Raw genomic sequence first — 56505 nt, forward strand, 5'->3', positions numbered from 1 at the left:
GGCGCATCCAGCAGGTCGAACAGGATCGGCTTCAGGCTGTGATCGGGACAGGCGGGGTATCCGGGCGCTGGGCGGATGCCGCGATATTCCTCCCGGATCAGCGCCTCGTTGGTCAGCTGTTCGCCGGGCGCATATCCCCACAGATCGGTCCGGACATGTTGGTGAAGGCGCTCTGCGAACGCTTCTGCGAAGCGGTCCGCCAGCGCTTTCAGCAGGATGTCGGAATAATCGTCCTTGTCCGCCAGGAAGCGCTGGGAATGCTCGTCTATCCCGTGGATGCCGACCGCAAAGCCGCCAATCCAGTCGCCTGCCGGGTCGATGAAATCGGCGAGGCACATATTGGCGCGGTCGCGCGATTTCTTCACCTGCTGGCGCAGGAAGGGGAGGACCACCGTCTCGTCGCGGTCGTGGCGATAGATCGTCACGTCGTCGCCGTCGCGCGCGCAGGGCCACAGGCCCGCCACACCGCGCGCCGTCAGCCATTTTTCGCCGATGATCCTGTCGAGCATCGCATCGGCGTCGGCCTTCAGCTGGGTCGCCGTCTCGCCGACCACTTCGTCGGTCAGGATGGCGGGGTAATTGCCGTGCAGTTCCCACGCGCGGAAAAACGGCGTCCAGTCGATCACGTCGCGCAGGTCGGCGAGGTCCCAGTCGTCGAACACATGCAGGCCCGGATTGCGCGGCGGGGCAGGCTTGTCGCTGAGGAAGGCGTCGTAATAATTCGCCCGCGCTTCCTCGATGCTGAGGAGGACGCTGGGCGACTTGCCCTCGCGCGCGGCGCGCACTTTCTCGTATTCGTCCGCGGTGTCGCCGACGAATTCGTCGCGCTGCGTGTCGGACAGCAGGCGGCTGGCGACCCCGACCGCGCGGCTGGCGTCGAGCACATGGATGACGGGGCCATCATATTTCGGATCGATCCGCAGCGCGGTATGCACTTTGCTGGTGGTCGCCCCGCCGATCAGCAGCGGAATATCCATCCCTGCATTCGCCATTTCCTCGGCCACCGTCACCATCTCGTCCAGCGAGGGTGTGATGAGGCCGGACAGGCCGATGATGTCGGCTTTTTCGTCCTTGGCAGTCTGCAAGATCTGCGACCACGGGACCATCACTCCCATGTCGATCACGTCATAGCCGTTGCACTGCAGGACCACGCCGACGATGTTCTTGCCGATGTCGTGCACATCGCCCTTCACCGTCGCCATGATGATCTTGCCCTTGGCCTTGCGCTCGGCCTCCGGAAGCAGGTCCTTCTCCGCCTCGATATAGGGGATGAGATGGGCGACCGCCTTCTTCATCACGCGGGCCGATTTGACCACTTGCGGCAGGAACATCTTGCCGCTGCCGAACAGGTCGCCGACGACATTCATGCCGTCCATCAGCGGGCCTTCGATGACCTCAATTGGGCGCCCACCTGCCTCTGCGGTAGCGGCGCGCATTTCCTCGGTATCCTCGACGACATGCGCGTCGATGCCCTTGACCAGAGCGTGCTCCAGCCGCTTAGCAACCGGATAGCTGCGCCATTCCGCAGCCTTTTTCTCGTCTTCCTTGGATGCGCCCTTGTAGCTTTCCGCGAGCGCAATCAGCCGCTCGGTCGCGGACACGTCGCCTTCCACGGGGCGCATCAGGATTACATCCTCGCACGCCTCGCGCAGTGCGGGGTCGATCTGGTCGTACACGTCGAGCTGCCCGGCGTTGACGATCGCCATGTCGAGCCCCGCGGGGATCGCGTGGTAGAGGAACACCGAATGCATCGCGCGGCGCACGGTCTCGTTGCCGCGGAAACTGAAGCTGAGGTTGGAAAGCCCGCCACTGGTCTTGGCGTGCGGACAGGCGGCCTTGATCTCGCGCACCGCCTCGATGAAGTCGAGCCCGTAGCGGTCATGCTCCTCGATCCCGGTCGCCACGGCGAAGATGTTGGGATCGAAGATGATGTCTTCCGGCGGGAAACCGATACCGGTCAGCAATTCATAAGCCCGTGTGCAGATTTCGACCTTGCGGTCCTTCGTGTCGGCCTGGCCCGTCTCGTCGAACGCCATGACGACGACGGCGGCGCCATAGGCCATGCATTTGCGCGCCTGTTCGAGGAATTGCTCCTCGCCTTCCTTCATGCTGATCGAATTCACGATCGGCTTGCCCGATACGCATTTCAGGCCTGCCTCGATCACCTCCCATTTGGAGCTGTCGACCATCACCGGAACGCGCGCGATGTCGGGCTCTGCCGCAATCAGTTTCAGGAAGGTTGTCATGGCATGGACCGCGTCCAGCAGGCCCTCGTCCATGTTGACGTCGATCACCTGCGCGCCGTTTTCCACCTGGCTGCGCGCGACCTCGACCGCGGCGGCATAGTCGTCGCCCAGGATCAGCTTCTTGAACCGGGCAGAACCGGTCACATTGGTACGCTCGCCGATATTGACGAAGCGGGCGGTCGAAAGATCGTTCATTGGTTCAGTCCCGGGCGAGAGGCCGTGCGAGCACGACGTCGTCGTAAAGCGTGCCGCCGACATCGAAGCGGCGGGTGGCGATCTGGTCGAATCCCTGTTTGCGGTAGAAAGCAATGGCGCGCGCATTGTCGGCCTTCACCCCCAGCACCATGCGGCGATGGCCGCCCGTGCCTGCCAGCACGGCGTCAAACAGGTCGCGCGCGGCACCGCTGCCATGGAAGCGCGAGAGCAGGTAGATCTTCTTCAGCTCGATATCGCCGTCCTGCGCGGCATCGAGCGCGGGCGTCGTCAACATTGCATAGCCGACCGGCGCGCCATCCACTTCTGCCAGCCAGGCGAGCGCGCCTGCCTGCATGGCGGCAGCCAGGCCGCCGGGATCGTGCACCGTTTCGCAGTGTCTGACCAATGCATCGCCATCGATCATGCCCGCAAAGGTCTCGAGAAACGTTGCGCTGGCCACCAAAGACAGGCGCAGCGCATCGGCGGGCGTTGCCGCGCGGATCATTACATTGCTGGAATCGACCGGCCTCATGCCGCGATCGTAAACGGTTCGAGACCGGCGAGCCGCATCTTGGTATCCCGTTCGGGTATCGCACGTGGCGACAGGTCCTCCACCGCCTTCGCGATTTCGGCGATGTGCGCGGGAGTCGACCCGCAGCATCCGCCGAGGATGTTGACCCGGCCGTTCTCCGCCCAGCGGCGCACCAGCGCGGCGGTGGTTTCGGGCTCCTCGTCATATTCGCCCAGATCGTTGGGCAGGCCCGCATTGGGGTAAGCCAGCACCAGCGTATCGGCGATATCGGACAGCAGCTGGACATGCGGACGCAATTGCTCCGCACCGAAGCTGCAATTGAGGCCGATGGTCACGGGGTTCGCGTGCCGCACGGCATACCAGAATGCCTCCACCGTGTGGCCAGACAGGTTGCGGCCCGACAGGTCGGTCAGCGTCATGGACAGCATGATCGGCACATCACGGCCCAGCTCGGCCTCCAGCTGCCTGACCGCAAAAATCCCCGCCTTGGCATTGAGCGTATCGAAAATCGTCTCGATCAGGATGAAGTCCGCCCCGCCCTCGACCAGCGCGGCGGCCTGTTCGCGGTAGACGCCGACCAGCGTGTCGAAGTCGATTTCGCGGAAACCGGGATCCTCCACATCGGGGCTGAGCGAGAGGGTCTTGTTCGTCGGACCGATGGCCCCTGCGACGAAGCGCGGACGGCTGTCCTTCGCCTGGTATTCGTCGGCCAGTTCCCTCGCAATGCGTGCGGAGGCGATATTGATGTCGCGCACCTTGTCCTCTGCCGCATAATCGGCCTGGCTGATGGTGTTGGCGCTGAACGTGTTGGTGGAGACCACATCGGCCCCCGCCTCCAGATAGGCCCGAGTGATATCGGCAATGACATCGGGGCGGGTCAGCGCGAGGATGTCGTTATTGCCCTTCTGATCGGCGGACAGGCCGAGATCGCCGGCATAATCCTCTTCGCTGAGGCCGCGCTCCTGTATCTGCGTGCCGAACGCACCGTCGAAGATCAGGATGCGGTCTGCTGCCGCGGCCTGGAGGTTTTCACGCGCGCTCATCGGGCTGCCTCCTGCGAACGGCGGCCCAGCATATGGCAAATCGCATAGGCAAGGTCCGCGCGGTTGAGGGTGTAGAAGTGGAACTGGCGCACGCCGCCTGCATAGAGACGGCGGCACAGCTCTGCTGCGATGGTCGCGGCGACCAGCTGGCGGGCGGCGGGGCGCTCGTCCAGACCGTCGAACAGGCCGTCCATCCATGCCGGGATCTCCGCCCCGCACTGTCCGGCAAACTTGCGCGCCTGCGCCACATTGGTGACCGGCAGGATGCCCGGCACGATGGGCGCGTCGATGCCGCAGGCTGCCGCCTTGTCGCGAAAGTCGAAAAACGTCTCGTGGTTGAAGAAAAACTGGCTGATCGCACGTGTCGCGCCGGCATCGATTTTGCGCTTCAGATTGTCGAGGTCGGATTGCGGGCAGTCGGCATCGGGATGCGTTTCGGGATAGGCCGCGACCGAGATTTCGAAATCGGCGACTTCCTTCAGTCCCGCGACAAGCTCAGCCGCGCTGGCATAGCCATCGGCGTGCGGCGTGAACGGAGCGCCCGGCTCGCCTGCATCGCCGCGCAGCGCCACGATATGGCGCACGCCCGCTTCCCAGTATTGCTCGGCAATGGCCTGCGTTTCCGCGCGGCTGGCATCGACACAAGTGAGGTGCGCGGCTGCCGGGATCCCGGCTTCCGAAATGATGCGCGCCACCGTCTTGTGAGTCCGCTCGCGGGTCGATCCGCCTGCGCCGTAGGTGACGGACACGAAATCCGGCCCGAGCGGCGCGAGCTCCTGCACCGCTTCCCAAAGCTTCTCCTCCATCTTCTGAGACTTGGGCGGAAAGAATTCGAAGCTGACGCCGATATCGCCGGGCAGGCCGGAGAAGAGCGGCGTGTCATGCGCCGTGCGCTCTTCATGTGCCGGGTCGAGGTCGTTTGCAGGCGCGGTGTTGGGGGAAGCCGTCACTGTGAGGCAGCCTTTCGCTTCTTGGTATCGACCGGCCCGGCGGAAACCCGCTCGCCAATCCAGATTTTCACGACCAGCGGCCCTCCGGATAGGGCAACCGGCTTGCCGGGTTCGAAGCCCGCGGTTTCCAGCGCCGCGACCATATCTTCATCGGTGAAGCCAAGCCGGGCATGGGCGAAGCGTTCGCGCAATTCCTCGCGGTCATGGGCGGCAAAATCGACGATGGCGATACGTCCGGATGGCCGCACGACGCGGGCCGCCTCTGCCAGGGCACGCGCAGGCTCCTGTGCGAAATGCAGCACCTGGTGCAGCAGTACCGTGTCGAAGCTGTGCGCGGCAAATGGCAATGCGGCAAAATCGCCCTGCACCAGTTCGACGCGCTCGGCAGGAAGGTTCTGCAGCTTCGCCCGTGCAACGCGCAGCATTTCGAGGCTCTTGTCGAGAGCGACGATATGATCCGCTTCGCTGGCGAACAGCTCCGCCATCCGGCCCGTGCCTGTACCGATGTCGAGCAGCGCGCCCAGCGGCCGATCGCCCAGCGCCCTGGCGAGTGTATCCTCCACCAGTCCGTCCGGGCTGTGGAGCTGGCGTAGGCCGTCCCATTCCTCCGCGTGGTCGGCGAACCACGCGTTCGCGCCGTCTTCGCGCGACTGGCGGATGGCGGCGAGTTGCTGGCGGTCGGTCTCGCAATCGCGAGCAAATCCGTCATCCTCGTTTTCGGCTGTCGCCAGCAGTCGGCTGACGGCGGCCACCAGAGGCGCGCCCGCATCTGCGTTTGGCACGCCGCTGGTCGCGCGCAGGAAAACCCAGCTCCCCTCGCGACGACGCTCGGCAAGGCCGGATTCGGTCAGTATGGCGACATGACGGCTGACGCGCGGCTGGCTCTGGCCGAGCACATGCGCCAGTTCCCCTACGGAAAGCTCCATCGTGTGGAGCAGCCGCATGATTCTCAGCCGGGTAGGGTCGGCCAATGCCCGCATGATCGCCTCGATCCGCATGGCAAGAGGGATATAAAGATATTGTTATATCCGCAAGTCCCTTGCGCGTCCTCGCATGGCTGCCCATCCCCTGCTAGGCATGACGGACAAGGGAGAGCATTGACATGGACTATGTGAAATTCGGCCGGTCCGGCCTCGACGTATCGCGGCTGTGCCTTGGTTGCATGAGCTTCGGCGACCCGCAGGCCGAAGGGCACGACTGGACGATGCAGGAAGACGAGGCCAGGCCATTCTTCCGGCAAGCGCTGGAAGCCGGCATCAATTTCTTCGACACCGCCAATGCCTATTCGGGCGGAACGAGCGAGGAAATCACCGGCAGGCTACTGAAGGAAATGGCCCACCGCGACGAGCTCGTGATCGCGACCAAGGGTTTCTTCCGCTGGAAACAGGCACCCAATGCGGGCGGATTGTCGGCCAAGGCGCTGATGCACGCGGTGGATGACAGCCTGCGCCGGCTGGGCACCGATTACATCGACCTCTACCAGATCCACCGCCTCGATCCTGCCGTGCCGATGGAGGAAATCGTCGAGGCGCTAGACGCCATCGTGCGCAGCGGGAAGGTCCGCTATCTCGGTGCGTCCAGCATGTATGCGTGGCAATTCCAGAAGCTGCTGCATTTGGCGGAGACTGCAGGGCTGAAGAAATTCGTCTCGATGCAGAATTACGTCAACCTGCTTTACCGCGAGGAAGAGCGCGAGATGCTGCCGCTATGCGCGGATTACGGTATCGCGGTCATGCCTTGGAGCCCGCTTGCCCGCGGCCGCCTGGCGCGGCCTGCAGCGGCGCAGGAAACGCGCCGTTCGCAGACCGACCGGCTGCAGCCGGTCCTCTACGACCGCACGGCAGACGCCGATGCACGCGTGATAGCGGCGGTGGAGACAATCGCGAAGCAGCGCGGCGTGCCGATGGCGCAGGTGGCGCTTGCGTGGGTCCTGCAAAAGCCGGAAGTGACCAGCCCGATCGTCGGCGCGACCAGGCAATCGCATATCTCCGACGCGGTGGCGGCGCTGGACCTCGAATTGACGTCAGACGAAATCCGCGCGCTGGAGGACCCTTACGTGCCCCATGCGGTGACCGGCCTGTTCGCCATGCCCCCGGCCCGGCTGGAACTGACCCTGAAGGATTAGGCGCGCGGAACGCTCAGGCGCAGGATCAGGCCCGGCGCCGCCATTCGAGGCCATGCGCATCGGCCAGGAGGTCGTCCACCGCGTCGCTGCTGAGCGGGCGGCTGAACAGGAAGCCCTGGATGTGGCGGCAGCCCTCTGCCCGCAAAACGTCCAGCTGGCTTTCCTCTTCCACGCCTTCCGCCAAAGTTTCCATGCCCAGCGCCTCTGCCAAGGTCGTGATCGCGCGGATAACGGCGTGGGCATTGGTCTGGGTGTTCAGGTCCTCGACGAAACTGCGATCGATCTTGACCTTGTCGAAGGGGAAGGAGCGCAGGTAGCTGAGCGAGGAATAGCCGGTCCCGAAATCGTCCAGCGCGATCCGGACCCCCAGGTCGCGCAGGCTGTGTAGCGCCGCCAGGGTCTGTTCGACATTGGCGATGAAGATGCTTTCCGTGATTTCCAGCTCGAGCCTGTGCGGTGCGAGGCCGCTATTGGCAAGCGCTTGCAGGATCGTCGAAGACAGGCCGGACTTGGCGAACTGCTTGGGCGAGATATTGACCGCAACCGACAGGTCTCCCGACCAGCCGGCCGCCGTGCGGCAAGCTTCCTGGATGACCCATTCGCCAAGCGGGATGATCAGGCCGGTTTCTTCCGCCAGCGGAATGAATTCGGCTGGGCTGATCATGCCGCGCGTGGGGTGCGGCCAGCGGATGAGCGCCTCGAAGCCGCTGAACTGTTCGGACGACAGGTTGTAGAGCGGCTGGTAATGCAGTTCGAACCCGCCACTATGCAGAGCGGTCCGCAGGTCCAGCTCCATCTGGCGGCGCTGGCGCGCCTGCTCGTCGAGCGCCTGCTCGAAGAAATGATAGGTCGCCTTGCCTTCGCCCTTGGCCCTGTAAAGCGCAAGGTCGGCATTCTTCATCAGCGTCGCACCGTCCATCCCGTCCGCCGGCGCGATGGCAATGCCGAGGCTGGCGGAGCAATCCGCTTGTTGCCCGTTCAACGTCACGCTCCGCTGGAAACACGCCTGGATCCGGTCGGCCCTGGCGGCAAGGCTTTCCCCGCCGTCGATATTCTCGAGCAGGATCGCGAATTCGTCGCCGCCCAGGCGCGCGACAAGTGCGTCGGGCAGTTCTTCCTTCAGGTGGTTCGCCACATCGCGCAGGAGCGCATCGCCGGACGGATGGCCCAGCGTATCGTTGACCACCTTGAAGTCGTCGAGGTCGACATACACCACCATCAGCCGGTGGCCGTCCTGCACGCGGTCGAGCGCCGTGTTGAGCTGTTCCACGAACAGCTTGCGGTTGGGCAGGTTGGTCAGCCCGTCATGGAGGCCGACATGGATGATGCGCCGCTCGCGTTCGTCGATGGCCGTGACCATCGCGTTGAAGCTACGCGCAAGATTGCCGATTTCATCGGGGGTATCGGCGCGCAATTCGACGTCGCGTCCTTCGGAAATGGCCCGCGTCGCCTCGTCCAGCTTCTTGATCGGGCCGGTGATCGTGCGCGCGACACGCCAGCTCAGCCCGACGACCAGCAGCAAGGCCGCGATGCCGAGGGAAAGCAGGAGGTATTGCAAGCCGTCGTAACGCGCGAGCGAGGCAGAAAGAGAGTGTTCCAGCACCAGGCGCGGCTCCACGCCGTCCTGCAATGCGCCGATGGCGGAAACGTTGTATAGCGTCCGCTCGCCCTTGCTGCGTTCCACCGGTTCCCCTGCACGGATGTCCCGCAGCCAGGCGGGCAGGTCCTTTTCGGGCTCCACGCGCGCCGTGACATCGATCGCCGCAAGGTCGACCAGCCGGTCGAGTTCGGCCCGGTTGAGCGGCTGGGCGACGACCAGCCAGCCGATGAGGTCGGGGACCTCGATCGCGCTTGCAGCGGCAAGGCCCAGGCGGTCGCCGAGGTCAATGATACCGCGGGTTTCGCCTGCATCGAGAGGACGCCACAGTTCGGCCGGGTCATCGACAATTCCGCCGGAACCCGCGGCCAGGTTCCCGTCCAGCCCGACGATGAATGCTTTCGCGCCGGAACGGCTTTCCAGGCTGGCGAGCGCGCTTTCCATCGTCGGCTGGTCACCGGTCGCCACGGCTTCACGAAAACCGAAATCGCGTGCGAGAACTGCGCTCGATTGTTGCAACTGGCCTGCACGCACTTCGAGCAATTCGTCGAACACGCGCGCATTGGCCTGCAAGTCGCGGGTGGCAGTATCCTCGCCGAAACGGGCGATGGAATTGCCAACGATCACGATGATCACGGCCAGGACGGCTGCGAACAGGGCCGCGTAGAGGACCGCGATGCGGACCTTCAGCGAACCGAAACGCAGGACATCGGATGCTCGGGGCAAGCTCACCTGAGCTTGATCCGGACGCTTTTCGCGTCGCCGCCTGCGGAGATCCGCACAGGCCCGCTGAACTCATTTCCGGCATTGCGCAATTGCGGGTGCCAGACCGTCAGCCGCGCCTCGCCCACAGGCGTGTTCTTGAGGCGGATGATGCCGTTGCCATCGGTCTTTGCCGCATAAGGTGTCTCGGTCACGCGGATATAACCGCGCATGGCATCATGAATGTTGCAGCCAAGCGCGACGCTGCCCGCAATCGGAAACCCCTGCTTGCGCGTCTGGTCGCGGCCATACAGGTCGATTTCGAAGCGGGCGGGCTTGCTGAAGCTGTAGACGGAATGGCGGACCCGGTCGAGATTGGGAAAGGCAACCGTGCTGCCCTTCGCCACGATGAGCGTGCCGGGAATGAACTGCTGGTCCTTCTGCGCCATCGCCATGCGCCATGGGAAGCGAATGGGCCCGCTTGTCCCTCCGGCCGGATGGATTTCCACCACGGCATCGCGCACAGGGGCGCCGCGCTGGTCGAAAACCTGGACCTTCAGGTCGCTGCCACCTGCCGATTGCGCATGGAGGGGCGTACCGACGAAGGCTGCGCCGGCGAGAAGGCCCGTGACGGACGCAAGGGCCGCCATGGCTGCGGGAAAACGCATTTTCATGAGCGTGCAGCTACACGGCTGCCATTAAGACCCCGTCAACACACGCTTTATCGGCTGTTAACCATCCCGGCCTAGGGCGTTCGGCATGAATTACCGCCGCTATCTCCTTGCCGCGCTCGTCCTCACTGCTCCCCTATGCCCGGCCGCCGCGGAAGATCTCGTGTGGTTCGAGGACGACAAGCTCGTCCTGACCAACGGCGTTTCGACCGTCGAGGGCGCGAGCGGCGGCGGACTGGCCACATGGGCCACGATCGCGGGGCGCGAAAGCGACCGCGGCGTCGGCATCAGCGCCCATGTGACCGGTGCCGAGTTACCGGATTTCCGGTGGCAGAGCCACGGCGCGGCTATCGGTTACCGCAACCGCGTGGAATTGTCCTATGCGCGGCAGAATTTCGATACGCGCGCCGCTGGCGAGGCCCTGGGCATCGGACGTGGAACGATCATCAGCCAGGACGTGTTCGGGGCGAAGCTGCGGGTGCTGGGCGATACCGTCTATGGCGATCCGCTCTTGCCGCAGATCAGTGTCGGCGTGCAGCACAAGGTCAATCGCGACGGCCCCATCGCCTTGGCCGTGGGCGCGGCGGATACCAGTGGCACGGATTTCACCGTCAGCGCGACGAAGCTCGTCCTTTCCCATTCCATCCTGGTCGGGGCCACGGCCCGCGCGACGAAGGCCAACGAGGGCGGATTGCTGGGATATGGCAGCGCTGCGGGCGAAGGCTATTCCCTCCAGTTCGAAGGCACGGCCGCCTGCCAATTGTCCCGCCGCGCCGTCGTGGGGGCGGAGTTCCGGACGAAGCCCGATAATCTGGGCCTCGGAGAAGATGACTGGTTCGACCTTTTCGCGGCCTATGCCGTGACCGACAACCTGACCGTCACTGCCGCCTATGCCGATCTCGGCACGATCGCCACGTTCGAAAAGCAGCGCGGCGGCCTGCTGTCGGCACAGCTCGCTTTCTAGGAAACTGCCATGATTGCCCTTACCATTGCTCTCCTCCTGCAGCAGGCTCCCCCCGAAGACATCGACTGGGATGCGGAGTTCGGCGTCGAGGAACAGGTGCGCGATCCGGAAACCGGGGAATTGCCGGTCGATCCCTACGTGCAGAGCAACGAAAATGCCGGCGCAGATCCCTTTGGCGAGTCATCGATGGCCGAAACCTTCGGCGGGCAGGACGGCATTCGTGCCATTTCGGACCGCCTGATCGAACTCAACCTGGACGACCCGCGCATCAGCGACATTTTCGCAGGGCACGACATGGTCCGCCTGCGCCGCACGCTGTTCGAGCAATTCTGTTACATCCTTGCCGCGGGCTGCGATTATACCGGCCGTGACATGAGGGCATCGCACGACGCGATGGGCGTGCAGCGCAAGGACATGAATGCCCTCGTCGAGAACTTGCAGCAGGCGATGCGGGAGCAGGACATCCCCTTCGCCGCGCAGAACCGCCTGCTGGCGAAACTGGCACCCATGTCGCGCGATGTCATCGAACGTTAGTACAGCTCGCGCCCAGCCCTTTCGGCCAGGATCATGGCTCCTGCCAGTCCCGAACCCTGGCGCAGGCCGGGCGCCACGATGGAATGTGCCGCCGTTCCTGGCAGGTAATCGGCATTGAGCCCTGCCGCCCGGTTGCGAACCCGGTCCAGCAGGCCCGGCGTGCCCAATACGCCGCCGCCTAGAACGATCAGCTCGGCAGCCGTCATGGCGAAGATGGAATGGCAAAGCTGCGCCAGGTAATCCGCGATGATGCCATGTGCCGCGTGCTTGCGTGGCAGGTCGGAAAGCGAACGGCCCCAGCGGCGCATGATGGCAGGGCCGGATGCCAGCCCCTCCAGGCAGTCGCCATGGCTGGGACAGATACCGGTAAACTCCTCGTCCCCCCCGGCACGGCGAGGGAAGATATGGCCCATTTCAGGATGGGCGACGCCGTGGACCGGCTCGCCACCGATGACCAGGCCCCCGCCAATCCCGGTGCCCACCGTTACATAGGCGAGCGTTCCCCGCCCCGCCCCTGCGCCCAACCTGCTTTCGGCCAGCGCGGCCGCGTTGACATCCGTGTCGAAACCGACCGGTACATCCAGTTCGCGCGAGAAGAAGCCCGCAATGTCGCAGCCCGACCAGCCCGGCTTCGGCGTGTTGCCGATACTGCCCCAACCGGCCGCCTCCGGATCGACCACGGCCGGGCCGAAGCTGCCGATGCCCATGGCGTCGATCGGTCCGGCAGAGCGGAACCAGTCCAGCGCTTCTGCCAACGTCACCTCCGGCGTCCGGGTCGGAATGACATGAAGGGCATCTATGGAGCGCGGCGAGGAACCGACCGCGAGGACGAATTTCGTGCCACCGGCCTCGATCGCACCAAACCGCATCCGCTCGCTCCTCATACCGCCACGATGCCTTCCAGCTTGCAGGCATCGCCATTGATCGACAATTGCAGAAGCGGCGCAGGCACGCCGCCGAAGCGAGCAGTATCGGCGCCATCGGACCTTTCGACGAGCATGTCGACGAAGCCGCTGACCACCAGCTCGCGCGACACGAACCAGCTATAGGTCTGTGCCGGGTCCGCTTCCGGATTGGCGAGGACGAGGCCGCTCTCGTTCAGGGGCCGATATTCCCCGAACAGGCTGTCCGCGACCATCCCGTACAAGCCGTTCGGGGCATGCCGCAGACCCGGGGCGAAGGTGGAGCGCTGCGTGGCCCAGAACAGGTAATAGCGACCGTCATGGAATACAGCGTGGGCGCGCTCCAGTTCGTTGTTCACCCCGTCTGCCTGCAGCAGCGGAGGAAGCAGGTCCCAGCCCCCGGCTTGCCGCTTCGCAATACCCACGGCCCCGTTGAATTCGGATTTTGCGTCCGCCAGCGAGGCGGTGAAGATCAGATATTCCGATCCATCGGCAGGATCGCGGAAAAAGGCCGGATCGCGAAACGCCTTGATCTCGCCCGCCCGGCCTTCATGCGCATCGGCCAACTGGTAGGCGGGGTGATTCGACGCAAGGCACGGGCGCGGCTGCGACCAGCCGGCGGGGAAGCCGTCAGCGCCAAGGGTCGCTTTCGCCTCGTACAGCCGCTGCTGGTAACCTCCCGGCCTGTCCGCGACGCCGGCAGCGGTAAAGAAGAGGTGGACATCCGTCCCGTCCAGCAGGGCGGAACCCGCCCACTCCCGCTCGTAGGGCTGCGGCTCGTCCGGCAACACGGCGCCCCGGTCGATCCAATGTCCGCCGCTGCGTTCGAGCAGGCGGATTTTCGCCTCGAAATGACGCAGCGCGGGATCGCCCCTGTCGGGCGCGGTCAGGGCCATCCACAATTCGCGCCCCGCGCAGTCGGCAATCGATCCATCCGGTGCTTGGATGGGCCACATGTCCCAGTACACCATATCACTGCGCAGGCGCGGATGCCGGGTGCGATCCACCGATGGATCCACCGGGGGCACGCGGTGCGCGTCGCCCGCGGTCAGTGTTCCGAGATGTTCTGGAAGCCACGCGCTGGTCATCTGGGCGTCCTGGACAAGAGTGCGGAAAGATAGGCCATCGTCGATGGCGATCGAGGCTTCGACCATGCAAACACGAAAAGTCGGGGCCGACCGGAGGGAGGAATGTCCCGGCCGGCCCCTGCTCCTGCGACCCGATCAGAAATCGAGACGGATGGAAGCCGTGATCGTGCGGCCGGCAATCGAGCGGGCGCGAACGATGTTGTTCCCCGGGATCGAGCCTTCTTCGGCCTCCGTGTAGCCATAGACGTCGAACAGGTTGTTCGCATTCACCGACAGCTCCACCCGGTCGACCGGACGGATCGCGACGAAGGCGTTGACCTGCGTGTAGCCCGGCAGGACGAGGTCGTTATTGTCCTGCGTGAAGCTGTCCGTCGTCCCCACCGCGTTCAGGCCGGCGGTGAAGAAGTCGTTCTCGTACTGGGCCGTGCCCTGGAACACGAGATCGGCCTGGCGGCGCGGCGTGTTGCCGATGATCGCCGGGTTGAGCGCATCCTCGATCTCGGAATCGGTCCAGGTGGCACCTGCCGAAAGCGAGAACGGCCCGAAGGAATAGCTGCCCTCCAGCTCTACCCCGAATGCTTCGTAGGTGTTGTCCGTCAGCAGCAGCGGAGCGATCTCGACATTGGTTTCCGCCGTCTTGGCATAGAAGGCCGTCGCATAGAGACGCACGCCGGCACCCTGGTACTTGAGACCGCCTTCCAGCTGGTCGACATCGGCAATCACACCGCTGTCGCCGCCGGGCGTATCGCCGGTGACGGTGCTGACTGCGGGCGAGAACAGGCTGCGATCGGCCGTGTGACGTCCGCCCTGGCTGTAGCGCGCGAAGATCGAAAGGTCGTCGCTCAGCAGGTAGTTCGCACCGATCGAGAACGACAGGTAGCCGAAGTCGTAATCGACGGGGGCGAAGCTGTCCGGCTGGATCCAGCTGGTCTGCGCCTCTGCCGGCGAAATTGTGCCGTCACCGTTGAAGTCGACGCTGACCACGCCCGGACGGGCCGACACGCCCGTATCGGGGCCGCCGATCCGCCCCTTGGCCGTGCCGAAATCGTAGCGCACGCTGCCATCCAGCGTCAGCGCGCCGAATTCGCCCGATACCGACAGGAACGGAGCATAGGTCTTGTAGGTGACATCGTAGATGCGGCGGCAGCAATTGCCGAAGAAGCTGGCACCGTAGCCGACATTGCCGCCCTGCGTGACGAGATCGCCGTTCGCGTCGCGTACATCGAGCAGCACGGCATTGCCGTCGCCTTCCGTGGTCTGAAGATGCGAGGTCCACAGCCAGGTCGTGTTGACCTCCTGCTCGCTGGCATAGAAGCCCGCCGTGATCGCGCCGCTGCCGCTACCCCAGTCGAGATCGCGCGACAGGCGCAGGTCGTTGGAGATGTTCCGCAGGCCGTTCAGGCGAGTGTTGAACAGAACGATCTGGCTGACGATACCGTTGCCGCCCAGTGCTGCAGGATTGGCGACCGTCTGGCCCTGGCTCGGTCCGCTGGCGAAGACGAGGCTCGACCCCGGTCCGCCAATGCCGTCGGCGACGCCCTGCGCGTCGCCCGCGCTGGCCGGGAACGGCGAGAGGAACCCGCCCTTGTTGTCCGCGACCCGGAACCGCTCGGTCACCGTCCACCCGCCGAAATCGACCTCCGCTTCGAAGCCGACCGCGACCGATTCCACTTCCAGCCCGTTCCGGAAATCGAAATTGTCGACGCGGTTGTCGCGGCCCAGCGTTACCGGATCGGTCCAGTACTGCGACTGAAGCGCGTCGGTCGCGGGGTCGAAATTGGCGATCGGCGTATAGTCAGGATTGTCCGCCGTGCCGTTCACCAGGACCGGCTGCGGCAGGAAGGTCGCCGTCCGGTCGTTCAGGTACTTGCCGTAGAACCGGATGTAGCCGGCATCGAATTCGCGGGTGTAGTTCGCCTTGACCTGGCCGCCCTGGAACCCGTCATAGCCGATGTCGCGGGGACCTTCGCCCTGGCGGTAGAAGCCGCCGATATGGATCAGGTCCACGTCGCTCAGCGCGGTGCCGTAGTCGAAGTCCACGCGATTGGTGTCGAAATCCAGCCCAGTGCTGAGCACGATCGCGCCGCCTTCCTCGCGGCCGGTCTTCGAGATGAAGTTGATGATGCCGCCCGGCGAGTTGGAAGCGAACGTGGAAGCAGAGCCGCCGCGAATGGCCTCGACCCGGCCGACGGAGCGGTCGGCGCGGATGAAATTGTCGGAGTTGCCGAAGACGATGTCACCGAATTCGAGGACCGGCAGGCCGTCTTCCTGAAGCTGGATGTAGCGCGCGCCGCCGGTCGAGACCGGGATGCCGCGCACCGCGATATTGGCATTGCCTTCGCCGCCCGACGCCTCGGACCGGATACCCGGGATCTGGCGAATGAGGTCGGCGGAAGAACGCGGGTTCAGGTCGGCGATCGATTCCGCATCGACGCTGCTGACCGAAACGGAGGATTCCAGCCGGTTCTGGCCGCGGGCCACACCGGTCACGACGATGACGTCGCTTTCGGCGGCAGGACCTTCGAGGAGAGGATCCCCGTCGACCGCATCGGTGGTATTCTGGGCCATGGCCGGGGTGGCGATAGCGGACAGGGCAACGCCTGCGGCGAGCACGTGACGAAACTGCATTGTTCTCTCCCAGAGGTGAATTCTTATCGATTCGCCTATCAGGCATAGTCCCGATGCAAACGTTTGCAAGAGAAAACTGCAAACGTTTGCAATCGAACCCTTTATGTGACACCCATCGGATAGAGGCGACCGCAAGAGCGGCGATCGGAGAGGGTAGGATTTATGAAAATCGCCGGAAAACCGCGGCTTTCGCTGCTGCGAATCATCGAAATGAATATCGGCTTCTTCGGCCTGCAGTTCAGCTTCGGACTGCAGCAGGCCAATATGGGCCCGATCTACGGCTTCCTCGGTGCAGAGGAAAAGACGATGCCGCTCCTGTGGCTTGCCGGGCCGATGACGGGGCTTCTCGTCCAGCCGATCATCGGCGCGATGAGCGACCGGACCAATTCACGCCTGGGTCGCCGCACGCCGTATTTCCTGATCGGCGCCATCATCTGCTCGATCAGCCTGTTCCTGATGCCCTATTCCAGTGCGCTCTGGATGGCAGCCTCTCTGCTCTGGATCCTGGATGCCGGCAACAATATCACGATGGAACCCTACCGCGCCTATGTGGCCGACCGGCTGGTCCCGGACCAGCGTTCGACCGGCTTCCTGACGCAAAGCGCGTTTACCGGCCTCGCGCAGACGCTTTCCTATCTCGCGCCGACCCTGCTGACGGCCTTCGTGGCGCAGGACGTGCTGGATGCGAACGGCATTCCGGTTATCGTGAAAATCGCCTTCATCATCGGGGCCATCCTTTCGATCAGCACCATCGTATGGTCGGTATGGCGCGTGCCCGAGCTGCCGATGAGCGACGAGATGAAAGCCGATCTCGACGCGAAGCCCATGACGATTGCGGCAACCGCGTCCGAAATCGTGTCCGCGATCCGTGAAATGCCCCGCGCTATGCGGCAATTGTCGGTCGCGATGCTGTGCCAGTGGTACGCCATGTTCGCCTATTGGCAGTACATTACCTTTGCCGTCGGGCGTTCGCTCTACGATACGTCCGACCCTTCCAGCGCCGCCTTCCGCGAGGCGACACTGACGACGCAGCAGGCAGGCGCACTGTACAATTTCATCGCCTTTCTCGGTGCGCTGGCACTGATACCCATCGTGCGCAGACTGGGAGCGCGGCTGGTCCACGCCATCTGCCTGACCGCATCGGGCGGTGCGATGCTGATGATCCCGGGCGTCGAGACAACGGCGGCCCTGTTCGTCCTGATGCTGGGCATCGGCATCGGCTGGGCAGGCATGATGGGCAACACCTATGTCATGCTGTCCGACGTGATTCCGGCAGAGCGCAATGGCATCTACATGGGCATCTTCAACATGTTCATAGTCATCCCGATGCTGATCCAGACGCTGACCATGCCGCTGTTCTACGAACCGCTGCTGGGCGGCGATCCGCGCAACGTGCTGGTTCTGGGCGGCGTCCTGATGATCGTCGGCGCGATTGCGACGATGTTCGTCGATGCGGGACGCCCCGTGCCTAAGGTGATGCAGCCGGAACGCGGCTAGGTTATACCCGGCCCATGGTAGATGACGATCCGGTAAAGGAAACAGGCGGCCCGGTCCGGGTCCGCACGATAACGGACCTGGCGAAGCTGGCCGGCGTGTCGCCCGGAACCGTGTCGCGCGCGCTGGCGGGCAAGAGCCTGGTCAATGCCCGGACGCGCGAAAAAATCGAGGCCATCGCCCGCGACCACGGCTTCCGCCCGAACCAGATGGCCAGCCGTTTCCGGCGGCAGAAAACCGGGGTCATCGGTGTCGTCATCCCGCTGGGCCACGATCGCCGCCAGCACGTGTCGGACACGTTCTTCATGACCCTGCTCGGCTATCTTGCGGACGAGCTGACCGAGCGCGGATACGACCTGATGCTGAGGCGCGTCATCCCCGACAAGGACGAGGACTGGCTGGACCGGTTCATCGGTTCGGGACTGGTCGATGGCGTTATCGTCGTCGGGCAGTCCGACCAGTTCGACCGCATCGAGGATGTCGCCGACGGCTATCTGCCGATGGTGGTCTGGGGCAACCACCAGGAAGGCCAGCGCCACTGTGTCGTCGGCACCGACAACGTGCTGGGCGGCAAGCTGGCAGCGGAGCGGCTGATCGCGGCAGGTTGCACGTCACTCGCTTTCATGGGCGAAACGCAGGCCATTGAATTCGCCGCACGCCAGACGGGCGCGAAGGCGGTCGCGGACGAGCGCGGCGTTCCGATCCGCCAGTGGGCGACGCATCTGAGTTCTGAAAAGGCCGCCGGCGACATAGCCCGGCATCTCGAGCGTCATGCGGGCGAAATCGATGGGATATTTGCAGCGACAGACATGATCGCGATCGCAGGCCTGAAGCAATTAAAGGAGCGCGGCGTGGATGTGCCGGGTTCGATCAAGCTCATCGGCTTCGACGATCTTCCGATATCCTCGCAGACCCAGCCTGCCCTGACCACCATCCGGCAGGACATTGCAGCCGGTGCGCGCGGGCTGGTCGACCTGCTGCTGCGACGCATGGGCGGCGATGATACCGAGAGCCTGGTCCTGCCGCCGCAGCTCATCATCCGGCAAACCGCCTGACGACCAAGGCCGGGGCCCCTGCTCCGACGTTCAGACGCCGAACTGGCGCTCTATCCCGGGGTCGAGATAGCGCGAGACGTGGGCGGCATCTTCGGGACCCAATTTTTCGTGGCGCACCGGCTCGAACGGCCGGTTATCCTGCCCCTTGTAGGAGGTCACGGGCACGAAGTCGCCGCGCATGGGCGTGCCGCTGGCACCGGCAATCCGGCGCACAACCTGCTGCGGCTCGGCCACCAGTTGCGCGTGGGAAAGCAAGGCGTGCCCCCGCGCACGGGCGGCGACGTCGAGCCAGTTGCCAAGCTTGGCTGTCCGCATGGCAATGGCATTGGCGAACGGATTGCCGGTATCGGGACACATTTCTTCCGCGATAGGCTTCCCGAAATCCGGATGCCCTTCCTCCACGCCCCAGAAATCGTCGTCCCACACGCTGCGCCATTCGGCGCGAATGAACTCGGCGAAATCCAGTTGCTTCAATTCCGGTACGGCGTGCCACGGCTTTGCGTGAAGGCTGCGCAGCCATTCACCCGCTTCCCTGGCAATCACGACGACAAAAACGTCATCGGGGATGGCGACGCCGGGCGGCACGAGCCAGTGCTTGAAACCGAACACCTCGGTGAACTCCAACTCCGGCAGGTTGCGCTCCAGCAGCTTGATGAGTGCGTTCGTTCCGCTGCATCGCTGGCCGTAGACCTGGAAGCGCGTAAAAGTGCCGTTGTTCAACCGTTCCTCCTGAAAAACCCGAGCGCCCTAGCCCGCGTTCCCTAGCCCTTCCGCTTGATCGATGTTGCATGGTCGCAACGCTTTGGCGCGGCAAGCGTCGGTGTCCCGATGATCGAGACACTCTCCAGGGAAAAGGTTCGGGACCGCGGGACGGACATCCTCGCGGCGACACTGCGCGAACATATCGCGGCAGACGATTTTCCCTGCGTGGGCGCGAAGTCCGCCCTAGCGACGAACCGCCTGAAAATCCTGACGGCGCGTTCGCTTGTCAGCGGTTGGAACGATATCGAGATACATCAGGCACTGCTGGGCTGGAGCCGTGACTATGCCGACGATCCCACCGGCCTGCGCAGCCTCGCGGTGGTTTTCGGCGGACCCGGCAATCTGGACGAAGCGGAGTTCGAGGCCGCTATGTGGGAACGGCTCAATTCGCTTGCCGCCAAGGACGACTGGCGCGGCCAGAAATACGATCCCGAAGTCAGCAGCGATCCCGCCGATCCCCATTTTTCCATGAGTTTCGGGGGAAAGGCGTATTTCGTCGTCGGAATGCATCCGGCAGCATCGCGAACCGCCCGCCGCGCGCCCTTCCCCACACTGGTCTTCAACCTGCACGACCAGTTCGAAGCCCTGCGCGCATCGCAGCGTTACGAGCGGATGCGCGAAACCATCCTGAAGCGGGACGAAAACCTCGATGGCTCGATCAACCCGATGCTGTCGCGCCACGGAACCATCAGCGAAGCCCGGCAATATAGCGGACGCGTCGTGGATGATGACTGGCAATGCCCCTTTTCCGATCCAAGGAACGAGCGATGAACCGTATCGAGCCGCGCACCGGCACTGCCATCGAACTGTCGAAGGGGCAGGTCCTGACCGTGATCGATCCCGAGGGCGGACAGGTCAGCGACCTGCTCGCCGTGTCACGGACGGACCCCGGCGAAATCCTCTCCAACGGGCGGACTTTCGACTACGAAGAGCGGATCATGCTGACCACGGGCGCGCGGCTATGGTCCAACCGGTCGAACCCCATGCTGACGATCCTGGAAGATACGGCCCCTGCCCATGATTTCCTGCTGACGCCCTGTTCGAAAGACACGTTCCGCCATTTCTATCCCGACAAGCCTGTCCATCGCGGCTGTTTCGGGAATCTTGCAGAAGCGCTGGAGCCCTACGGCGTAGACCGGGACGCGATCCCCACGGCCTTCAACGTATTCATGAATGTGCCCGTGGCGCGCGCCGGGACCCTGTCCGTCGAACCGCCGCAATCAGTGCCCGGAACCCAAACGAGCTTCCGCGCCGAGATGGACCTGGTGATCGGACTGACGGCCTGCGCGGCCTACGCTTCCAATGGCGGGACGTTCAAGCCGATCGACTACGATGTAAGCGGTTAGGCGATGCTGGACATTCTCGAATGGTATGGTGCCATTTCGGGCGTCGTGGCAGCGCTGGTAGTTGCATCGAACGTGACTACGCGCATCAGCGGATGGGCGTTTGTCCTGTTCGTGACGTCTTCGATCGCGCTGATTGCCTGGGGTTTCCTCAGCGACGATGCCAGCGGGATCGGCTGGCAGAATGTTGCACTGCTGCTAATCAATCTGTGGGGCGTCTTTCGCTATCTCGGCCCGCAAGGCGCGCGGGAAACCGGCTCGCTGTCCGCTGCCCGAGAGTCTGCCGGACGAAAAACCATCCATGATACCTGAGGGATAACCCTGAATGACCAAGCCTATTGCCTTTTTCGCGCATCATCAGGGACGCGGTCACGCGAACCGCATCATGGCCATCATGGAGCATATTCCCTCCGCGCGTCCGGTAACCATCATGACCGCCGCGCCTTCCCAGTTCGACGAACGCCCTCGCGAGGCGGACATCATCGAACTGCCGAACATGATCGGCGCGCCATCGCGCAGTCCGGCCCTCCACGACCAGCCGACGCCCGGCATGATGCACTGCGTCCCGCTGGGCGTGGACGAAATGCGCCGCCACATGGGACGGATCGCCGCGACGCTGCAGGACATCGACCCGGCGCTCTTCGTCATCGACGTTTCGGCGGAGATCGCGCTCCTGTCCCGCATCATGAGCGTGCCTGCGGTCACGATCCGTATGCATGGCGACCGCGAGGATACAGGGCACGTCGCGGGCTACGAAGCCTGTGTCGCCATGCTCGCCCCGTTCGACGTGCGCATGGAACAGGCGAGTTACCCCGAGGCGCTGCGCAGCCGCACCTTCTACACCGGCGGACTGTGCACCACCCGCGATCCCTTGCGCGAGCGCGCAGAGGCACGGGCACGCCTCGGCCTCGACGCCGAGAGGCCGGTGACGCTCGTCATCGCAGGCGGGGGCGGATCGGGGACGCCTTACGCTCCGCTGACAGTCGCGGCCCGTGCAGAACCGGACACGCTCTGGCTGGTTGCCGGGCCGGTCCACCGCGAAGGGCACGAAACCGATTTCGGCAATTTGCGCGAACTGGGCTGGATCGACAATCTAACCGACTACTTGTGCGCGGCCGACCGAGTGATCGCGTCGGCGGGCGATAACACCGTCCACGAGATCGCGCGGGCCGGCAAGCCGTTCCTGTGCATCCCGGAATGGCGGTATTTCGACGAACAGCAGGCAAAGGCCAGGGAACTGGCCCGGCTGGGCGCGGCGGTCATGCGGGAAACCTGGCCGGCATCGAACCCGGAATGGCAGAAGGCGCTGGCCGAAACGGATGCGTTGGATACATCGATCCTGTCCTCTCTGCATGACGAGGATGCCGCGCGAAAGGCGGCGCACTGGCTGGAGGATATGGCAGACCGCCTGTGGGCCGCGGACTGATCCGGCGCGGCCCGGCAAGCCTCAACTGAACAGGACATCCCCGCCCTGCCGGGTCGCGGCAATCTCGTCTTCACCGGGCGGGCGCAGAACCTCTATGGTCTCCGCATCGCGGCGCAGGAGGCCGCGCTTCTCGAAATCGTCGAGCCAGTATTCCATGCACCATTCGCCCCACAGTGAGCGGTAACGCCGGGCATTGGCCACGATGGTGTCGAAATGCTGCAGGGGCGGCTTGTGCACGTGATGATGCTGGTGGAAGCACACGGTCCCGCCGATCCAGTACAGCCTCGCACCCGAATGCTTCAGCCGCTGGCCGAGATCGGTCTCTTCCGCGCCATAGCCGATATAGTCCTCGTCCATGCCGCCTGCCGCCCTCCAAGTGAACGCGGACATGATGAAGGCCAGTCCCCACAACTCGCCGAAATCGGCGATCGGCAGGAAGGATTCGTCCGCAACCGGACGCTTGCTGGGATGGCGCACACCAGTTTCGTGAAGGCGTGGATAGTCCGGCAATCCATCCGGCTGCCGCCAGCCATCCCCATTTGCCGGCAGGTATCGTACCTCGGGCAGGAACACGCCGTTCTCGTCAAGGGCGTCCGCTTCGGCCGCACGCTTCACGAATTCGGGATCCGGAATGCAATCCACATCAAGGAAGGCGAGTACGTCGCCCTGCGCGGTCTCCGCCGCCCGGTTGCGCGCAGTGGCCAGCGGCATGGGTTCGCCGTCCACCCGGACCAGGCGGACCGGAAATTTGAGATCCGTATCGATGTGCGGTGCGTCGGGCTGCATATGCGCGACGACCAGTTCGTCGGGCGGAAAGACCTGTGCCTTCAACCCGGCGACGAGGTGGTCGAGATGCCCCTGCCGCCCGCGCACCAGCGTCAGGACCGAAACGGATCGGTAGGTGCTCACCAGCTTCCCGCTTCCTGGTAATGGCGCACGCCTTCAAGCACTCCGGCGGCGAAATGCCCCTTTGCCCTGTAGGCGTGGGACAGCGAAGGGTCCTGCGCCAGCCCGTCACTGGCATTGCCGACAACGATGGGGAACGGGCAGGCCCGCAGCATGGTGAGGTCGTTGCCGCTGTCGCCGGCGACAACCACACGAGACTGGGTCAGCGAGAGAACCGCGGCCACATGGGCAACCGCAGGCCCCTTGCCCGAGCCTTCCGAGAGGAGGTCGAGATAGCGGCCGTGGCTTGCTACGACTTCCGTGCGAAGCCCTTCGGCACGCAGGGCCCTGCCGATCCTGTCCGCATCCCGACCGTCGAGAAAATAGCTGGCCTTGCCAGGATGTTGTTCGAGCAAGGCCTGGGGACGAAGGCCAAGGCTGTCCGCGAAAGCGCGAATGTCCCGGTCCTGCCAGCCCGTTTCGACCTGTTTGCGCCAGGCTCCGTCCTCGCGGTACCGACGCGTTTCCCGGTCGTACCAATGGATACGTGTGCCAACGCTGCTGATGATGACGTCGGGGGTCGGCACCCCCTCTGCCGCCAGGATCGCCTGCGCGCTGTGGAAGCTTCGCCCGGTGGCGATGCCCAGCGCGATCCTGCCCGAATTTTCCGACTGCCAATCCAGGAATTCGCGCAACGCCTCACGGTCGCCCAGCAGCGTGTTGTCAATGTCGCAGATCAGGATCCGGTCCCAGTCCGGCGCCGGCTTCGCAGGGCCGGTAATCTCGCGCACCAGGCGATGATAGAGCGCACAATGCGCCTTCCAGTCATAGGCGGCGACCGCCTGTCCGCCTGCAGAGGCGTAGCGGATCCACTTGCGCCTGTCGGTCACGATGGAACGGCACGCGCTGGCAATTGCCGCCGGGTCGCGCGGGCAGACGAGCTCGCCATTATTGCAACGCTCGATAATATCGTTGGGCCCCCCGCTGTCCGTGGCGACGACCGGCAGGCGCGATGCCGCCGCTTCCAGCAGGGTAAGTCCGAAGGGTTCGTTCAGTGCAGGGTTGACGAACACCCCGCCGCTTTCCCGCGCCAGCGCATAATAGGCAGGGATGTCGGCCGGTTCATGGTTCTTGGGATAGGCTACCTTGCCATAGAGATCATGCCGGTCGACCGCCTCGATGATCTCCTGCATGACTTCGCGGCATTCCTGCTCCAGCTCGCCCAGGACCGATCGGCATCCTGCCACGATCACGAGATTGGCGGCGGCCTGCAGGGCGGGGTCGGCGGCGTAGGCTTCTACCAGTCCCAGCAGGTTCTTCTTGCGCACCGGCCGCGCGATGGCGAGCAGCATGGGCTTGTCCGGATCGCGGAGGAATTGCGAGATATCGCTGCGCACCTTGTCGCTGGGCTGGGCCGCCTCGAACCGCGAGAGTGTGCAGCCGGGCGGAATGACCCGGATGCGGCCCGCTTCGATGGATGCGTAATGCGCATATTGCGCCTCGGCCTCGTCGCGCGAACTGGCGATCACGGCATCCGCGCTCTCCAGCGCGCGCTCTTCTACCGCGATGCGGCGATCGAGGTATGCATCCGTCGAGCCGTTCACTGCCCGCTTTACCGCGCCAAGAGAATGGCCGGTAAAGACATAGGGTATGCCCCGCTCCTCCTTCGCATGGCGCGCCAAGATACCGGCATCAGCATAGTGCGCGTGGATGAGGTCCGGTTTCTCGTCCAGCGCATCGATATACCGCAGGAATGCGTCACACAGCTGCTCGTGCCGTTCGTGCAGGCGTTCCTTGGGCAGATAGGCGGGATCTCCATCGTCCAGCCGCACGAGCCGGATCTTTTCGCTGACCTCGCCGCATTGCGCCTCAAACCGGGAGCCCAGACTGGCATCGGTAAATCCGCGCGTCACGATATCCAGCCGCTCCACTTCCGGATCGCGCGCACTCGCGCAGGCGAGCTCAAGCAGATAGGTGATGTGACCGCCCGTATCGGCAGTGATGCCATAGGGAACATCGGTCAGGGTCAGGCACCCTTGCAAGGCGATATGGCAAACAAACATCGACGCACTCCAGCTACGCCGTTACCGATGGTTTCGACCCGCCCAAGTTCCTCGAAATCAAAGTGATAAATGTTGGCTCCATGCGAATAGCCCACGTCGCCCCGGTCATTCACCCGGTCCCGCCAGCGACCTATGGCGGCACCGAACGGGTCATTGCCGATCTCGCCGCAGCGCAGATCGCGAAGGGTCACGAGGTCACGCTGTTCGGACCGGCCGACTCCACGCTTCCCGGGGTGCAGCAGCTCGGCGATTACCGCTCGCTCTCGTGGTACGAAGCGGCGCAAGAAAACGTGCCGCCCGGCCTGCCTGCAGTGCTGGAGGCGCAATTGCTGCGTGACCTTATGGCCCATGCGCCGGGGCACGACATCATTCACCTTCACGGATCGGCCCATGCGAGCGCCGCTGCCGGGGCATGCGGCGTCCCCGTCTTCCGGACGATCCACTGGCGCGCCGACGAACTGGATCATGTCGAGCACTTCCGTGCCTTCCCGCAGGAACGCGTGATCGCCATTTCCCGGAGCCAGGGAGAGGTGGTGCCGCCTGAAAGCCTTGCCGGAGTGGTTCATCACGGGATGCCCGTAACCCGCTACAAGAAGGGCGAAGGCGAAGGGCAGCACCTTGCCTTCCTCGGCAGGATGACGGACCAGAAGCGGCCCGATCGCGCCATCGCCCTGGCGAAGGGAACGGGCCGGGAATTGCATCTGGCGGGGCCCGTCGATCCGGGGAATCCGGACTATTTCGACCGGGTCGTGCGGCCCGAACTTGGCGGAGGCATACGCCATGTCGGCAGCGTGGACGATGCCGGAAAACAGGCGCTGCTCGGCAGTGCCGCCGCGCTTGTCTTTCCCATCGACTGGCCCGAACCCTTCGGCCTCGTCATGATCGAGGCCATGGCCTGCGGCACCCCGGCCATCGCATGGCGGCGCGGCAGCGTGCCCGAAGTCGTGGAGGACGGGCTGACCGGTATCGTCGTCGACAATGGGGAGGAGGCGGCAGCACGCATGGACGAAGTCGCCGCGCTCGACCGTGACCTGATCCGCCGGCGGTTCGAGGAACGCTTCTCCAGCGATCGGATGGCACAGGACACGCTGGCCCTGTACCGCGTGGCGCTTCAGTCGCGGTCCTCGAACGACTCCAGCGCCAGCTCACCCTCGCCATAGAGGTAGTCGCCGCGAAACTCGCCGAGGCGCTTCAGTTCCTCCTCGTCGAGGATCTTGATATGCCCGTCACCGGACAATTCCAGCACGCCCCGCTCCTTCAGGATGCGGAAGCTGCGATTGGCATGCACGGCGGTGATGCCGCAGGCCTCCGCATAGTCGCGCTGCAGCAGCGTCACCGGAAGTGTCTGCCCGTCATACAGGTCCACGAACCTGTGCCGCTCCACGATTTCGGAAATCAGGTGGGCAATCCGCCCTTCCGCGTTGAGGCGCCCCAGCCGGAAGATCCATTCCCGGTGCATGGCGGCATCGAGGAGGGTGGAGAACCAGAGCGCACGGGCAAGATGGGCCGATCGTCCGATAAGTTCTGCAATCGCCGAATGCGGCACTTCTGCAAGGTGCACGCGGCCGAGGGCAGCCGTGCTGTGATCGAGGCGCTTGAGCGGAAAACCGTGAAGGTCGACGAAATCGCCGGAGAAACTGAGCCCGACCAGTTGCCGGGCTCCGCGCTTGTCATCGAGATGGCGCAAGACAGTGCCGTCGATGATGTAATAGGAATGATCCACCCGCGTTCCGCGCTGCACCAGCGTCTGGCGCGCGTTGAGGTAGAACGTCCTCGAAACAGCCTCTTCCAGCCACTGTTTTTCCTCTTCCGAAAGTTCGTGACGCAGGCGGCCCTTCAGAAAAAGTTTCGTATGCAATTCGGACAACTCCGGCAGAACGCGACCTCGCATGTCGGCTAGCCAAGCGTATAGCGACTGTCAAAAGCCGGGCATACAACCTCGATCAATCGCCAGCGCGCGCTCGTGAAGGCAGCCAAAGGCAGGCAAACAAAATCGCCACGCCGACTGTCCGCTGGATCATCATCGACCCGGTTCGGACTCAATTCGCCGATGAAAGCGTTCTGATCGCGGCTTCGGGGTCGTTGCGCAGTACAGGTTCCAGGTCGAGATCCATCACGGCGCGTTCCCCTTCCGAATAGGCGCGCCATTCGGGGAGCAGCGGGCTCGAGGGAACACCGGTCCGGGCAAACGAGATCCAGGCATCGCTCATCATCGCGGCCATCCGTGCCGGGGCCTCGCCTTCGCCGACCAGCGCTGCACTCTCGGCAGCATTGTCGAACATCAAGGGGATGTCGAGCGTATGGGGCGACTTCAGCGCGCCTCCGGCGACCGGTGTCTCCCAGGTCAGCCGATAGACAAAGACCGGCGCCCTGGCCGTGCGCGACTGCTGGTCGGCCAGAAGATAGGTCCCCCGGACGAACCGGCTGCCCATCGCGGCGCTGGCGATATGGGTCGGCGAATAGCCGGGATACATCTCCCGGTACGCCGCCACTGCAGCAACAGCCTGGGCCCCCATTTGCGGGGCCATCGTGTCGAGCATCTCGTTGGTTAGCCGTCCAAACCAGGGCTGCGCGGCGAGAAACAGCGTCATCTCGTCCTTGTTGTAGCCGATCAGCAGAGGGATGTCGGCAGACTGTTCCGGTGCACTGGGCAGGAAGGGATCGCGCGGGACGATCGCCCCGTCGGCAATCGGTCCGAAGCTGGGCCCGCGGCCGAACCCGATTGCGGCAGGCGTCGCGCGCCGCGCCGCGGCGATGATCGCATCTGCCGAAACCGTCTGCAGTTCCTGCAGCGTGGCGATGCCGGCTTCGTCCAGGATGTCGGCGGCATAGGCAGCAGCTTCCGCAGGTTTCCCGCTGGTGACGCCGGGCCCCGACTGGACGATGGCCTTGTCGAACAGGCCGTTGGCGGACGGCATTGCCATGAGGTGACTGACCTTCGACCCGCCGCCGGATTCGCCCATGATGGTCACGTTGCCGGGGTCCCCGCCGAACGACGCGATATTGTCGCGCACCCATTCGAGCGATCGTACGAGGTCGAGATTGCCGACATTGCCCGACGCGGCGTATTCTTCGCCGAAGCGGCCCGCCAGGTTGAGATACCCGAAGGCGTTCAGACGGTGGTTGACCGTCACGACGACCACGTCCCCTTTCGCGGCCAGATTTCGCCCGTCATATGCGGGCCAGTTGCCCGATCCGTAAGCGTATCCTCCGCCGTGGAACCAGACCATGACCGGGCGCGATCCGCTGGTAGCATCGGGTGTCCAGACATTGAGGAACAGGCAATCCTCGTTGTCGATCTTCTCCTCGCCATAGGTAGGGAAAATCGATTGCATCCGCCGCGTCTGGTCGGTCTGCACCGGTCCGCTCGGCGTGTAGAACTGCATGCAAGGGGCGCCCATGGCGGTCGCATCGTAGATACCGTCCCACGGCTCGGCCGGAACAGGTGCCTTGAAGCGCAATTCGCCGGTGGGCGGCGCGGCGTAGCGAAGCCCGTAATAGGCATCCACCCCGTCATCCTCGAGGCCCTGGACCTGCCCCTTGTCGGTCTCGACGACAGGTGTGACCTGCTGGGCGTGCAGGCTGACGGCCGAAAAACCGGCCAGGGCGGCGATAGCAAGCGGGAAGAAGCGCATGACGTGACCTCTCAGGTGGCGGCGGGCGATCTGGCGGTATTGCGACCCGGTTGTTGACGGGCGAGACAGCGCGATGCCTGCCAGTAACAGAAGATGGCCAATGGCGTGGCGGCGGCAATGACCAGCAGCGCCTGACGCAGGGAATCCTCGCCATATTGCGGGGCGAACACGTCGGACAGGATACCTACCAGCGTCGGCCCCAACCCCAGTCCGACCAGATTGATGACCAGCAGGGTGATCGCTGCCCACACGGCGCGCATCCGGAGCGGCGCCAGCGTCTGTATCAGCGCGAAGGTGGGCCCGAGATAACAGGACTGGAACAGCACCGCTATGAAGTAGCAACCGATCGCCAGCGGCGCGCTCTCGGCGATGTAGAACCAGATGAGGAAAGGCAGCGCGATGGTCTTGAGGCCCGCGATCATCAGTGGCTAGGCCTTCAGCCCGTAACGTTCGGAAAGCCGGTTCGCCAGCCATCCGCTACCAAGTCCGCTGGCGACACCGGCAATCGCCAGCAGGGGCGCGACGATATTGCCGACCTGCAGCGTATTGAGGCCGAAGGACCGGATAAGATAGGCCGGCGTCCACCCGGTCAGCGCATATCCGATCATTGATGTGAGCGTTACGCCCGCGACGAGCCAGACCGCTGCGGCATTGGCGAAGATGGAGCGGAAGCCCGAAGCGATCGACGGCATTTCGGTCGCTTCCACCGCGCCGGGTTCTGCGCGGCGCATGGGCTCGGTCGCGAAAACCTTGACGATGACCGCCAGGACGATGCCAGGCACGCCGATTGCGATGAAGGCCACGCGCCAGTCGAAGAAATAGGTCACGTTTCCCCCGAATATCTGACCCGCTGCCGCCCCCAGCGTGACGCCCAGCGAGTAAATCGAGAGCGCCAGTGCGCGCTTCTCGGCCGGATACAGATCGGCGATGATCGAATGGCTGGGCGGTGACGATCCGGCTTCGCCGATGCCCACCCCGATGCGGGCGAGCAGCAGGTGGGTAAAGTTTTGCGCCAGCCCGCAAACCGCCGTCATCCCGCTCCACAGTGCCAGCGCGATCGAGATGATGTTTACCCGGTTCGTCCGGTCGGCAAGCGCTGCGACCGGGATGCCCAGAGTTGCGTAAAACAATGCGAAGGCGAGGCCCGACAGCAGGCCGAGCTGCGTATCGTTGAGCAGCAGGTCCGCCTTGATGTCCTCCAGCAGGATCGCGAGGATCTGCCGGTCCATGTAGCTGAAGAAATAAGTGACCGTCAGGAGCCCGAGCGTGATGCGCCGGGCGCGCGGACTGACGTCAGTGACTGTACCTGTCATTACCGGGCTCGGTGCCCCCACTTTTACGGAGAAGTCCCCGGGACCGGAGGAGAGTATCCGGTCCCGGGGGAGGCACTCGGCCTTAGAAGCCGACCTTCACGCCAAGCCGGAAGACCCGTCCGAGCGGATTGCCCACGAAGGGATCGTAGCCCAGCACCTGGCGGGTGACCGGCGGGTCTTCGTCGAAGATGTTCTCGATCGACCCCTGCAACTGCACCTCGGCAGACCGGATGGGCAGGTTGTACAGGACGGTCAGGTCATGCTGCGTGAAAGCATCGATGTCCTGGCCGTAGAACGATTCTCCGAAAGGGGTCGCAGCGAAAGCCGGGTCCTCGTAACGTTCGTCCGTCAGCCCGCTGGCGTAGCGGAAGACATATCGTGCATTGAACCCGCCGACATTGGCATTCAGGAACGTATTGACCTTCCAGCGCGGCGTCGATGCCTGCGAACGGTCGGCATTCAGGAAACCGACCGCGTCGTAGGCGTCCACCACCGTCACGCCGTTGATGACGAAATCGTCTACGTCGTAATTCAGGATGTAGGTGAAGGCCGTGCCCAGCGTCAGTGCCAGATTGCCGGCGTCGAACGTGTAATCCGCCTCGACATCGAAACCGTCCGTCTTGACCGTCGGTCCGTTGACGAATTGCGTCAGTACGCGTGCCAGCCCGTTGGATGCCGTCGAAGCCGGGTTGCACGCTCCGCCGTTGAAGACGATCTGCGGTGCCAGCGGGCTGTCGCAAACAGCCGTCCCTCCCGGACCGCTGAACACGGCGCTGGCAATCGGGTTCTCCGGCTGTGCAGTCAGCGGGCCGTCGAAGTCGTAGTTGAAATAGTCGACCTTGACGGTGAGCGGCCCGGTATCGACCACGAAACCAAGATTGTAGGTGAAGGCATCTTCCGGCCCCAGGTTCGGATTGCCGATCCGGTCGACGGGGAAGAAGAACCCGCCCGCCGCATTGATACCCGTCAGGTTCGTGTTCTGGATGCCCGGCAGGACCTGTCCCGCCAGCGGAGCGCGGAAGGTCGTGCCGACCGAACCGCGAAAGACCAGCCAGTCGGTCGCCTCGAAGCGGAACGAGCCCTTGGGATCGAGGGTAGAGCCGATCGGATTGCCGTAATCCTCGTAACGCAGCGCGAGATTGATCTCCAGCCGGTCGGTAATGGGCACCTGGACCTCGCCGAACACCGCGTAGACATCCTGCGTGGTCTGGGCAGGATTGAGCGGTCCCTGGAAAATGAACGGACCGAGCGGGAAGGGGCAGTCCGTGTCGCCAAGCTGCTGGCACGGGAAATCCACGCTGCTGCTGAAATTCGTCGGGACGAGCTGATACTCGGCCCGGCGATATTGGGCGCCGACACCAAGGCCGACCCCGCCTGCACCGAAGTCGAGCGAATCGAGCAGGCCGCTCACCAGGAAGTCGACGACGTATTGGGTTTCCTTCTGGCGGTTGGCAGCCGCAGGCTCCGTGAAGAAGTCGATGACTTCCGCCAGATTGTTGTTCTGCCGCGGATCGTCGCCGTTCGGGCCGACATAATTCGGGTTGGTCTGGCCGGTAACCGGATTGCCTGCGATCGCGTTCGAGAACGGGTTGAAATAGAAGCAATTGCCCTGGCCGGGGGTACCCGTGGCCACGTTACAATCGGGCCCGCCCAGGCCGTCCAGCGCGTTCTGGAAACGGATACCCAGCGTATCCTGCACCGCCGCCCGGCTGTTGGTGTCGATATAGGTACCATAGAGGCTGGCGGTGAAGCTGTCCGACAAGTCACGCTCGAAGCCCGCCGAGATGCGGTAGCTCTCGTTTTCCGAGAAGCTGTCATTGCCGAAGGGATAGTCGTCGCTCAGCGGGTAACCGCCCAGCGCGAAGGGTCGATAGAGCGTCGTCTGCATACCGTTCGCTGCCGGGTTGATGACGGCACCGGTCTGCTGGACGAACGTGTCGAAACCCGGGTTCTCACGCGGGACGAAGAACGGGAAGGTCAGGCCCGGTCCCTTGGGCGACTGCGTTGCCGGATAGGACGGAGACAGCTTGGTGAAAGCCTCGCTGAAGGCGTAGAGCACATCGACATTGAAACGCGTCCGGTCGTCGAGATCGGCGCTCATCGCGCCGTACGCCTGATAGAAATTCGATTCCTCGACCAGGTTGTTGTAATCGGTGTACTGGTAGAAACAGCGACCATTGGCCGGCTGGATGAAGCCCCCAAGATCGGTACACCCCACATCCTGGATGGGCCCGCCGACGATGAATGTCGTCGCGCCAGGCGTCCCGAACGGGGCGACCACCACGTTTTCGGCATTGCCGTTCCGGATGGGACCGGTGGTACGCAGAACCGGGAAATATTGTGCGGGATTGACGACACCCGAATAGGGCGAGGGGTTCACGTCCGGCGGCTGGTTGGAAAAGTCGCGGTCGAATGCCGACAGCGAGGAGCGGTGGCGATAACCGAACCCCGCCAGGAAGTTCACGTCGGGGCCGACATTGATGCCGCCCAGAATGCTGGCGGTCCAGTCGCCGTCGCTGTCATCGATGAAGCGGTAGTCGCCCTGGATCTCGACCCCTTCGAAATCGGTCCGGGTGATGAAGTTGGCCACGCCCCCGACGGCATCGGAGCCATAGGTGACGGCGGCGCCATCTTTCAGAAGCTCGGTACGGCCGACCGCGAACAGCGGCAGCATGTTCGTGTCGACGAGCCCGTCGCCCGGAGAAACGATCGTGCGACGACCATTCAGCAGCACCAGGGTGCGCTGCGGGCCGAGTCCGCGCAGGTTGATCGTGCCAACCGCGCCGAGGCCCTGCACCTGGAACTGGTTGGAATCACCGATGACGCCGCCGACGGCAGGAATGTCCTTGATGAAGTCCAGCGGCGATGTCTGCCCTTCGGCCGCAAGCTGCTCGTTCGTGAAGACATCGACCGGAAGCGCGCTGTCCTCCGGCGTCCCGCGGATCAGCGTGCCGGTCACGACGATCGTTTCCGCCGCCGTTTCCTGATTGTCATCCTGCGGACCGCCTTCGACCGTTTCCTGCGCGGAAACGCCGCTCGAAGCAGCCATCAAGGCCGTCGCCATCGCGGCATGGCCAATCGACATCCGATAGTTCTTTTTCATCAAGCTCTCCCCGTCGGTCTTCTTCGACCTTCCCTTGGGAATGCTATGACTGGACGCGCTTACCGCGCCGGATTTGTCCGGTCGCGCAAGCCCTGCCCTCTCCCAAAGGCAGGAGCATACTTAACTTGCAAACTTGGATTGGCAACTCGGTATTTCGTCATTGCAGCGCGCCATCCATTATACCGCATTTGCGAAACCGTGCATGATCGCGTGCAGTATCCTGCCGCCGGTGACCCATTGATCATCGGGCCAGTAGAGCCAGACCGTATCGTAGCTGGCATTCGCGATTACTGCGGCGAACTGCGCGGCGATATACGGATCGACCGGGCGCGCGGTGCCCTCGGCCTGCGCCCGTGCAAGCTGTGCCACGAACCACCGGTCGAGCGGGGCCGAGCCTGCGATGACCGTCAGGCGAATGCTTCGCGGAAGGCCAGGCAGCGCCGAGTATCGCAGGATGGGCGAGCCCTGCCCGACCTGCACAGAAATGATCGAAGCAAGCACGGCCAGAACGGCGTCGAGCGGCTTTTCATGCCGAGCGGACGCGTCTTTCTGGAAGGTCGATATTCGATCGTATCCATGTTCGAAGCAGCGCTCGACCAGGTCCTTCTTCTCCGCCACGTGATGATAGAAGCTGCCCTTCGTCACGCCGAGGGCCGCACTGATCGCGTCGATCGAAGTCCCGCGATAGCCACGCTGGCTGACCAATTGCGTGGCGACACGCAGGAAACGCTCGCCCACGTCATCGGATTGAAGGGTGCTTTCGCGCTCGGCCGTAACGGAGGAATTCACCAACGAAGTATGCTCTGCTGCGAAGCCGTTGCAGAAAAGTTCGGTCAGGTGGTCCCGAACCTGTGCGAACTCCCATTCACGGAAATGGTCGATCCACCCCGGCAGCCAGAAAATATTCTCGAGCAACATCTGGGCCGGCAGCAGGGGTAGGTCCGGGTCCCGCGCCAGCCCCCGCTCCTCCAGCAGGACACCGATCTTCTCCAGCAGCGCGGCAAATCGGCTTCCGATGCGCTTGCGCCGCTCGCGAGACAGGGTGCGGGTCTCACCGATCTGGGCCTTGGGATCGGCGTGTCCATTGAGATAATCGGCGTATTGATCGAGTTCGATCGCAAACATCCTGCCGACGAAGGCGCGCAGCCCTTCGCTTTCGGCCGCGGCGATCACGTTCTTCTCGAGTTCCTCGATGCGCCTGTGGAAGATGGCCTCTGCCAGATCCTCGCGATTCTTGAAGTAATAGCGCAGGCTCGAAGGCTTGAACCCGACTTCGTGCGCGATCTTCGGCAGGTCGAGGTCCTCTATGCTCCCGGCCACCAGGGCCCGGCTCCCGATCTTGAGGATTTGCGATTTCTTCATCGCAGCGATTTGCCGCGGAGGTCTTTGCGTGTCCAGTCGGACAGGGACTGAACCAGGATGTCAGGCGTACATGGCGCGGCCACGAGAAAGGTGGTGCCGCTTAGAGGATTCGAACCTCTGACCCCATCATTACGAATGATGTGCTCTACCAACTGAGCTAAAGCGGCGCCCGGGCGGTGTGGTGTCCGCCCTATCGTATCCGACCCTGCCGAGCGGCAGGAAACTGGAGGCCCGAGCCGGAATCGAACCGGCGTACACGGATTTGCAATCCGCTGCGTCACCACTCCGCCATCGGGCCAACCGGAACGGGCAGTCAGCAAAAACCGCCTGCCTGTATGTCGGAAAGCGCGCCACTAGCGTGTCCCTTCGCGATACGCAATCCGCTTGTTGTCATTAAAGACGGTTCGCTCCTTGCCCCCCCGCCTTTGCCTGCTAGTCAGGCGCGATGTCGATCAAAACACTGCTTGCCCCCATCGGGACGGAAAAAGGCCGCGTGACCCTGCCGGCGGACCAATGGCTCCAGGGACGCACCCTCTATGGCGGGGCCAGCGCGCTGGTGGCCTATACCGCGACGGTCAGGGCCCTGCCCGACCTGCCGCCGCTCCGGTCCGCGCAGATCGCCTTTGTGGCGCCGGTCGGCGACAAGGTGGAACCGCGCGTCGAGGTCGTGCGCCGCGGACGCAACGTGGCGCAGGTGCGCTGCGACCTGCTGGTCGGCGGCGTGACCGCATTGACCGCATTCTTCCTGTTCGGAACCGCCCGCGAACCCAATGCACGCCACCCCGCCCCGACTGTCGAGCCATGGCCCGGCGCACCCGAGGACAACGACCCTGCGATGGAGGGCAAGGGACCGGCCTTCATCCAGAACAATTTCGAGCTGCGCCGCGCCCAGAAGACCAGCGGATCCGGACCGCCCGTGGTCCGGCGCTGGATCCGGCTGAAGGACCGGGACACGCTGGACCCGACGTCGACGCTGGTACTGGTCGGCGACACGCTGCCGCCGGGGGCCATGCGCGTGATGGAGCGGCAGGGACCGATCAGTTCGATCAACTGGACCTTCAACGTCCTCGACCCCGATGCCACGACCCGGGACGGATGGTGGCTGGCGGAAACGGCCAGCGACCATGCCGACGAGGGCTATTCGAGCGAGCGGCTGCGCCTGTGGGACGCCGATGGCAAGCTGGTCCTGTCGGGCCAGCAATGCGTCGCCGTGTTCGGCTGACGGGCGCGCGTCAGGCGACGTCTTCGTAATTCGCCTTGCGCTTGGCCATGCCGGCCATCACCGCCTCGATCTGGTTCGGGGTGCGCATGATCGCCGCCTGCTCGACGCTTTCCTGCATCAGCAGGTCTTCGCCGCCAAGGTCGTACATCTGGTTCGACAGGCGCTTTGCCGCGCGGATGGCGTGCGGGTTGCGGTCGGCTATCGTGGCGGCAATCTCCATCGCCTTTGCCAGCGGATCGCCGGTGACGTGGGTGACGAGGCCATAGCCCTGCGCTTCCTCGCCGGAGAACTGGCGATTGGTATAGACCAGCTCGCGCAGGACATCGTCGCGCACCAGCCCGCGCCAGAGCTGGTAACCGCCCATGTCGGGGACCAGCCCCCATTTCAGCTCCATGATCGCCATGCGCGCATCGGGCGTTGCGACGCGGATGTCGGCCCCGCTGGCAATCTGCATACCGCCGCCGAAGCAAACGCCGTGCACCGCCGCGATGACAGGCACGGGCAGCTTGCGCCAGGCGGTTGCCACCTGCTGGAACGTGTTGGAATCGCCGTGCGTCCTTTCCGTCAGGGGCGGGCGCGACGCATCGGGCTCCGCGCCGAAGGACGAGGTGTCGAGACCCGCGCAGAAAGACGGCCCTTCGCCCGATAGCACCACGACCCGCACGCCGGGGGCCGTTTCCAGGGCGGTGGCGGCTGCGATGATGGCCTCGAACATGGCGGGATCGAGCGCGTTCATCTTTTCCGGACGGGTCAGCCGCACATGGGCAATCCCCTGATCGTTCAGGTCAATCGAAACACGCTCGCTGGTCGGGAATGTCATATCGGTCCTCTTTTTCCTTGCCTGCGGTTTCGCGCAGCAGGACCCCGGTGTCCAGCTCGGCATTGGGGACAGGGCCCAGCTCTCCGCAGCGCACATCGACCGAATAGCCGCCCGTGTCATGCGTCCGGACAAGATCGCTGATGCCGTGGGCTGCCAGCTTGGCCCGCAGGCGGTAGACATGGACCTCCACGCTGTTGGTCTCGGGCTCGTGCGTCATCCGCCACACGTCGCGCAGCAGGGTGCGCCGGGCGACAGGCTTTCCGCCCGCCTCCCCCAGCCGCCAGAGCAATTCGAATTCGCGCGGGTGGAGGGACAGCCACCGGTCCTCGCAGCGTGCATCGCGGTGCAGTATGTCGAGCACCAGCGGACCGATGCGAAGCCGCCGCGGGATGTACGCGGTGAAAAAGCTCACAGATATCCGCCGAGCCGCATGCTGAAGCCGCGGTCGCGGGTGAAGATCAGATGGTCGATCAGGGTAATGTCGACTTGGCTGCACAGAGCGGAAAGGCGGCGGGTCGATTCGATGTCGGCCGCGCTGGGACGGCAAACACCGGACAGGTGATTATGCGCCAGCACGATCCCGTGCGCCTGCCGCGCGAAGGCTTCCTGAAGCAGCAGCCGTCCCTTGAGGCACATCGATCCCGCGCATCCGATGACGAGGGTCCGGTCATGAACGTAACGATCGTACCGGTCGTAGAAGACGACATGCAGCCGCTCCTCGCCCAATCCCTGGAATATGCCGTGAAGATACAGCACCGCTGCATTGCTGACGGGCTCGGCTTGCCGATGCGGGAAAGGCAGGGCCACATCCCGGCGCGCCGATGACGCGCGTGCGTCAAGGGTTCGAACGGCGTTCACGTCACCGGCCGCGGCGGAGACCGGGTAACCGTTCCCCGCCATTCGCGGTAGGGACCCATCCGCCGCGATCTTCGATGGTGCCGCCATAATCCCCCGGCGAGGATCAGGACCTCGAAATAGAACGGCATCACGTAGAGCAGGTAATAGGACAGCGAGGTCATCTCGGCGAGGCCGATGCGCACCATGTGGGCGATGACCGACACGAGCTGCGCCGCGGCGAGAACCAGCGGATAGAACCGGTTGGCGCGAAGGGCGATGGCAACGAAGGACACGAGCGCCGCGGTATCGAGAAAGACGTGCCAGGGATCGGCCGTCTGCAGCGGGTAATAGGGCCCGAATACCAGGTGATAGACGTCATCGACGAAAAGCAGAAGGAACAGCGTCAGCGCGCTCGCCTTCTCGGGCCCGGCCCCGCGCCACAAGGCGAGGCCGGCCATGCACCAGACCGCTACGACGAAGGCCTGGTGCAGGACCGAGGTTACGAGATTGATCGTTTCCAAGGCTTTCTATCGCCTATGCCGCTGCGGCCGCGCCGATGGCACCGAAAGCGAAATTGTCCGGCTGCGCCGGCGCCGCAGAGGCTGCGGGCGCTTCCAAATCGAACGCCGTCATGGGCGTCTCCACCGGATCGTCGCCGCCCATGTATTCGCGCGCCACGCGGTTCAGTTCCTCGTGCACGCGCAGGAGGTTCGTCGACATGGCCACGGCCTGTTGTTCCGCCTGGGCCAGCCGCAGGATCGCGCGCTGTCCGGCATCGACACCGATGGCCGGGTTCTGGCGGGCCGTCAGCAAGGCCTGCTTGAGCTTCGCGCAGGCAATCATGGCCTCGTCCGTCACCGCCTCTGCTTCGCGCACGCGTTTGCGAATGAAGATGGCATCCTGGGTAATACGATTGGACATGCGGAAACTCTCCCTGCCCAGCCGTCCTGCCCGGTCACGGCTGTGTTGTAGAACCGGGGGAAGTGACTTCCTGGCCTCCCGAAGCCTCGGCAACGGAGAGTGCCGCCGTCACCACCAGAACGACCAGTACGATGAACGCAAGGGCCAGTCCGATGATGACGGCAAGGCGATAGAGGACAGCATGATCACCGTCGAGCACCCCGGGGATAACCCGGGGCTCGTGCTTCGCATCCCATGGCGCCTCGATCGCAAGTGGCGCCACATCAGCTAACACGAATTCCCCGGGTGCGACCCGGTCTCCTTCTTGCGGCGATTGGCGCTGCGGCGGCACTTCAGAAAAGCTGGATGCAGAAAACCTGTAGGCCTCGTTCCTATCTTTTTCAGGGACTTGCACGCGGTAGGCCTCTACCAGCGCGTCGAGGCCCTGCACCCCGAATGCATCCTTCAGGGCGCGGATATGCTGGTTCACCCGGCTTTCGGAGATGCCGAGTTCGTGTGCGATCCGCTTGATCGGCAGCCGGCGGTCGATGAGGGCAAGCACCTCCATTTGCCTGTCCGTCAGCGTCTGCGGCCCCGGGGGGGGGTCATGGTATCTTCCTGTCTGCGCACGGTCTTTCGTTTACCACTGTGTGCGTGGTTATCCAACCAACGGAAGTCGGACACGAAAGTGCCGTCTTAAGTCCTAGTCGGGCGAAATGCCCTTGCGCGACAGGTATCGTTTCACGTTTCGAGCGGCCTGGCGCAGACGCTGCTCGTTCTCGACCATGGCAATGCGGACATAACCTTCGCCCTTCTCGCCGTAGCCGACGCCCGGGGCGACGGCTACGTCGGCCTCCGTCAGCAATTCCTTCGAAAATTCCAGGCTGCCCATGTGTGCGAGAGCGGGCGGGAGCGGCGCCCAGGCGAACATCGAGGCCGGGGGCGCGGGGAAATCCCATCCTGCCCTGCCGAACGCCTCGACCATCACATCGCGCCTCTTGTGATAGATTTCGCGGTTTTCCGCCACCACATCCTGCGGCCCATTCAGCGCCGCGCAGGCTGCGGCCTGGATCGGCGTAAAGGCCCCGTAATCGACATAGGATTTGACCCGCGTCATCGCGCCGACCAGCTCCCTGTTGCCGACGGCAAAGCCCATGCGCCAGCCGGCCATGGAATAGGTCTTTGAAAGGGTGGTGAACTCAACCGCCACGTCCTTCGCCCCGGGAACCTGCAGGATCGAAGGCGTCGGCCTGCCGTCGAAATAAAGCTCGGAATAGGCAAGGTCGGACAGGATCCAGACCTTGTTCTCCTTCGCCCAGGCAACCAGCCGCTCGTAGAAAGCGAGATCGACGACTTCGGCCGTGGGATTGGACGGATAATTCACCACCAGCACGCTGGGCCGCGGCACGGTGAAGGCCATCGCGCTTTCGAGAGCGCGCCAGTATTCCTCGTCCGGCGTGGTCGGGACGGCGCGGATCGTCGCCCCGGCAAGGATGAAGCCGAACTGGTGGATGGGATAGGACGGGTTGGGCGCCAGCACCACATCGCCCGGCGCGGTGATGGCCGTTGCAAGGCTGGCCAGCCCTTCCTTGGATCCCAGCGTGACGACCACCTCTGTCTCGGGATCGATGTCCACGCCGAAGCGGTTGCCGTAATAATTCGCCTGCGCCTTGCGAAGGCCGGGAATGCCGCGCGACTGGGAATAGCCGTGGGCCGTCGGCTTGCTCGCCACCTCGCACAGCTTGTCGATGACGTGCTGGGGCGGCGGGCGGTCGGGATTGCCCATGCCGAGATCGATGATGTCGCGGCCCGCCTTGCGCGCCGCGTGCCGCATCGCGTTGACCTCCGCAATGACATAGGGAGGCAGGCGTTTCATGCGGTAGAATTGTTCGTCCATCGGTCCTCGGCGTCGGTCAGGCGTTTGCTGCGAGAGGCACACTGCCTCATGCCACGTGCATTGCAAGCGGCAGACCTCTATAGCAATTCCCGATTGCCCGGCCTTCGAAGGAAATCTGCGTCATGGACAAGAGCGACCCGCCCTCCCCCACCCGGATGTTCGAGCAAATCTTCGATTTGCAGCGCGAGGCGGGAGAGAAGGTGATGGCGAGCCTCATGCCTGTCGAGGGTCAGGGAATGGGTGGACCCCTCGCCGATCCGGGCGACATGGCGGAATGGGGCGCGAATGCGCTGAAGATGCAGACAATGTGGGCGGAGTTTGCCGCGTCTCAGGCGAAGAAAGCCTTCGAGCAACAGGTCGACACGCCGCCCGATCCGATGAAATTTGCCGGCTATCTCCAGGGTTTCCAGCAGAAGATGCCGGGGGCCGGCGCGCAGGAAATTCAGCAGTTCTGGGACGATGCCGCGGCGCTCTGGCAGAATGTGCTGGGGCAATTCACCGGCGCGGGTGAAGAAGCCCCGGACCTGCCGAGGCAGGATCGCCGGTTCAAGGACGATCTGTGGCGCAGCCAGCCGGCCTATGCGCTGATCCACCAGACCTACCTGCTGATGGCGGAGCAGATGGAAAAGGCGGTCGACCGGATGGAGACCGCCGACAAGAGCCGGCGCAAGCAGCTGAAATTCGCCGTGCGCGCACTGGTAGAAGCGCTGAGCCCCGCAAACTTCGCCGCAACCAATCCGGTCGTGCTGGAACGGGCGCGGGAAACCAACGGCGCCAGCATGGTCAAGGGTATGGAGCACCTGCTCGCCGACATGAAGAAGGGGCAGCTTACCCACACGGATCCCGATGCCTTCACGCTGGGCGAGAACATCGCCACCACGCCGGGCAAGGTCGTCCATGAAACGCCGCTGTACCAGCTGATCCAGTACACGCCCACGACCGACGAGGTGCTGGCGGTTCCGCTGGTCATTTTCCCGCCATGGATCAACCGGTTCTATATCCTCGACCTGAACGAGAAGAAGAGCTTCATCCGCTGGGCCGTGGCGCAGGGAATTTCCGTGTTCGTGGTCAGCTGGAAATCGGCCGATGAAACCATGGCCGACGTGGTATGGGACGATTACATCGCCGCGCAGATCGACGCGATCGACCATGTTCGCAGCCGCCTGGACGTGCCCCATGTCCACACGATCGGATACTGCGTGGCCGGGACGACCCTCGCCGCCACGATGGCGATCCTCCACCGCCGGGGCGAGGAGGGCCGCGTGAAGAGCTGCACGTTTTTCACCGCCCAGGTCGATTTCGACCGCGCTGGCGAATTGCTGCATTTCATCGACGACAGCCAGCTCGCCAATGTCGAGGCGATGAGCGGCAAGGGCTATCTCGACGGGCGGTACATGGCCGCAACGTTCAACCTGCTGCGCGGGACGGACCTGATCTGGAACTACGTCGTCAACAATTACCTGATGGGCGAGGATTACCCCGCCTTCGACCTGCTGCACTGGAACGGCGACGTCACCAACCTGCCCGCGAAATGGCACGGCGCGTATCTTCGCGATCTCTACCGCGACAACAAGCTCGTGCAGAAGGATGCGCTTTCCGCCGGGGGTACGCCGATCGACCTGTCGCTGGTGACGACGCCGACCTACGTCCAGGCAGGCAAGGAAGACCATATCGCGCCCGCCGCCAGCGTGTGGCGTCTGCGCGAACATTTCAGCGGGCCGCTGCGCTTCATCCTTGCCGGTTCGGGACATATCGCGGGCGTCGTCAATCCGCCCGAAAGCGGGAAATACCAGTACTGGACGAATGACGACCCCGACGTGACCACGCTGGAAGGCTTCGTGGAAGGCGCGAAGGAGCATCCGGGAAGCTGGTGGCCCCACTGGGTGGACTGGCTGCGGGAACAGGCCCCCGCCATGGTCAAGGCAAGCGGGAAGCGCGTGCCGGGCAAGGGGAAGAAAGACCCGGTCATCGAAGAAGCGCCCGGACGATATGTCATGACGCGCTGACTGCCGGGCGCAGCCGCACCTTCACGGCGAAGGCGGCCTTGTTTCAAAATTCTGCGACGAACCGTGGCGCATGTGCGCCCGGTTTATTGTGCAGTGCACAAAAACCTTGCATTCGCATCTGCGGTACGTATATTGTGCAGTGCAACAAAACGATGAAGCGCAAGGATTGAGGCCAATGGCAGACGCCAACACCAGCAAGATCGATGCCGCCGCAGAGAAGGCTTACGCCGACGCCGCCGCGAAGAAGGTCGATGCTCCGAAGGTCGACATGGAAAAGGTAGAGGCCGCGGTGGAACAGGACGCCAAGCCTGAACCGAAGGTCGATGCCATTGCGAAGGCCGTGGACGCTCCCGCTGAAAAGGCGGAGCCGAAGAAGGCTGTCGCCACGAACGCTACGGCAAAGCGCAAGCCGTCTGCCAGGAAAGCGACCGCGAAGAAGCCGGTCGCCAGGAAATCTCCTCCGCGCAAGGTTGCCGCACGCAAGGATGCCCCTGCGAAGACCACCCAACCGAAAACGAAGGCGGCGAAGCCTGCCGCCGCCATCAGCAAAGCAAAGGATACCATTATGGCTACCGCCAAGAACGCAAAGAAGACCGATTTCGTCGACACCGCAAAGACTGTTGCGGCCGACGCGCAGACCCGCCTGAAGGGCGTCTATGCCAAGGGCAGCGAAGTCGCCGGCGAAGTTGTCGAGTTCCACAAGAACAACCTCGAAGCCATGGTCGAGTCGGGCAAGGTCCTGACCTCGGGTATGCAGGACATGGGCCGCGAAGCCGTGACCGACACCAAGAAGGTCGCCGAACAGGTCACCGAAGACGTACGCCTGATGGCCGCCGTCAAGTCGCCGACCGAGCTCTTCAAGCTGCAGGGCGACCTGACGCGCCGCAACCTCGACGCTGCCATCGCCTACGGCTCGAAGAGCACCGAAGCATGGCTGAAGCTTGCCAACGAAACGATGGCTCCGCTCACCAGCCGTGCCAGCGAAGCGGCAGAAAAGTTCAAGACGGCTGCCTAAGCTCGTCCTGGCGATTGCCGGGTCGGTCCCGGCAATTTCGAAAGACATGAAAGGGCCGGATGTGCATCACGCGCATCCGGCCCTTTTTGCATCCCTGCCCCGACCGGACCGCCCCGCCCCATCCCGGTGCGCCACCATTCCGGCGCGGTTCCAGTACATTTCCGGCGGGAGGCCACCTTGCAACATGGCGTGCCATTGACGATATTGTCGGGCGAAATGATCCAGACCCTTTCCCAATCCATCGATGCCCCGCGCCTTGCCGGAGAAGACGATGCCCCCGGCGGTCCCGACGAAGGGACCGAGATCGGCATCGCGACCAAGACCAAGGCCAAACCTAAGAAGCCCAGCCAGTACAAGGTGCTGCTTCTGAACGACGATTACACGCCGATGGAGTTCGTGGTGATCGTGCTGAAGCGTTTCTTCCGCATGGACATCGACGAGGCGACGCAGGTCATGCTGCACGTCCACCAGAAGGGCGTCGGCGTATGCGGCATTTACCCATACGAAGTCGCCGAGACGAAGGTGAACCAGGTGATGGAATTCGCAAAGCAGAACCAGCACCCCCTGCAATGTACGCTGGAAAAGGCCTGATCGCCTGAGAGAGCCCCATCATCCCGAAGCCGAAGCGACCGGCCCCGGACAGGAGAGCGTCTGGGATTACCCGCGCCCCGCGATTGCGGAGCCGACCGATCGGCATATCAGGATCGAACATCGCGGCGAGGTCATCGCCGATACGCGCGCGGCCTGGCGCACGCTGGAAACCAGCCATCCCCCAACCTATTACATCCCGCCCGCCGACGTGGCGACGCAGTTTCTCGAGCCCAATTCCCGCCGTTCGCTATGCGAATGGAAAGGGCAGGCGCGCTATTGGGATGTTGTCCTTGGTGGCGAACGGCTGGAAGCGGCGGCGTGGAGCTATGCCAGCCCGACCGAAAGCTTCGCGGGCATTCGCGACCATCTCGCTTTCTACCCCGAGCCCTTCGACAGGTGCCTGGTGGATGGCGAAGTGGCGATGCCGCAGCCCGGGCAGTTCTATGGCGGATGGATCACCAGCCGCGAAGCCGGACCGTTCAAGGGCGTACCGGGCAGCCGTTTCTGGTAGCCTGTCTGCCTGCCGTGAATGCATCGGCCTCACCCCTCGAGCGTCATGGGACATGACCCGGCGCGATTTTGCCGCTAGAGCGCGCCAGTGATGCCGGAAAGAAGCCACCCGACATGTTGAAGATCCTGCCCGCGCTCGACCGCTATATCCTGCGGCTCGTCGTCGTGCCGATGGCAGGCGTGTTCGTGCTGGCAGCATCCCTGCTGCTCCTCGACAAGATGCTGCGCCTGTTCGACTTCGTCGCGGTCGAAGGCGGCCCGATCGGCATCGTGTTCAAGATGCTGGGCGCGCTGATCCCCGAATATGCCAGCCTCGCCATCCCGCTCGGCCTGCTGCTGGGGATATTGCTGGCTTTCCGCAAGCTCGCCACGTCGAGCGAGCTGGACATCTTCCGTGCCACCGGCCTCAGTTATATGCGCCTGTTGCGGGTTCCCTATTTCATCACCGCGGTCCTTGTCGCGGTGAACATCGCGCTGGTGTTCTACATCCAGCCGATCAGCCGCTATTATTACGAACAGCTCGAATACGACCTGCGCTCGGGCGCGCTGGGTGCCTCGATCAAGGTGGGCGAGTTCACGACGCTGGCCGACCGAATGGCGCTGCGTATCGAGGCGAGCGAGGACGAGGGACGCCGCCTGCAGGGCATCTTCGCCCGGATTTCCGACGAAGAGGGCCAGGTCCTGTCGATTTCGGCCAAGGAAGGCGCTTTTCTCGCCACGACGGACAGCCCGGACACGATCATCCTGCGCCTGACCGATGGCACCATCGTGCAGGACGAAGCAGATGCGACGCCCCGCGTCCTCAGCTTCACGCGGCACGACCTGCCGATCGACCTGCCGGCGATCGAGCAGTTCCGGCAGCGCGGCGATGCGGAACGGGAATATATCCTGCCCGAATTGCTGCGCATCGGCTGGGACAGCGGTGAGACGGAACAGGCGCGCGATGCGAGCCAGGCCAGTTTCAATTTCCGGCTGGTCGAGGTGGTGATGATGCTGCTGATGCCGATGCTCGCTGTCGCCCTCGCCATCCCGCCGAAGCGATCGACCAGCGCTCTGGGCGTCTTCGTCTCCATCGTGATGGTCGTCAGCTATCACAAGATAAACCAGTATGGCGAAGACATCGCGACGCTGGGCCGGATCGACCCGATCATTGCGCTGTGGGGGCCGTTCGCGGTGTTCGCTGCGCTTATCCTCTGGATGTTCTATCAGGTGGCCTATGTCCCCGGCGGACAGCCGATCGGAGCGCTGGAAACGGCGTTCGGGAAGCTGTCGAAGCGCGTGGGCAAGCTGTTCCGCAGGCGCGGGCGCCGATCCGATGAATTCGCCTCCCCGCCGATGAATACTGCCGCGCCTGCGGCTCCGGCCGAATAGGAGGGCGCGGCGGCATGCAGCTCGATTTCTTCCCTTCGTGGACGCTGACCCGGTACCTGGCGAAAATGTTCGTGGCCCGCATTCTGGCGGTGCTGGTGATGCTGGTGCTCGTCCTGCTCATGCTGGACCTGCTTTCGACCAGCGGAGAAATCCTCGCCGTGGAAGGCAATGGCCAGGGCGAACTGCTGACCTATGCCGGTTACCGGATACCGCAGCTGATCCAGCGTTTCCTGCCCTACTCCGTCCTCTTGGCAACCATCATCGCGCTCATCACGCTGAACCAGAACAGCGAGGTCATCGCCATGAAGGCGTCCGGCCTCTCGGCCCACCAGGTTCTGGCCCCGCTGCTGCTCACCGCGCTGCTGGTGTCTGCCATAAGCTTTGCCTTCAACGAACGCGTCGTGACCCGAGCAACTGCCTCGCTCAAGGCGTGGGAAGCGACGGAGTACGGCGCGCTGCCGAAGGAGGAGGATGCCCGGCGCGGGCTGTACCTGACCGACGGAAGCGACATTTTGAGCGCGACGACGACGACGGGCCGCGGCGACCGGCTCAGCCTGCAGGGCGTGACCTGGTACAGCCGTAAGGAAACGGGGCAGATCGTCCGGCAGGTACGCGCCGACAGCGCGGTTTTCGCCGGCCCGGGCTGGCGGCTGGAAGATGCGGTCATCTTCGATGTCGGCACGGCCGAAACGGGTGACGCGGCGGACATCGTCGTCGCGCCCGGCATTACCCCATCCCAGATCGAGCTCGAAAGCGTGGACGCCGATGCGCTGGGCTTCATGGAATTGCGCGATTCCATACAGGCATACAAGGCCAGCGGCCGCCCGACGGCGGAACTGGAAGCGAAATGGTGGCACAAGCTATCTGGCCCGCTGTCCGCCTTCCTCATGCCGTTGCTGGGCGCTGTGGCGGCGTTCGGCCTCGCCCGGTCGGGCCAGCTGTTCGTACGCGCGATTATCGGCATGGCGCTGGGCTTCGCCTATTTCGTGGTCGACAATGCCGCGCTCGCCATGGGTAGCTTCGGCGGCTATCCGCCTTTCCTCGCTGCATGGGCGCCGTTCGCCCTGTTCTTCCTCGTCGGGGAGACCGTGCTCATCCGGACAGAGGAATGAACGGCCCCGGCACGCCCGCCATCCGACTGGCCCGGCCCGCCGATGCCGACGGGCTCCCCGAAATCGAGAAAGCGGCTGGTGCGCTGTTCGCCGGCCTGCCCGGCTATGAAAGTATCGCGGACCATTCCCCGCTCACTGCCCAGCGATATGCCAGCCTCATTGCGAAGCGCCATTGCCTGGTCGCGGCAGATGGCGACCGGATTGCGGGCTTCATTGCCTGCGAGCCCTTTCGCCGCGAACTGCACATCCGGGAGATGTCGGTCCATCCCCGTTTCCAGCGGCAGGGTCTGGGGGAAAGACTGGTCAGGGCAACCATCATCGACGCGCGCAACGAAGGCTTCGATGCGCTCACGCTCACGACGTTTCGCGACATACCGTGGAACGCACCGTTCTATGCAAGGCTGGGCTTCGTGATTGTCGAGGACAGTTCGAATCACGCCCGCCTGCACGACCTCCTCGAAGAGGAAGACATCGCAGCGCCGGCGGGCGACCGGCGCGTGGCCATGATACGGTTCCTCGACTGATCGAAAGGAACTGGGTCAGGGCGCGGAGAGTCTAGCAGGCGAACGCCGAAAGGATATGTGCCATGAAAAGCTTCGCCCTGATCCCCGCCTCCGTCACCGCAATCGCCGCCTTGGCTCTGGCTGGCTGTAGCGAGGAACCGGAAGTCGATACGTCCTACGAGAGCGAACTGCCGGCACCCGTGCCGCAGGGCGACAGCGCATCCGAACCCGTTCCGGACAACACGTCCATTACCGGCGGTCCGGATGAGCAGGTCGATGCGATGGCGTCGGGAGATGAAGTGCCGGTCGAGGGCGAAAACGAGGATTAACCGGATTTAACGCGGCATCCGCCCCCGGCTCATCGTGTTGCGGGCGATCTTCCCGACGAGGAACACCATGCCGGGATGGTTGGCCTGACGGTAGCTCGATTCCGCTCCCAGTTCGCCGTGAAGACGGCGATGCGCCTCTGGCAGGGAGTGGTACGGCATGGACGGCATCAAATGGTGAAGCGCGTGATAGCGCAGGCCCACGGGCGCCCAGATCTCGGCAATGCGGCCCGGCGGGGGAACATTCACGCTGTCGAGGAACTGGGCGGTGACCGTCATCGGCTCGCCTTCGTTCTCCCATAGATGGGCGACAAGAGTTCGCAGCTGGTTCAGAACCGCTGTCAGCGACAGAATGGCCAGTGCGACCAGCAATGGCTTCCAGCCCAGCACGAAGACGCTGCCGATGAGAACCCAGCTCCACACGAAACCGCCCAGCTCCTGCCAGAACACCCGGCGGGTCAGTTCGCCTTCGGGCGGGCGACGGCGGAATTCCGGATTGATCGACAGCGCGGAAAAGCGCTGCCAAACGATCCGGCGCACCGGCGGCAGGATCGCCCCCAGCGGAACCAGGACAGCGAAGCGAAACATCAGCGCGATGGGTGCCAGCAAGGCGACGATGACGAAGACCGGCAGGGTCCACGGCTTCATCAACGCCAAGGGCAAATATTCGGGATCTTCCACCGTGCCGTATTGCGTGCGCTTGTGATGGATGACGTGGACGCCTTCATACATGAAGGATGGCGTCAGGAGAGGGATACCGACGACGAGGTTCCAGCCCAGCCGAAATCCGGGCAGTGAACCTTTCCGGACGTGGGTCAATTCGTGAATGAACATCAGGGCGCGGTAGAGCGCCAGCGCACCGATCACCCCGAGGACAACGGCGAGCGCGGCGTTCTGCGTCAGGATCGCCCCGGCAATAGCGGCGTAGCCCGTGCCTGCCGACAGCAGCATGTCGGGCCAGTAGATCGCGCCCTTTGCCTCGTACAGATCCTTCGTCAGGTCGCGGGCCGCGCGCAGCATCGCCTTGTCATCGGCGATCGGCGCGCGCACGGTCGCTCCTCCGGCAGGAGCGGAAGCGGATGCGACAGGATCTAGGCTTTGTTGCAAACTCATGCGTTACGTCCGGTTGTATGGGGGTATGCCTTACAGCAATCGAGCGGCCCGGTCATGTCGGCTAAGGACCATGGGCCGAAAGGTCCGTTACGAAGGTCCGCAGGCCGCCGGCTGCTTGACAAGAGCTTCCCTGCCGGAACAGGGCCTAACTCAAGCTGAACACCCACAAGAGGCCTGCCACCATGGACGGCAATGAAATAAGCATTCGCGCCCTTGCGGACAAGGGCAAGGCAGGGAAGCGGGACCGCGCGGCGTTTGTCGACCTCGGCCGCGCCTTTGCCGCACGGCTTCCTCATTCCGTCCCCCAGTTGCGGTCCGAGCAGATCGAACTGGTCGACCCGGAGCGCAACCCCTTCTTCGAACACGCGAGTGTCCAGCTGTTCCTGGCCATGCGCGGCGGCAAGCCGGTCGGACGGATCAGCGCGCAGATCGATCACCTCGCGCTGGAAATTTCGCCGGAACAGGGGCTTGGCCCGGGAACTGGCATGTTCGGCTATTTCGATGCAGAAGACCAGGAAACCGCCCACGCGCTTCTCCATGCAGCAGAAAACTGGCTGCGCGAACAGGGCATGACCCGCGTATTGGGGCCGATCTCGCTCTCGATCTGGGAAGAGCCCGGCCTGCTGGTCAAGGGACAGGACCATCCGCCGATGATCATGATGGGCCACCACCCGGCCCATTACCGCGCGTGGGTGGAGGACGCAGGCTACACTCACGAGAAGAGCCTGCTGACCTATAGTCTGGACATTGATCGGCCGTTCTCCCCGCTGATCCAGCGCATCATCAAGTCCGGCAAGCGCAGCGAGAAGATCACCGTGCGTCCGGTCGATCTCGATTCCTACGGCAAGGAGATCGAAACAATCCTAGGGATCCTGAACGATGCGTGGTCCGCAAACTGGGGTTTCGTGCCCTTCACCCCGGCCGAAGTGGCCTATGCCGGCAAGAAACTGAAACCGATAATCAAGGCGCCGCTCAACCGCATTGCCGAAATCGATGGGAAGCCGGTCGCGTTCATGCTGACATTCCCGAACATGAACGACATCATGGCGAAGATCGACGGGAAATTGTTCCCCTTCGGCTGGTTCCACCTTCTTCGCTGGCTGAAGAACCCGCAGGGTGCCGGAATGCGCGTGCCGCTGATGGGTGTGTCGAGCGACCTGCACAATTCGCGCACGGCCAGCCAGCTCGCCTTCATGATGATCGAGGATATTCGCGAACAGGCGACCGGCCTTTACGGATCGACCCGCGGGGAAGTGGGCTGGGTGCTGGACGACAACCAGGGCATGATCGCCATCGCCGATGCCATCGAATCCGACATCAACCGCGAATACGTGATTTTCAACAAGGCTCTCTGAGCAGGAGCAAATCCCCCCTTCTGACAGGCCGGAGAGGGAACAAAACGGGACGCATCCTGTTCGACATCATAGAGCCTGCGATCCACGCGGGACGATGGGAATTTCTCGCGTCATGACGGACATGTCCGGCCCAGCAAAGTACAGCTCGCCCGGCCACGTCCTCGTGGTCGAGGACGACGCATTGCTGGCCCTGTCGATCGAGACGACGCTGGAAGACGCCGGCGCGAAAAGCGTGACGGTCGTGTCCTCAACGGCGCAGGCACTCGATGCGCTTCGCAGGCACAAGCCCGATGTCATCATCCTCGATGTCCATCTCGCCGACAGGCACGATGGCTGGGCAATTGCGGAACTGGTCGACACGATCGGACCAAATCCGCCGCGCATCATCTTCTCGACCGGGTCGCCGGAGGACATCCCGCCCGCGATTGCGGAAATGGGCGCGGTCCTGACCAAGCCCTACGCACCCGAGCAATTGCTCGGCCTTGCAGCCGGCGAGGAAACCGCGAAGCGCAAGAAAGCCGGCCTGCTCAGCCGCCTTCGCCGCTGAAGGAAAAGCGGGCTCGATCCCTGTCACCGGGTCGATTACGTCACGTAATTCCGATTTTCGGACAGGCGCGAAAGCCCTCGCGCACTTATCGCGTTCGCCTGTCAGGAAGCCGGATAAAAAGGAGGCCTCCACTCGAATTTAATCGGGTGGAGGCCTCGGGATCGTATCACTGCCGCTTGGACGGGAGGGGGGTCTCGGCGGTGATATTAAGAGAATGCGCGGCCCCTGATGGGGTTCCCAGGCACGATGCGCAAAAAGCGAAAAAATTCACAAGGCGCTGATATTACGGCTAAATAAACGGTCTTTTGCTGTCTATCTGGGTGTATTGCGCAAACTTGCAGGCCTTATCCATATCGGGAACCGACAGGTTTCCGGGCGCCCAGTCGACCAGCCCCTCTTCCCTGAGTGATTTCAGGGTCCGATTGGTGTGGACCAGCGACAGGCCAAGCATGTCGGCGATCTGTGCCTGCGTGATTGGGAGTTCGAGGCGGTTGCTGTCATCGGCCACCCCGGTCGCCAGCGCACGGTCGAGAAGCCAGACCGCGAGATAGGTCACCCGCTCCCGCGCGGTTCGCTGCCCGACCGATACCAGGTGCCCTTCGAGTGCGGTTTCCTCTTTCGCCGCCAGCCATACCAGATCGTAGCCCAGCCGGGGATGCGCGCCCATCAAGCGATGGAAATCGTTGCGCGGGAATACGCAGAGACGGGCGTCGATCAGGGCCTCCACCGAATGGGAGAGATCGTCGTCGAACGCACCCTGCAAGCCGAGGAGGTCGCCGGGGAACATGAAGTTCACGATCTGCCGGCGTCCGTCGTCCAGCGAACGGTACCGTATGAGCATGCCTGAAAGTACGGTGTGCAGGTGCGGGGCCTTGCCACCCTGCGACATGATCATCTCGCCCTTGCGGAAGACGGCTTCGCCCTGCTTGAAGCTCTCGAGATATTCCAGTTTGTCTTCGGACAGCGGACGAAATGTATCGCAGCCCTGCAGCGGGCATTCCCTGCACCGAACGATTTGCGTATCCATCACGATCCTGTTCACCCCCCGCAGTTCCCGTTCTTGCGCGGGAATTGCGGCCAATCAGTGTCTGCCCTTTAGCCCCTAAAGCGAACCGATTGTCAAATCGGGCGAACAATCTGTAAGGACCCGGACGTCTGAAGGAACCGACCGGTTGTCGGCACGTTGAACGCGCGCAATCTGTCGGCTGCGAATTGCCAGCCGAATTAGGGAAGGAAATATATGTCGCTCGGTGAAAATGTTGCTGCCAACCTGCCTTATCTGCGCCGCTATGCGCGCGCGCTGACCGGGGCCCAGTCGACGGGCGATGCCTTCGTCCGCCAGACGCTCGAAGCGGCGCTGGCCGATGACGAGCTCAAGTCTTCGCTGGGTGAAGGCCGCGTGGCACTGTACCGTGCCTTCAACAAGATCTGGTCCAGCGCATCGGTCGAAACCGACATCGACACGGCCGGCACCGGCGGGGCGACGGGCGACCACGAAGTCGCGGCACATGAAAGGCTCGCCTCGGTCACGCCGCTGAACCGCCAGGCGCTGCTGCTGACCACTCTGGAAGATTTCTCTATCGAGGAAGCCGCGCAGGTGATGGACCTGAGCGAGGAAGAGGTCGAGACGATGGTGCAGGACGCGGTTGCCGAAATCGACCGGGAATCGAGCACCAACGTCCTCATCATCGAAGACGAACCGCTGATCTCCATGCAGCTCGAAGACCTCGTGCGGGGCCTTGGTCACGACATCTGCGGCACTGCGGCGACGCGCACGCAGGCGCAGGAAGTCGTGGCGAAGGAAACTCCGGGTCTCGTCCTTGCGGATATCCAGCTGGCCGACGGTTCCAGCGGCCTCGACGCGGTCGATGACATCCTGGCCATCAGCAATGTACCGGTGATCTTCATCACGGCCTATCCGGAGCGCCTGCTCACCGGCGATCGCCCCGAGCCGACCTATCTGGTCACGAAGCCGTTCCAGGAAGCAACGGTTCGCGCCGCGATCAGCCAGGCGCTGTTCTTCAATTCGAGCAAGCCTCTCGACTGACCGGCTATCGCTTCGCAACCAACCAGAAAGCCCGCCGGACGTGGATACGTCCGGCGGGCTTTTCGTATGAGCAGAACCGATTGATGGACCGGCCCGGAACCTAGTCCTTCTTTCGGCCCGACAATATCTCGTCGACGACTTCGTGCGCGCGCGTATCCGCGCTGTTCTTCCCGCGCGCCCGCATTGCGAAGGCGGACAGTTTGCGTACCGGTACGTGCAATTGGCAACGTACCCCTTCAGGGTGGAATTCCAGCTTCACCGGATGCTTGAGTTCGTGGGCCACGATCTTCTCGATGAGGTCGGTCCCGAAACCGCGCTTGCGATCCTGCGATACGGGCGGCCCTCCGGTCTCGACCCAGTCGATCCGGGCGAGCTTGTCCTCGACCAGCGACCACGTGACCGAGACGTCCCCGCCGGGCTGGCTGAGCGCGCCGTATTTCGACGCATTGGTCGCCAGTTCATGGATGGCCAGACCAAAAGAAAGCGCATCGTTCGGTGCCAGCTCCACGTCAGGACCTTCGAGATGGAGTCCGACCTCCTCCGATTCCGCATATGGTGCCATTTCGGTCTGCACCACGTCGCAGATGGGGGTCGTGCCCCATTGCGACTTCGTCAGGAGGTCGTGCGTGGCCGACAGCGCCCGGATACGTCCGTCGAGGCCGTCGGCAAAGTCTTCTAGGTCGGTGGCCCTGCGGCGGGTGAGCGAAACAATCGACAGAACGTTCGCCAACGTGTTCTTCACCCGGTGGTTCAGCTCCCGCGTCAGCGAATTGCGGATGGAATTCTGCTCGGCGAAATAATCCAGCGATGCCTGGTCCTCATGTGCCTGCTGGGTCAACAGACGGGCAACCAGCATCGACAGGCTGGCAACCGACAGACCGAACAGGAAGGTCAGCATCGAGAGGAGAGACAGGGAATTGCCCCGGGTCGATTCCACCTGCAGCGTCATCGGCCGGTTGGCGAGGCGAAATTCCTGCGTTGCATACCAGCCGGTCGCGGGCTCGGGGGTGATCGAGGCAAGCAGGTTCGTGGGCTCCGCCTGTCCGTCGTAAAGCTGGACCCCCCTGCCGCCGATGTCTTCCGCCAGCGCGATGGACTCCAGGAAATCCTGTGCCGAGAAGGGGCTGTAAAAGAAGCCTTTCAATTGACGGGTGCCGGCTTCGAATACGGGCATGTAGACCAGGAAACCGGGGGCATCGCCGCCGCCTTCCTGCTTCAGCACGACCTTGCCGCTGGCGGTTGGCCGCGCATTTCGAAGCGCTTCCTGCATCGCTATGCGTCGCACCGGTTCGGACCACATGTCATAGCCGAGCGCGCGCCTGTTGCGCTGCGTATCGGGCTGGAGAAAAGTTACCGGCACGATGTTTTCAGGGTCCTGGGGCGGATAGGGCGTGACGCCTCGAAAGCCGATCTGTTCTTCCCGTAGCCGGGCCTCGAACGGGACGACTTCGCCAGCTGTCAGGTGCTCTGCCCAGCCGATGCCTTCTGCCGCACGATAATCGGCATCGAGCCGCAATTCGGCGACGAAGCGCCTGAACAAGGGTGCCGGCACGCCTTCGACCGTGGAGAACAGGGCGGCCCCGGCGCGCAGATAGGAACTCGTCGTGTTGCCACGCCTGTCCAGAGCCGACGAGATGGCTTCCGCGGTTCTTGCCAGCCGCGCCTGCTCGCTCGCCCTGTCGCCGCGTTCGATCGCCCAGACACTGACCGCGGTAATGGCTGCGATCAGCAGGAAGATCGCTACCGGCAATGCGCGAGGGTATTGCACCAACCAGCGCCTGGTCCTGCGGTTTTGAGTTGCATTGTGCTGGGACAAGTAGGTGCTCGTTGTTATTCGCAGGTCGACGCTGTAACCGGGCGCGAGAGTGGTATGATTTCCTCGCGCATGCAACGGGGAACCATGCATCAGGGCATTCGTTCCGAAGGCTCGGACAGTTTGAAACAGGGTCTCCCGCAACGGGATTGGTACGAGGCCCCGCACCGAAGGGCGTGTTGGTGAACGACAAGAAAACTACAGAACCTGCTGCCACGAAAACCACGGCACGGCAGGCCAAGGACCCGCAATGGGCCAACGGATTGAGGCAGCTTTACGATTCAGTGGTCGACGAGCCGCTTCCGGACAGCTTCAAGGATCTTCTCTCGAAGCTGGACGATTCCAAATGAGCGAAACGAAGCGCACGGCCTCCGAGAAGGCCGATTTCAAGCGCGAGCTGGAGGAAGTGGTCCCGCACCTGCGCGCCTTTGCTCGCGGTCTGTGCGGGCGGCCGGACATGGCCGACGATCTCGTTCAGGAAGCCCTGATGAAAGCCTGGGCCGCGCAGGAACGGTTCGAACCCGGCACGTCCATGCGCGCCTGGACCTTCGTCATCCTGCGCAATGCCTATCTGACGGACATGCGGCGCAACCGGTTCCGCGGCGAATATGACGAAGGGGTGGCCGAACGTATCCTTACCGCGCCTGCCGGGCAGGAAGAGCCGGTGCACCTGTCGGACATGCACCGCGCGCTGCTGACCCTGCCGCCGGAACGGCGCGAGGCGCTGTTGCTGGTCGGTGCGGGTGGTTTCTCCTATGAAGAAGCGGCCAATATCTGCGGCTGCGCCGTCGGTACGATCAAGAGCCGGGTTGGCCGTGCGCGGTCGGCCTTGAACACGATGCTGACCGAGGGCAACATTCCCAATCGCTCGATCGACGACGACACCGCGCATCGCGCAATCCTGGAAGAGCTGGACGATGTGGCTGCGGGCAATGGCATCGCGGCGGCGAACAACTGACAAGGCGGGGTTCGCGCTGAAAGGCCGGCCCGTGTTATTCCCGTCTGCATGAGCACGCCAGTCGAACCTTCCCCGCCAGTACCCGGCAGCGACGACGAACCGCCGACGCGGCGGCGGATGGGGTTTGCGCAGCAGGAACTGCGCCTGATCAGCACGCTCGTCCTGCTGATCGGCATGGGGCTGTTTCTCGCCCTGCCCTTCGTCCTGTCGATCGGGTCGGTCGTGTTTCTCCCGCTGACCACGGCGATCATCCTTTCGATCCTGCTGGCCCCCCTCGCCGACAAGCTGGCGGGATGGGGCGTGCCGAACACGCTGGCATCGCTCCTGTCGTTGCTGGTGTTCTTCGCCATCGTGCTGCTGGCGTTTGCGGTAATCCTGCAACCTGCCATTGCCCTGTTCGACGAATTGCCGCGCCTTGCCGACCAGGTTGCCGCGCGATTTACCGAACTGCGCGACAGGTTCGCCTGGCTTGCCGCCGCAAACGACCGGTTCGCGGAAGCGGTCGGCTATACCGGTACGAACGAGGTCACGCTGGCCGGACCCAGCATTTTCGAGCAGCTCGCCATCGGCGCGCCGAACGTGGTGCTGAAGGTGCTGCTGACCTTCCTGATGGCGTATTTCATGGTCGAGGCCCGCATTCGCCTGCGCCGCAACCTGCTGTTCGGGCGCGCGAGCTTCGGCACCAGCCTCAAGGCTGCGCGCGTCCTTCGCGAAGTGCAGGACAAGGTGGCAAGCTACATCCTGACGGTCGCCTGGATCAACATCGGCGTCGGTGTGATCGTGGCCGCCGGCGCATGGGCGCTCGGTGTGGAAGCGCCACTGATGTGGGGCGGGCTGGCGACGCTGTGCAACTTCATTCCCTATATCGGGCCACTCGCCATGACGGTGGTGCTGACCCTGTTCGGTGTCGGGACGAGCGACACCGTCCTGCTGGGCATCATTCC

The 56505-nt window shown here is 63.7% G+C and carries 54 protein-coding genes and 2 tRNA genes (2 of these 56 running past the window's edge); 25 read left to right on the forward strand and 31 right to left on the reverse strand.

What is annotated here, in order from left to right:
- The 5 genes in view from metH to ACGHJ7_RS08635 are tightly spaced (at most 4 nt apart) and all read right to left on the reverse strand, a layout consistent with a single transcriptional unit that may run on beyond the window.
- A protein-coding gene (gene metH / locus ACGHJ7_RS08615) for a methionine synthase (protein ID WP_390476387.1) crosses the window boundary here: on the reverse strand, positions 1-2441 show its 5' portion. 199 nt of this gene lie to the left of the window's left edge; the window shows 2441 of its 2640 coding nt (coding positions 1-2441); its start codon is at positions 2439-2441; the stop codon falls past the left edge of the window.
- Between the two features lie 4 nt (positions 2442-2445).
- Complete coding sequence (locus tag ACGHJ7_RS08620) at positions 2446-2973, reverse strand: GNAT family N-acetyltransferase (protein WP_390476388.1); 528 nt, start codon at positions 2971-2973, stop codon at positions 2446-2448.
- Positions 2970-4016: a homocysteine S-methyltransferase family protein gene (locus ACGHJ7_RS08625; protein ID WP_390476390.1), complete on the reverse strand. Its 1047-nt coding sequence runs from the start codon at positions 4014-4016 to the stop codon at positions 2970-2972. Before ACGHJ7_RS08625 ends, ACGHJ7_RS08620 begins: the two co-directional genes overlap by 4 nt.
- Complete coding sequence (gene metF, locus ACGHJ7_RS08630; RefSeq protein WP_390476392.1) at positions 4013-4966, reverse strand: methylenetetrahydrofolate reductase [NAD(P)H]; 954 nt, start codon at positions 4964-4966, stop codon at positions 4013-4015. Before metF ends, ACGHJ7_RS08625 begins: the two co-directional genes overlap by 4 nt.
- On the reverse strand, positions 4963-5964 hold the full coding sequence (locus ACGHJ7_RS08635) for an ArsR/SmtB family transcription factor (protein WP_390476394.1): 1002 nt from the start codon (positions 5962-5964) through the stop codon (positions 4963-4965). The genes metF and ACGHJ7_RS08635 overlap by 4 nt, the downstream gene beginning before the upstream one ends.
- Before the next feature lie 104 nt (positions 5965-6068).
- On the opposite strand from ACGHJ7_RS08635, the gene ACGHJ7_RS08640 reads away from it, so the two are divergent.
- Positions 6069-7091: an aldo/keto reductase gene (locus ACGHJ7_RS08640; protein ID WP_390476396.1), complete on the forward strand. Its 1023-nt coding sequence runs from the start codon at positions 6069-6071 to the stop codon at positions 7089-7091.
- Between the two features lie 25 nt (positions 7092-7116).
- Here the strand turns inward: ACGHJ7_RS08640 and ACGHJ7_RS08645 are convergent, their stop codons facing one another.
- Together ACGHJ7_RS08645 and ACGHJ7_RS08650 are read right to left on the reverse strand one after the other, a co-directional pair.
- A complete protein-coding gene (locus ACGHJ7_RS08645) occupies positions 7117-9420 on the reverse strand; it encodes a putative bifunctional diguanylate cyclase/phosphodiesterase (protein ID WP_390476398.1) in 2304 nt (767 codons plus the stop codon).
- Positions 9417-10064, reverse strand: coding sequence for a methylamine utilization protein (locus ACGHJ7_RS08650; RefSeq protein ID WP_390476400.1), 648 nt, complete (start codon positions 10062-10064; stop codon positions 9417-9419). The genes ACGHJ7_RS08645 and ACGHJ7_RS08650 overlap by 4 nt, the downstream gene beginning before the upstream one ends.
- A gap of 85 nt (positions 10065-10149) precedes the next feature.
- Here ACGHJ7_RS08650 and ACGHJ7_RS08655 point away from each other — a divergent pair, with 85 nt between their 5' ends.
- Positions 10150-11025, forward strand: coding sequence for a DUF3034 family protein (locus ACGHJ7_RS08655; protein WP_390476401.1), 876 nt, complete (start codon positions 10150-10152; stop codon positions 11023-11025).
- A gap of 9 nt (positions 11026-11034) precedes the next feature.
- The gene (locus ACGHJ7_RS08660; protein ID WP_390476403.1) at positions 11035-11559 is read left to right on the forward strand and encodes a group 1 truncated hemoglobin; all 525 of its coding nucleotides are present in this window, start codon (positions 11035-11037) and stop codon (positions 11557-11559) included.
- Here ACGHJ7_RS08660 and ACGHJ7_RS08665 read toward each other — a convergent pair.
- From ACGHJ7_RS08665 to ACGHJ7_RS08675, 3 genes are all read right to left on the reverse strand, one after another.
- Entirely contained in the window at positions 11556-12428 is an 873-nt protein-coding gene (locus ACGHJ7_RS08665) for an ROK family protein (protein ID WP_390476404.1), read from the reverse strand. The genes ACGHJ7_RS08660 and ACGHJ7_RS08665 overlap by 4 nt on opposite strands.
- An 11-nt stretch (positions 12429-12439) precedes the next feature.
- Entirely contained in the window at positions 12440-13615 is a 1176-nt protein-coding gene (locus ACGHJ7_RS08670) for a glycoside hydrolase family 68 protein (RefSeq protein ID WP_390476406.1), read from the reverse strand.
- A gap of 69 nt (positions 13616-13684) precedes the next feature.
- Positions 13685-16177 carry a TonB-dependent receptor domain-containing protein gene (locus ACGHJ7_RS08675; protein ID WP_390476408.1) on the reverse strand — a complete coding sequence of 831 codons (2493 nt, stop codon included), beginning with the start codon at positions 16175-16177 and terminating at the stop codon, positions 13685-13687.
- Between the two features lie 162 nt (positions 16178-16339).
- Here ACGHJ7_RS08675 and ACGHJ7_RS08680 point away from each other — a divergent pair, with 162 nt between their 5' ends.
- Both ACGHJ7_RS08680 and ACGHJ7_RS08685 read left to right on the forward strand, forming a co-directional pair.
- Positions 16340-17674, forward strand: coding sequence for an MFS transporter (locus ACGHJ7_RS08680; protein WP_390476410.1), 1335 nt, complete (start codon positions 16340-16342; stop codon positions 17672-17674).
- A 14-nt stretch (positions 17675-17688) separates the two neighbouring features.
- The gene (locus tag ACGHJ7_RS08685) at positions 17689-18726 is read left to right on the forward strand and encodes a LacI family DNA-binding transcriptional regulator (protein WP_390476412.1); all 1038 of its coding nucleotides are present in this window, start codon (positions 17689-17691) and stop codon (positions 18724-18726) included.
- Positions 18727-18756: 30 nt separating this feature from the next.
- Here ACGHJ7_RS08685 and ACGHJ7_RS08690 read toward each other — a convergent pair whose 3' ends face one another.
- Positions 18757-19446 (reverse strand): hypothetical protein, encoded by a 690-nt coding sequence (locus ACGHJ7_RS08690; RefSeq protein WP_390476414.1) that lies wholly within the window; start codon positions 19444-19446, stop codon positions 18757-18759.
- Between the two features lie 108 nt (positions 19447-19554).
- Here ACGHJ7_RS08690 and gntA point away from each other — a divergent pair, with 108 nt between their 5' ends.
- The 4 genes from gntA to ACGHJ7_RS08710 are packed head-to-tail and all read left to right on the forward strand — an operon-like array spanning position 19555 to position 22257.
- The gene (gntA, locus tag ACGHJ7_RS08695) at positions 19555-20259 is read left to right on the forward strand and encodes a guanitoxin biosynthesis heme-dependent pre-guanitoxin N-hydroxylase GntA (protein WP_390476416.1); all 705 of its coding nucleotides are present in this window, start codon (positions 19555-19557) and stop codon (positions 20257-20259) included.
- Positions 20256-20834, forward strand: coding sequence for a DUF1989 domain-containing protein (locus ACGHJ7_RS08700; RefSeq protein ID WP_390476417.1), 579 nt, complete (start codon positions 20256-20258; stop codon positions 20832-20834). Before gntA ends, ACGHJ7_RS08700 begins: the two co-directional genes overlap by 4 nt.
- A 3-nt stretch (positions 20835-20837) precedes the next feature.
- The gene (locus ACGHJ7_RS08705) at positions 20838-21143 is read left to right on the forward strand and encodes a hypothetical protein (RefSeq protein ID WP_390476419.1); all 306 of its coding nucleotides are present in this window, start codon (positions 20838-20840) and stop codon (positions 21141-21143) included.
- A 13-nt stretch (positions 21144-21156) separates the two neighbouring features.
- A complete protein-coding gene (locus ACGHJ7_RS08710) occupies positions 21157-22257 on the forward strand; it encodes a glycosyltransferase (protein WP_390476421.1) in 1101 nt (366 codons plus the stop codon).
- Between the two features lie 21 nt (positions 22258-22278).
- Here ACGHJ7_RS08710 and ACGHJ7_RS08715 read toward each other — a convergent pair whose 3' ends face one another.
- Positions 22279-23166, reverse strand: coding sequence for a glycosyltransferase family 2 protein (locus tag ACGHJ7_RS08715; RefSeq protein ID WP_390476423.1), 888 nt, complete (start codon positions 23164-23166; stop codon positions 22279-22281).
- On the reverse strand, positions 23163-25205 hold the full coding sequence (locus ACGHJ7_RS08720) for an HAD-IIB family hydrolase (RefSeq protein WP_390476424.1): 2043 nt from the start codon (positions 25203-25205) through the stop codon (positions 23163-23165). Before ACGHJ7_RS08720 ends, ACGHJ7_RS08715 begins: the two co-directional genes overlap by 4 nt.
- Positions 25206-25285: 80 nt before the next feature.
- On the opposite strand from ACGHJ7_RS08720, the gene ACGHJ7_RS08725 reads away from it, so the two are divergent.
- Positions 25286-26365, forward strand: coding sequence for a glycosyltransferase family 4 protein (locus tag ACGHJ7_RS08725; RefSeq protein WP_390476425.1), 1080 nt, complete (start codon positions 25286-25288; stop codon positions 26363-26365).
- On the opposite strand, the gene ACGHJ7_RS08730 is transcribed toward ACGHJ7_RS08725, so the two are convergent.
- The 8 genes from ACGHJ7_RS08730 to ACGHJ7_RS08765 all read right to left on the reverse strand — a co-directional run bounded on the left by ACGHJ7_RS08730 (position 26317) and on the right by ACGHJ7_RS08765 (position 34916).
- On the reverse strand, positions 26317-27063 hold the full coding sequence (locus ACGHJ7_RS08730; protein ID WP_390476427.1) for a Crp/Fnr family transcriptional regulator: 747 nt from the start codon (positions 27061-27063) through the stop codon (positions 26317-26319). The two genes, ACGHJ7_RS08725 and ACGHJ7_RS08730, sit on opposite strands and share 49 nt — an antisense overlap.
- A 181-nt stretch (positions 27064-27244) precedes the next feature.
- Positions 27245-28840: a carboxylesterase/lipase family protein gene (locus ACGHJ7_RS08735; protein WP_390476429.1), complete on the reverse strand. Its 1596-nt coding sequence runs from the start codon at positions 28838-28840 to the stop codon at positions 27245-27247.
- Positions 28841-28851: 11 nt separating this feature from the next.
- On the reverse strand, positions 28852-29262 hold the full coding sequence (locus ACGHJ7_RS08740; RefSeq protein ID WP_390476431.1) for a hypothetical protein: 411 nt from the start codon (positions 29260-29262) through the stop codon (positions 28852-28854).
- Positions 29263-29268: 6 nt separating this feature from the next.
- A complete protein-coding gene (locus tag ACGHJ7_RS08745) occupies positions 29269-30153 on the reverse strand; it encodes a spinster family MFS transporter (RefSeq protein ID WP_390476432.1) in 885 nt (294 codons plus the stop codon).
- Positions 30154-30235: 82 nt separating this feature from the next.
- Complete coding sequence (locus ACGHJ7_RS08750) at positions 30236-33256, reverse strand: TonB-dependent receptor plug domain-containing protein (RefSeq protein ID WP_390476433.1); 3021 nt, start codon at positions 33254-33256, stop codon at positions 30236-30238.
- Positions 33257-33433: 177 nt separating this feature from the next.
- Entirely contained in the window at positions 33434-34618 is a 1185-nt protein-coding gene (locus ACGHJ7_RS08755) for a TetR/AcrR family transcriptional regulator (protein ID WP_390476435.1), read from the reverse strand.
- Between the two features lie 91 nt (positions 34619-34709).
- Positions 34710-34785 (reverse strand) — tRNA-Thr (locus ACGHJ7_RS08760).
- A 57-nt stretch (positions 34786-34842) separates the two neighbouring features.
- Positions 34843-34916: transfer RNA gene (locus tag ACGHJ7_RS08765), tRNA-Cys, on the reverse strand.
- Positions 34917-35063: 147 nt separating this feature from the next.
- Here ACGHJ7_RS08765 and ACGHJ7_RS08770 point away from each other — a divergent pair.
- Positions 35064-35840 carry an acyl-CoA thioesterase gene (locus ACGHJ7_RS08770; protein WP_390476437.1) on the forward strand — a complete coding sequence of 259 codons (777 nt, stop codon included), beginning with the start codon at positions 35064-35066 and terminating at the stop codon, positions 35838-35840.
- A gap of 10 nt (positions 35841-35850) precedes the next feature.
- Here ACGHJ7_RS08770 and ACGHJ7_RS08775 read toward each other — a convergent pair whose 3' ends face one another.
- From ACGHJ7_RS08775 to ACGHJ7_RS08805, 7 genes are all read right to left on the reverse strand, one after another.
- Positions 35851-36660 (reverse strand): crotonase/enoyl-CoA hydratase family protein, encoded by an 810-nt coding sequence (locus ACGHJ7_RS08775; RefSeq protein WP_390476439.1) that lies wholly within the window; start codon positions 36658-36660, stop codon positions 35851-35853.
- Complete coding sequence (locus ACGHJ7_RS08780; RefSeq protein ID WP_390476441.1) at positions 36626-37072, reverse strand: winged helix-turn-helix domain-containing protein; 447 nt, start codon at positions 37070-37072, stop codon at positions 36626-36628. The genes ACGHJ7_RS08775 and ACGHJ7_RS08780 overlap by 35 nt, the downstream gene beginning before the upstream one ends.
- Positions 37069-37467, reverse strand: a complete 399-nt coding sequence (locus tag ACGHJ7_RS08785; protein WP_390476443.1) for a JAB domain-containing protein — start codon at positions 37465-37467, stop codon at positions 37069-37071. Before ACGHJ7_RS08785 ends, ACGHJ7_RS08780 begins: the two co-directional genes overlap by 4 nt.
- 47 nt (positions 37468-37514) lie before the next feature.
- Positions 37515-38018 carry a hypothetical protein gene (locus ACGHJ7_RS08790; RefSeq protein WP_390476445.1) on the reverse strand — a complete coding sequence of 168 codons (504 nt, stop codon included), beginning with the start codon at positions 38016-38018 and terminating at the stop codon, positions 37515-37517.
- 13 nt (positions 38019-38031) lie between these two features.
- A complete protein-coding gene (locus tag ACGHJ7_RS08795) occupies positions 38032-38418 on the reverse strand; it encodes a hypothetical protein (RefSeq protein ID WP_390476447.1) in 387 nt (128 codons plus the stop codon).
- A gap of 34 nt (positions 38419-38452) precedes the next feature.
- The gene (locus tag ACGHJ7_RS08800; protein ID WP_390476615.1) at positions 38453-38980 is read right to left on the reverse strand and encodes a LuxR C-terminal-related transcriptional regulator; all 528 of its coding nucleotides are present in this window, start codon (positions 38978-38980) and stop codon (positions 38453-38455) included.
- Positions 38981-39100: 120 nt separating this feature from the next.
- Entirely contained in the window at positions 39101-40294 is a 1194-nt protein-coding gene (locus ACGHJ7_RS08805) for an LL-diaminopimelate aminotransferase (protein WP_390476449.1), read from the reverse strand.
- 122 nt (positions 40295-40416) lie between these two features.
- Here ACGHJ7_RS08805 and ACGHJ7_RS08810 point away from each other — a divergent pair, with 122 nt between their 5' ends.
- From ACGHJ7_RS08810 to ACGHJ7_RS08845, 8 genes are all read left to right on the forward strand, one after another.
- Positions 40417-42300, forward strand: coding sequence for a PHA/PHB synthase family protein (locus tag ACGHJ7_RS08810; RefSeq protein ID WP_390476451.1), 1884 nt, complete (start codon positions 40417-40419; stop codon positions 42298-42300).
- A 175-nt stretch (positions 42301-42475) separates the two neighbouring features.
- Positions 42476-43315 carry a phasin family protein gene (locus ACGHJ7_RS08815; protein ID WP_390476453.1) on the forward strand — a complete coding sequence of 280 codons (840 nt, stop codon included), beginning with the start codon at positions 42476-42478 and terminating at the stop codon, positions 43313-43315.
- A 216-nt stretch (positions 43316-43531) separates the two neighbouring features.
- Positions 43532-43906, forward strand: coding sequence for an ATP-dependent Clp protease adapter ClpS (clpS, locus tag ACGHJ7_RS08820; protein WP_390476455.1), 375 nt, complete (start codon positions 43532-43534; stop codon positions 43904-43906).
- 4 nt (positions 43907-43910) lie between these two features.
- Positions 43911-44417, forward strand: a complete 507-nt coding sequence (locus tag ACGHJ7_RS08825) for a DUF427 domain-containing protein (RefSeq protein WP_390476616.1) — start codon at positions 43911-43913, stop codon at positions 44415-44417.
- A gap of 113 nt (positions 44418-44530) precedes the next feature.
- Positions 44531-45787, forward strand: coding sequence for an LptF/LptG family permease (locus tag ACGHJ7_RS08830; protein WP_390476457.1), 1257 nt, complete (start codon positions 44531-44533; stop codon positions 45785-45787).
- Between the two features lie 14 nt (positions 45788-45801).
- Positions 45802-46899 (forward strand): LPS export ABC transporter permease LptG, encoded by a 1098-nt coding sequence (gene lptG, locus ACGHJ7_RS08835; RefSeq protein WP_390476459.1) that lies wholly within the window; start codon positions 45802-45804, stop codon positions 46897-46899.
- Entirely contained in the window at positions 46896-47423 is a 528-nt protein-coding gene (locus ACGHJ7_RS08840; RefSeq protein WP_390476461.1) for a GNAT family N-acetyltransferase, read from the forward strand. The genes lptG and ACGHJ7_RS08840 overlap by 4 nt, the downstream gene beginning before the upstream one ends.
- A gap of 62 nt (positions 47424-47485) precedes the next feature.
- On the forward strand, positions 47486-47731 hold the full coding sequence (locus ACGHJ7_RS08845; RefSeq protein ID WP_390476463.1) for a hypothetical protein: 246 nt from the start codon (positions 47486-47488) through the stop codon (positions 47729-47731).
- A gap of 6 nt (positions 47732-47737) precedes the next feature.
- Here ACGHJ7_RS08845 and ACGHJ7_RS08850 read toward each other — a convergent pair whose 3' ends face one another.
- Positions 47738-48841 (reverse strand): fatty acid desaturase family protein, encoded by a 1104-nt coding sequence (locus tag ACGHJ7_RS08850; RefSeq protein WP_390476465.1) that lies wholly within the window; start codon positions 48839-48841, stop codon positions 47738-47740.
- Between the two features lie 182 nt (positions 48842-49023).
- Here ACGHJ7_RS08850 and ACGHJ7_RS08855 point away from each other — a divergent pair, with 182 nt between their 5' ends.
- Entirely contained in the window at positions 49024-50196 is a 1173-nt protein-coding gene (locus tag ACGHJ7_RS08855) for an N-acetyltransferase (protein ID WP_390476467.1), read from the forward strand.
- Between the two features lie 112 nt (positions 50197-50308).
- Entirely contained in the window at positions 50309-50743 is a 435-nt protein-coding gene (locus tag ACGHJ7_RS08860) for a response regulator (protein WP_390476469.1), read from the forward strand.
- A 289-nt stretch (positions 50744-51032) separates the two neighbouring features.
- Here ACGHJ7_RS08860 and ACGHJ7_RS08865 read toward each other — a convergent pair whose 3' ends face one another.
- Positions 51033-51770 (reverse strand): Crp/Fnr family transcriptional regulator, encoded by a 738-nt coding sequence (locus tag ACGHJ7_RS08865; protein ID WP_390476471.1) that lies wholly within the window; start codon positions 51768-51770, stop codon positions 51033-51035.
- 213 nt (positions 51771-51983) lie between these two features.
- Between ACGHJ7_RS08865 and ACGHJ7_RS08870 the strand changes: the two genes are divergently transcribed.
- A complete protein-coding gene (locus ACGHJ7_RS08870; RefSeq protein ID WP_390476473.1) occupies positions 51984-52790 on the forward strand; it encodes a response regulator in 807 nt (268 codons plus the stop codon).
- 100 nt (positions 52791-52890) lie between these two features.
- Here ACGHJ7_RS08870 and ACGHJ7_RS08875 read toward each other — a convergent pair whose 3' ends face one another.
- Positions 52891-54558, reverse strand: coding sequence for a CHASE domain-containing protein (locus ACGHJ7_RS08875; RefSeq protein ID WP_390476475.1), 1668 nt, complete (start codon positions 54556-54558; stop codon positions 52891-52893).
- A 227-nt stretch (positions 54559-54785) separates the two neighbouring features.
- On the opposite strand from ACGHJ7_RS08875, the gene ACGHJ7_RS08880 reads away from it, so the two are divergent.
- The 3 genes in view from ACGHJ7_RS08880 to ACGHJ7_RS08890 are tightly spaced (at most 48 nt apart) and all read left to right on the forward strand, a layout consistent with a single transcriptional unit that may run on beyond the window.
- Positions 54786-54953, forward strand: a complete 168-nt coding sequence (locus ACGHJ7_RS08880; RefSeq protein WP_390476477.1) for a NepR family anti-sigma factor — start codon at positions 54786-54788, stop codon at positions 54951-54953.
- The gene (locus tag ACGHJ7_RS08885) at positions 54950-55561 is read left to right on the forward strand and encodes a sigma-70 family RNA polymerase sigma factor (protein ID WP_390476479.1); all 612 of its coding nucleotides are present in this window, start codon (positions 54950-54952) and stop codon (positions 55559-55561) included. The genes ACGHJ7_RS08880 and ACGHJ7_RS08885 overlap by 4 nt, the downstream gene beginning before the upstream one ends.
- 48 nt (positions 55562-55609) lie before the next feature.
- Positions 55610-56505: the 5' portion of an AI-2E family transporter gene (locus tag ACGHJ7_RS08890; RefSeq protein WP_390476481.1), read on the forward strand. The gene runs 295 nt beyond the window's last position; only the first 896 of its 1191 coding nucleotides appear in the window; its start codon is at positions 55610-55612; the stop codon falls past the right edge of the window.

Origin of the sequence: Altererythrobacter sp. MTPC7, from assembly GCF_042851395.1 — a bacterium.
Classification (GTDB): Bacteria; Pseudomonadota; Alphaproteobacteria; order Sphingomonadales; family Sphingomonadaceae; genus CAJXSN01.

Coding starts and splice junctions, on each gene's coding strand:
- ACGHJ7_RS08770 (WP_390476437.1), top strand. CDS start 35,064: ATGTCGATCAAAACACTGCTTGCCCCCATCGGGACGGAAAAAGGCCGC.
- clpS (WP_390476455.1), top strand. CDS start 43,532: ATGATCCAGACCCTTTCCCAATCCATCGATGCCCCGCGCCTTGCCGGA.
- ACGHJ7_RS08620 (WP_390476388.1), bottom strand. CDS start 2,973: ATGAGGCCGGTCGATTCCAGCAATGTAATGATCCGCGCGGCAACGCCC.
- ACGHJ7_RS08680 (WP_390476410.1), top strand. CDS start 16,340: ATGAAAATCGCCGGAAAACCGCGGCTTTCGCTGCTGCGAATCATCGAA.
- ACGHJ7_RS08815 (WP_390476453.1), top strand. CDS start 42,476: ATGGCAGACGCCAACACCAGCAAGATCGATGCCGCCGCAGAGAAGGCT.
- ACGHJ7_RS08775 (WP_390476439.1), bottom strand. CDS start 36,660: ATGACATTCCCGACCAGCGAGCGTGTTTCGATTGACCTGAACGATCAG.
- ACGHJ7_RS08810 (WP_390476451.1), top strand. CDS start 40,417: ATGGACAAGAGCGACCCGCCCTCCCCCACCCGGATGTTCGAGCAAATC.
- gntA (WP_390476416.1), top strand. CDS start 19,555: ATGATCGAGACACTCTCCAGGGAAAAGGTTCGGGACCGCGGGACGGAC.
- ACGHJ7_RS08700 (WP_390476417.1), top strand. CDS start 20,256: ATGAACCGTATCGAGCCGCGCACCGGCACTGCCATCGAACTGTCGAAG.
- ACGHJ7_RS08855 (WP_390476467.1), top strand. CDS start 49,024: ATGGACGGCAATGAAATAAGCATTCGCGCCCTTGCGGACAAGGGCAAG.
- ACGHJ7_RS08705 (WP_390476419.1), top strand. CDS start 20,838: ATGCTGGACATTCTCGAATGGTATGGTGCCATTTCGGGCGTCGTGGCA.
- ACGHJ7_RS08750 (WP_390476433.1), bottom strand. CDS start 33,256: ATGAAAAAGAACTATCGGATGTCGATTGGCCATGCCGCGATGGCGACG.
- ACGHJ7_RS08665 (WP_390476404.1), bottom strand. CDS start 12,428: ATGCGGTTTGGTGCGATCGAGGCCGGTGGCACGAAATTCGTCCTCGCG.
- ACGHJ7_RS08850 (WP_390476465.1), bottom strand. CDS start 48,841: ATGAGTTTGCAACAAAGCCTAGATCCTGTCGCATCCGCTTCCGCTCCT.
- ACGHJ7_RS08660 (WP_390476403.1), top strand. CDS start 11,035: ATGATTGCCCTTACCATTGCTCTCCTCCTGCAGCAGGCTCCCCCCGAA.
- ACGHJ7_RS08650 (WP_390476400.1), bottom strand. CDS start 10,064: ATGAAAATGCGTTTTCCCGCAGCCATGGCGGCCCTTGCGTCCGTCACG.
- ACGHJ7_RS08740 (WP_390476431.1), bottom strand. CDS start 29,262: ATGATCGCGGGCCTCAAGACCATCGCGCTGCCTTTCCTCATCTGGTTC.
- ACGHJ7_RS08685 (WP_390476412.1), top strand. CDS start 17,689: ATGGTAGATGACGATCCGGTAAAGGAAACAGGCGGCCCGGTCCGGGTC.
- ACGHJ7_RS08845 (WP_390476463.1), top strand. CDS start 47,486: ATGAAAAGCTTCGCCCTGATCCCCGCCTCCGTCACCGCAATCGCCGCC.
- ACGHJ7_RS08795 (WP_390476447.1), bottom strand. CDS start 38,418: ATGTCCAATCGTATTACCCAGGATGCCATCTTCATTCGCAAACGCGTG.
- ACGHJ7_RS08870 (WP_390476473.1), top strand. CDS start 51,984: ATGTCGCTCGGTGAAAATGTTGCTGCCAACCTGCCTTATCTGCGCCGC.
- ACGHJ7_RS08710 (WP_390476421.1), top strand. CDS start 21,157: ATGACCAAGCCTATTGCCTTTTTCGCGCATCATCAGGGACGCGGTCAC.
- ACGHJ7_RS08840 (WP_390476461.1), top strand. CDS start 46,896: ATGAACGGCCCCGGCACGCCCGCCATCCGACTGGCCCGGCCCGCCGAT.
- ACGHJ7_RS08635 (WP_390476394.1), bottom strand. CDS start 5,964: ATGCGGATCGAGGCGATCATGCGGGCATTGGCCGACCCTACCCGGCTG.
- ACGHJ7_RS08725 (WP_390476425.1), top strand. CDS start 25,286: ATGCGAATAGCCCACGTCGCCCCGGTCATTCACCCGGTCCCGCCAGCG.
- ACGHJ7_RS08860 (WP_390476469.1), top strand. CDS start 50,309: ATGACGGACATGTCCGGCCCAGCAAAGTACAGCTCGCCCGGCCACGTC.
- ACGHJ7_RS08865 (WP_390476471.1), bottom strand. CDS start 51,770: ATGGATACGCAAATCGTTCGGTGCAGGGAATGCCCGCTGCAGGGCTGC.
- ACGHJ7_RS08655 (WP_390476401.1), top strand. CDS start 10,150: ATGAATTACCGCCGCTATCTCCTTGCCGCGCTCGTCCTCACTGCTCCC.
- lptG (WP_390476459.1), top strand. CDS start 45,802: ATGCAGCTCGATTTCTTCCCTTCGTGGACGCTGACCCGGTACCTGGCG.
- ACGHJ7_RS08625 (WP_390476390.1), bottom strand. CDS start 4,016: ATGAGCGCGCGTGAAAACCTCCAGGCCGCGGCAGCAGACCGCATCCTG.
- ACGHJ7_RS08755 (WP_390476435.1), bottom strand. CDS start 34,618: ATGAAGAAATCGCAAATCCTCAAGATCGGGAGCCGGGCCCTGGTGGCC.
- ACGHJ7_RS08805 (WP_390476449.1), bottom strand. CDS start 40,294: ATGGACGAACAATTCTACCGCATGAAACGCCTGCCTCCCTATGTCATT.
- ACGHJ7_RS08735 (WP_390476429.1), bottom strand. CDS start 28,840: ATGCGCTTCTTCCCGCTTGCTATCGCCGCCCTGGCCGGTTTTTCGGCC.
- ACGHJ7_RS08885 (WP_390476479.1), top strand. CDS start 54,950: ATGAGCGAAACGAAGCGCACGGCCTCCGAGAAGGCCGATTTCAAGCGC.
- ACGHJ7_RS08830 (WP_390476457.1), top strand. CDS start 44,531: ATGTTGAAGATCCTGCCCGCGCTCGACCGCTATATCCTGCGGCTCGTC.
- ACGHJ7_RS08675 (WP_390476408.1), bottom strand. CDS start 16,177: ATGCAGTTTCGTCACGTGCTCGCCGCAGGCGTTGCCCTGTCCGCTATC.
- ACGHJ7_RS08640 (WP_390476396.1), top strand. CDS start 6,069: ATGGACTATGTGAAATTCGGCCGGTCCGGCCTCGACGTATCGCGGCTG.
- ACGHJ7_RS08670 (WP_390476406.1), bottom strand. CDS start 13,615: ATGGTCGAAGCCTCGATCGCCATCGACGATGGCCTATCTTTCCGCACT.
- ACGHJ7_RS08720 (WP_390476424.1), bottom strand. CDS start 25,205: ATGTTTGTTTGCCATATCGCCTTGCAAGGGTGCCTGACCCTGACCGAT.
- ACGHJ7_RS08745 (WP_390476432.1), bottom strand. CDS start 30,153: ATGACAGGTACAGTCACTGACGTCAGTCCGCGCGCCCGGCGCATCACG.